The 57,671-nt window shown below is 38.4% G+C and carries 53 protein-coding genes and 3 tRNA genes (2 of these 56 only partly in view); 25 read left to right on the top strand and 31 right to left on the bottom strand.

Features of this window, described 5'->3' with window-relative positions:
- The 7 genes from HX062_RS05465 to HX062_RS05435 all read left to right on the top strand — a co-directional run.
- Positions 1 to 251, top strand: the 3' end of a protein-coding gene (locus HX062_RS05465; RefSeq protein WP_286466744.1) for an AAA family ATPase. Its footprint begins 757 nt before the window's first position; 251 of the gene's 1,008 nt are visible here — the last part of the coding sequence; its start codon lies beyond the left edge, outside the window; the stop codon is at positions 249 to 251.
- A gap of 12 nt (positions 252 to 263) precedes the next feature.
- The gene (locus tag HX062_RS05460; protein ID WP_182626548.1) at positions 264 to 1,583 is read left to right on the top strand and encodes a DUF58 domain-containing protein; all 1,320 of its coding nucleotides are present in this window, start codon (positions 264 to 266) and stop codon (positions 1,581 to 1,583) included.
- 3 nt (positions 1,584 to 1,586) lie between these two features.
- On the top strand, positions 1,587 to 2,384 hold the full coding sequence (locus HX062_RS05455; RefSeq protein WP_182626422.1) for a TrmH family RNA methyltransferase: 798 nt from the start codon (positions 1,587 to 1,589) through the stop codon (positions 2,382 to 2,384).
- A gap of 220 nt (positions 2,385 to 2,604) precedes the next feature.
- Positions 2,605 to 3,237, top strand: a complete 633-nt coding sequence (locus HX062_RS05450) for a hypothetical protein (protein WP_182626421.1) — start codon at positions 2,605 to 2,607, stop codon at positions 3,235 to 3,237.
- Positions 3,238 to 3,415: 178 nt separating this feature from the next.
- Positions 3,416 to 5,632 carry a RelA/SpoT family protein gene (locus tag HX062_RS05445; RefSeq protein WP_182626547.1) on the top strand — a complete coding sequence of 739 codons (2,217 nt, stop codon included), beginning with the start codon at positions 3,416 to 3,418 and terminating at the stop codon, positions 5,630 to 5,632.
- 100 nt (positions 5,633 to 5,732) lie between these two features.
- The gene (locus HX062_RS05440; protein WP_182626420.1) at positions 5,733 to 6,191 is read left to right on the top strand and encodes a Fur family transcriptional regulator; all 459 of its coding nucleotides are present in this window, start codon (positions 5,733 to 5,735) and stop codon (positions 6,189 to 6,191) included.
- 34 nt (positions 6,192 to 6,225) lie between these two features.
- Positions 6,226 to 7,497, top strand: a complete 1,272-nt coding sequence (locus HX062_RS05435) for an adenylosuccinate synthase (RefSeq protein WP_286466721.1) — start codon at positions 6,226 to 6,228, stop codon at positions 7,495 to 7,497.
- A 99-nt stretch (positions 7,498 to 7,596) separates the two neighbouring features.
- Here the strand turns inward: HX062_RS05435 and HX062_RS05430 are convergent, their stop codons facing one another.
- Positions 7,597 to 8,907 carry a T6SS phospholipase effector Tle1-like catalytic domain-containing protein gene (locus tag HX062_RS05430; RefSeq protein ID WP_182626418.1) on the bottom strand — a complete coding sequence of 437 codons (1,311 nt, stop codon included), beginning with the start codon at positions 8,905 to 8,907 and terminating at the stop codon, positions 7,597 to 7,599.
- 985 nt (positions 8,908 to 9,892) lie between these two features.
- Here HX062_RS05430 and HX062_RS05425 point away from each other — a divergent pair.
- The 5 genes from HX062_RS05425 (at position 9,893) to HX062_RS05405 (ending at position 17,013) form a co-directional block, all read left to right on the top strand.
- Entirely contained in the window at positions 9,893 to 11,536 is a 1,644-nt protein-coding gene (locus tag HX062_RS05425) for an OstA-like protein (RefSeq protein ID WP_430530044.1), read from the top strand.
- 12 nt (positions 11,537 to 11,548) lie between these two features.
- Entirely contained in the window at positions 11,549 to 12,742 is a 1,194-nt protein-coding gene (locus tag HX062_RS05420; protein ID WP_182626417.1) for an aspartate aminotransferase family protein, read from the top strand.
- Between the two features lie 31 nt (positions 12,743 to 12,773).
- Positions 12,774 to 14,171 (top strand): tetratricopeptide repeat protein, encoded by a 1,398-nt coding sequence (locus HX062_RS05415; protein ID WP_286466720.1) that lies wholly within the window; start codon positions 12,774 to 12,776, stop codon positions 14,169 to 14,171.
- Between the two features lie 53 nt (positions 14,172 to 14,224).
- A complete protein-coding gene (locus tag HX062_RS05410; RefSeq protein WP_286466719.1) occupies positions 14,225 to 14,980 on the top strand; it encodes a shikimate dehydrogenase family protein in 756 nt (251 codons plus the stop codon).
- A gap of 137 nt (positions 14,981 to 15,117) precedes the next feature.
- Positions 15,118 to 17,013: a DUF349 domain-containing protein gene (locus tag HX062_RS05405; protein WP_286466718.1), complete on the top strand. Its 1,896-nt coding sequence runs from the start codon at positions 15,118 to 15,120 to the stop codon at positions 17,011 to 17,013.
- A 112-nt stretch (positions 17,014 to 17,125) separates the two neighbouring features.
- Here the strand turns inward: HX062_RS05405 and HX062_RS05400 are convergent, their stop codons facing one another.
- The gene (locus HX062_RS05400; RefSeq protein WP_286466717.1) at positions 17,126 to 18,328 is read right to left on the bottom strand and encodes a hypothetical protein; all 1,203 of its coding nucleotides are present in this window, start codon (positions 18,326 to 18,328) and stop codon (positions 17,126 to 17,128) included.
- A 203-nt stretch (positions 18,329 to 18,531) separates the two neighbouring features.
- Between HX062_RS05400 and HX062_RS05395 the strand changes: the two genes are divergently transcribed.
- On the top strand, positions 18,532 to 18,897 hold the full coding sequence (locus tag HX062_RS05395; protein ID WP_182626412.1) for a four helix bundle protein: 366 nt from the start codon (positions 18,532 to 18,534) through the stop codon (positions 18,895 to 18,897).
- Positions 18,898 to 19,082: 185 nt separating this feature from the next.
- On the opposite strand, the gene HX062_RS05390 is transcribed toward HX062_RS05395, so the two are convergent.
- The gene (locus HX062_RS05390; RefSeq protein WP_182626411.1) at positions 19,083 to 19,814 is read right to left on the bottom strand and encodes a DUF6796 family protein; all 732 of its coding nucleotides are present in this window, start codon (positions 19,812 to 19,814) and stop codon (positions 19,083 to 19,085) included.
- A 28-nt stretch (positions 19,815 to 19,842) separates the two neighbouring features.
- Complete coding sequence (locus tag HX062_RS05385; RefSeq protein ID WP_286466715.1) at positions 19,843 to 21,243, bottom strand: MATE family efflux transporter; 1,401 nt, start codon at positions 21,241 to 21,243, stop codon at positions 19,843 to 19,845.
- Positions 21,244 to 21,445: 202 nt separating this feature from the next.
- On the opposite strand from HX062_RS05385, the gene HX062_RS05380 reads away from it, so the two are divergent.
- Complete coding sequence (locus HX062_RS05380) at positions 21,446 to 22,441, top strand: helix-turn-helix transcriptional regulator (protein WP_286466714.1); 996 nt, start codon at positions 21,446 to 21,448, stop codon at positions 22,439 to 22,441.
- A gap of 62 nt (positions 22,442 to 22,503) precedes the next feature.
- On the opposite strand, the gene HX062_RS05375 is transcribed toward HX062_RS05380, so the two are convergent.
- From HX062_RS05375 to HX062_RS05350, 6 genes are all read right to left on the bottom strand, one after another.
- The gene (locus HX062_RS05375) at positions 22,504 to 23,142 is read right to left on the bottom strand and encodes a helix-turn-helix domain-containing protein (RefSeq protein ID WP_182626409.1); all 639 of its coding nucleotides are present in this window, start codon (positions 23,140 to 23,142) and stop codon (positions 22,504 to 22,506) included.
- Positions 23,143 to 23,493: 351 nt separating this feature from the next.
- The gene (locus HX062_RS05370) at positions 23,494 to 24,117 is read right to left on the bottom strand and encodes a carbonic anhydrase (RefSeq protein ID WP_182626408.1); all 624 of its coding nucleotides are present in this window, start codon (positions 24,115 to 24,117) and stop codon (positions 23,494 to 23,496) included.
- 2 nt (positions 24,118 to 24,119) lie between these two features.
- The gene (locus tag HX062_RS05365; protein ID WP_182626407.1) at positions 24,120 to 25,661 is read right to left on the bottom strand and encodes a SulP family inorganic anion transporter; all 1,542 of its coding nucleotides are present in this window, start codon (positions 25,659 to 25,661) and stop codon (positions 24,120 to 24,122) included.
- 269 nt (positions 25,662 to 25,930) lie between these two features.
- Positions 25,931 to 26,236, bottom strand: a complete 306-nt coding sequence (locus HX062_RS05360) for a hypothetical protein (protein WP_182626406.1) — start codon at positions 26,234 to 26,236, stop codon at positions 25,931 to 25,933.
- A gap of 79 nt (positions 26,237 to 26,315) precedes the next feature.
- Complete coding sequence (locus tag HX062_RS05355; protein WP_286466712.1) at positions 26,316 to 27,170, bottom strand: NUDIX hydrolase; 855 nt, start codon at positions 27,168 to 27,170, stop codon at positions 26,316 to 26,318.
- Positions 27,171 to 27,884: 714 nt separating this feature from the next.
- Positions 27,885 to 28,217: a winged helix-turn-helix transcriptional regulator gene (locus tag HX062_RS05350; protein WP_182626404.1), complete on the bottom strand. Its 333-nt coding sequence runs from the start codon at positions 28,215 to 28,217 to the stop codon at positions 27,885 to 27,887.
- 423 nt (positions 28,218 to 28,640) lie between these two features.
- On the opposite strand from HX062_RS05350, the gene HX062_RS05345 reads away from it, so the two are divergent.
- The gene (locus HX062_RS05345) at positions 28,641 to 29,213 is read left to right on the top strand and encodes a porin family protein (RefSeq protein ID WP_286466710.1); all 573 of its coding nucleotides are present in this window, start codon (positions 28,641 to 28,643) and stop codon (positions 29,211 to 29,213) included.
- Positions 29,214 to 29,328: 115 nt separating this feature from the next.
- Positions 29,329 to 29,931, top strand: coding sequence for a porin family protein (locus HX062_RS05340; RefSeq protein ID WP_182626402.1), 603 nt, complete (start codon positions 29,329 to 29,331; stop codon positions 29,929 to 29,931).
- Positions 29,932 to 30,056: 125 nt separating this feature from the next.
- Here HX062_RS05340 and HX062_RS05335 read toward each other — a convergent pair.
- The 6 genes from HX062_RS05335 to HX062_RS05310 form a co-directional block, all read right to left on the bottom strand.
- Positions 30,057 to 30,130 (bottom strand) — tRNA-His (locus HX062_RS05335).
- Between the two features lie 16 nt (positions 30,131 to 30,146).
- Positions 30,147 to 30,220: transfer RNA gene (locus HX062_RS05330), tRNA-His, on the bottom strand.
- A 90-nt stretch (positions 30,221 to 30,310) separates the two neighbouring features.
- A tRNA-His gene (locus HX062_RS05325) sits at positions 30,311 to 30,384 on the bottom strand.
- A 72-nt stretch (positions 30,385 to 30,456) separates the two neighbouring features.
- Positions 30,457 to 31,173 (bottom strand): bacillithiol biosynthesis deacetylase BshB1, encoded by a 717-nt coding sequence (gene bshB1 / locus HX062_RS05320; protein WP_182626401.1) that lies wholly within the window; start codon positions 31,171 to 31,173, stop codon positions 30,457 to 30,459.
- Positions 31,174 to 31,177: 4 nt separating this feature from the next.
- A complete protein-coding gene (locus HX062_RS05315; protein WP_286466709.1) occupies positions 31,178 to 32,257 on the bottom strand; it encodes an isochorismate synthase in 1,080 nt (359 codons plus the stop codon).
- Positions 32,257 to 32,703 carry a PaaI family thioesterase gene (locus tag HX062_RS05310; protein ID WP_286466708.1) on the bottom strand — a complete coding sequence of 149 codons (447 nt, stop codon included), beginning with the start codon at positions 32,701 to 32,703 and terminating at the stop codon, positions 32,257 to 32,259. Before HX062_RS05310 ends, HX062_RS05315 begins: the two co-directional genes overlap by 1 nt.
- 190 nt (positions 32,704 to 32,893) lie before the next feature.
- Between HX062_RS05310 and HX062_RS05305 the strand changes: the two genes are divergently transcribed.
- The 4 genes from HX062_RS05305 (at position 32,894) to HX062_RS05290 (ending at position 36,664) form a co-directional block, all read left to right on the top strand.
- Positions 32,894 to 33,466 (top strand): L-threonylcarbamoyladenylate synthase, encoded by a 573-nt coding sequence (locus tag HX062_RS05305; RefSeq protein ID WP_182626398.1) that lies wholly within the window; start codon positions 32,894 to 32,896, stop codon positions 33,464 to 33,466.
- Positions 33,467 to 33,484: 18 nt separating this feature from the next.
- On the top strand, positions 33,485 to 34,921 hold the full coding sequence (locus HX062_RS05300) for a CCA tRNA nucleotidyltransferase (RefSeq protein WP_286466707.1): 1,437 nt from the start codon (positions 33,485 to 33,487) through the stop codon (positions 34,919 to 34,921).
- A 4-nt stretch (positions 34,922 to 34,925) separates the two neighbouring features.
- Positions 34,926 to 35,963 (top strand): COX15/CtaA family protein, encoded by a 1,038-nt coding sequence (locus HX062_RS05295; protein WP_286466706.1) that lies wholly within the window; start codon positions 34,926 to 34,928, stop codon positions 35,961 to 35,963.
- 260 nt (positions 35,964 to 36,223) lie between these two features.
- A complete protein-coding gene (locus tag HX062_RS05290) occupies positions 36,224 to 36,664 on the top strand; it encodes an adenylyltransferase/cytidyltransferase family protein (RefSeq protein ID WP_182626395.1) in 441 nt (146 codons plus the stop codon).
- A 933-nt stretch (positions 36,665 to 37,597) separates the two neighbouring features.
- Here the strand turns inward: HX062_RS05290 and HX062_RS05285 are convergent.
- Entirely contained in the window at positions 37,598 to 37,846 is a 249-nt protein-coding gene (locus HX062_RS05285) for a hypothetical protein (RefSeq protein ID WP_286466704.1), read from the bottom strand.
- 1,048 nt (positions 37,847 to 38,894) lie between these two features.
- Between HX062_RS05285 and HX062_RS05280 the strand changes: the two genes are divergently transcribed.
- The gene (locus tag HX062_RS05280; RefSeq protein ID WP_286466703.1) at positions 38,895 to 39,926 is read left to right on the top strand and encodes a hypothetical protein; all 1,032 of its coding nucleotides are present in this window, start codon (positions 38,895 to 38,897) and stop codon (positions 39,924 to 39,926) included.
- A gap of 211 nt (positions 39,927 to 40,137) precedes the next feature.
- On the opposite strand, the gene HX062_RS05275 is transcribed toward HX062_RS05280, so the two are convergent.
- The 6 genes from HX062_RS05275 to HX062_RS05250 form a co-directional block, all read right to left on the bottom strand.
- Entirely contained in the window at positions 40,138 to 40,713 is a 576-nt protein-coding gene (locus HX062_RS05275; protein WP_286466702.1) for a hypothetical protein, read from the bottom strand.
- Between the two features lie 201 nt (positions 40,714 to 40,914).
- Positions 40,915 to 41,223 carry a DUF3817 domain-containing protein gene (locus HX062_RS05270; RefSeq protein WP_286466701.1) on the bottom strand — a complete coding sequence of 103 codons (309 nt, stop codon included), beginning with the start codon at positions 41,221 to 41,223 and terminating at the stop codon, positions 40,915 to 40,917.
- Between the two features lie 7 nt (positions 41,224 to 41,230).
- Positions 41,231 to 42,217 (bottom strand): hypothetical protein, encoded by a 987-nt coding sequence (locus HX062_RS05265; protein WP_286466700.1) that lies wholly within the window; start codon positions 42,215 to 42,217, stop codon positions 41,231 to 41,233.
- 12 nt (positions 42,218 to 42,229) lie between these two features.
- Positions 42,230 to 42,694 (bottom strand): hypothetical protein, encoded by a 465-nt coding sequence (locus HX062_RS05260; RefSeq protein ID WP_286466699.1) that lies wholly within the window; start codon positions 42,692 to 42,694, stop codon positions 42,230 to 42,232.
- Between the two features lie 55 nt (positions 42,695 to 42,749).
- Complete coding sequence (locus HX062_RS05255; protein ID WP_286466697.1) at positions 42,750 to 43,343, bottom strand: TetR/AcrR family transcriptional regulator; 594 nt, start codon at positions 43,341 to 43,343, stop codon at positions 42,750 to 42,752.
- A gap of 172 nt (positions 43,344 to 43,515) precedes the next feature.
- Positions 43,516 to 44,400 carry a hypothetical protein gene (locus HX062_RS05250; RefSeq protein WP_286466696.1) on the bottom strand — a complete coding sequence of 295 codons (885 nt, stop codon included), beginning with the start codon at positions 44,398 to 44,400 and terminating at the stop codon, positions 43,516 to 43,518.
- A 388-nt stretch (positions 44,401 to 44,788) separates the two neighbouring features.
- On the opposite strand from HX062_RS05250, the gene HX062_RS05245 reads away from it, so the two are divergent.
- Together HX062_RS05245 and HX062_RS05240 are read left to right on the top strand one after the other, a co-directional pair.
- Entirely contained in the window at positions 44,789 to 45,289 is a 501-nt protein-coding gene (locus HX062_RS05245; RefSeq protein ID WP_286466695.1) for a hypothetical protein, read from the top strand.
- A gap of 216 nt (positions 45,290 to 45,505) precedes the next feature.
- Positions 45,506 to 46,336 (top strand): hypothetical protein, encoded by an 831-nt coding sequence (locus HX062_RS05240; protein ID WP_286466694.1) that lies wholly within the window; start codon positions 45,506 to 45,508, stop codon positions 46,334 to 46,336.
- A gap of 145 nt (positions 46,337 to 46,481) precedes the next feature.
- On the opposite strand, the gene HX062_RS05235 is transcribed toward HX062_RS05240, so the two are convergent.
- The 8 genes from HX062_RS05235 to HX062_RS05200 form a co-directional block, all read right to left on the bottom strand.
- Positions 46,482 to 47,591, bottom strand: a complete 1,110-nt coding sequence (locus HX062_RS05235; RefSeq protein ID WP_286466692.1) for a metallophosphoesterase — start codon at positions 47,589 to 47,591, stop codon at positions 46,482 to 46,484.
- 1 nt (position 47,592) lies between these two features.
- Positions 47,593 to 49,275, bottom strand: coding sequence for a RagB/SusD family nutrient uptake outer membrane protein (locus HX062_RS05230; RefSeq protein ID WP_286466690.1), 1,683 nt, complete (start codon positions 49,273 to 49,275; stop codon positions 47,593 to 47,595).
- A 10-nt stretch (positions 49,276 to 49,285) separates the two neighbouring features.
- Positions 49,286 to 52,582, bottom strand: coding sequence for a SusC/RagA family TonB-linked outer membrane protein (locus HX062_RS05225; RefSeq protein WP_286466689.1), 3,297 nt, complete (start codon positions 52,580 to 52,582; stop codon positions 49,286 to 49,288).
- Positions 52,583 to 52,621: 39 nt separating this feature from the next.
- A complete protein-coding gene (locus tag HX062_RS05220; RefSeq protein ID WP_286466688.1) occupies positions 52,622 to 53,509 on the bottom strand; it encodes a FecR family protein in 888 nt (295 codons plus the stop codon).
- A gap of 93 nt (positions 53,510 to 53,602) precedes the next feature.
- Positions 53,603 to 54,148 (bottom strand): RNA polymerase sigma factor, encoded by a 546-nt coding sequence (locus HX062_RS05215; protein WP_286466687.1) that lies wholly within the window; start codon positions 54,146 to 54,148, stop codon positions 53,603 to 53,605.
- 312 nt (positions 54,149 to 54,460) lie between these two features.
- A complete protein-coding gene (locus HX062_RS05210) occupies positions 54,461 to 54,931 on the bottom strand; it encodes a lipocalin-like domain-containing protein (RefSeq protein WP_286466686.1) in 471 nt (156 codons plus the stop codon).
- A gap of 131 nt (positions 54,932 to 55,062) precedes the next feature.
- The gene (locus tag HX062_RS05205; protein WP_286466685.1) at positions 55,063 to 55,611 is read right to left on the bottom strand and encodes a chromate transporter; all 549 of its coding nucleotides are present in this window, start codon (positions 55,609 to 55,611) and stop codon (positions 55,063 to 55,065) included.
- Positions 55,612 to 55,616: 5 nt separating this feature from the next.
- Complete coding sequence (locus tag HX062_RS05200) at positions 55,617 to 56,192, bottom strand: chromate transporter (RefSeq protein WP_286466684.1); 576 nt, start codon at positions 56,190 to 56,192, stop codon at positions 55,617 to 55,619.
- 238 nt (positions 56,193 to 56,430) lie between these two features.
- Between HX062_RS05200 and HX062_RS05195 the strand changes: the two genes are divergently transcribed.
- Together HX062_RS05195 and HX062_RS05190 are read left to right on the top strand one after the other, a co-directional pair.
- Positions 56,431 to 56,733 (top strand): helix-turn-helix domain-containing protein, encoded by a 303-nt coding sequence (locus HX062_RS05195; protein ID WP_286466682.1) that lies wholly within the window; start codon positions 56,431 to 56,433, stop codon positions 56,731 to 56,733.
- A 264-nt stretch (positions 56,734 to 56,997) separates the two neighbouring features.
- On the top strand, positions 56,998 to 57,671 hold the 5' portion of the coding sequence (locus HX062_RS05190) for a site-specific DNA-methyltransferase (protein ID WP_286466681.1). It continues 1,399 nt past the right edge of the window; the window shows 674 of its 2,073 coding nt (coding positions 1–674); its start codon is at positions 56,998 to 57,000; the stop codon falls past the right edge of the window.

Here is a 57,671-nt window from a genome sequence, read left to right as displayed (position 1 = left end):
TTCACAATACCCGTACGAACCCGATGTTATACCTCGGTGCTTCCCCCCGTGCATCCATTGCCATACTCAATGCGGCCAAGGGATATGCTGCCATCAATAATCGCGATTTTGTAACTCCTGAAGATATTAAAGAAGCCGCGTATCCAGTATTGACCCATCGCGTTATTGTATCGCCAGAACGCGAAATGGAAGGGGTAACCGCCCATGACATTATTCAGCAAATTGTAGAAACAATCGATATTCCGAGATAATAAGAGGCTATGATGAAACACCTTTTCTTACTCCAACGCGTATATTATGGATTCGGCATTGTCATTGTGCTGTTTATCCTCTCCTTTGTATTTCCCGTTTTATACCAAATAACATGGGGCGTTGTGGGCGTGGGACTCATCCTGCTTTTCGTTGATATCGTCGCTGTATTTTGGGGCAAAAACAAATTCACAGCTCAACGATATTTACCGGAAAAACTGTCGAATGGAGATGAAAACAAAGTGGAACTACAGCTTAGAAACGACTATCCTTTTCGGGTGTCTTGTGAAATTATTGATGAAATTCCCTTTCAATTCCAAGAGCGGGAGTTCAGCATTCACGAGCATCTCCAAGCCAAGCAAGAAAAAAAATTGCACTATACCTTAACGCCAAAAAAACGAGGGGAATATCACTTCGGAAGCTTAAATATCTACATCAGCTCTCCGTTGCAACTCATTGCTAAGCGCTATGTTTTTTCACAAGGACAAGCCCTTCCTTGTTATCCATCTTTCATACAGATGAGAAAATACGACTTGATTGCCTTTGCAAAAAACAAATATGCCTTTGGACTCAAAAAATTGAGAAAGATTGGCAATACCACAGAGTTTGAACAGATCAAGGAATACGTATCAGGCGATGATATACGCACCATCAACTGGAAGGCTACCGCCAAGCAAAACGCGCTAATGGTCAACCAATTTCTCGATGAAAATACAGAAACGGTGTACTCCATCATCGACAAAGGACGATTAATGCAAATGCCCTTTGACGGCATGACCCTCCTCGATTATGCCATCAACTCAAGCTTAGCCATTTCCAATGTAGTGCTAAAAAAGAACGATCGCATTGGTCTGTTGAGCTTTTCAAAAAAAGTAGAAAATACCGTTGCTGCCTCCAATAAAAGGACGCATTTACAACAAATTATCACTAGTTTATACAACTTGCAAACAAACTTTAGCGAGAGTGATTTTGGGTACTTGTACAGCACAGTCAAACAAACCATTACCCATAGGAGCTTGCTCTTGCTCTACACCAATTTTGAATCGCTTTCCAGTCTAAAAAGACAACTTCCGTATTTGCGTGCCTTGGCGAAAAGCCACGTTTTAGTCGTTATCTTTTTTGAAAATACAGACCTTAGAGCCCTCACAGAAAAACAAGTAAAAAATACAGACGACATAATAGACAAAATTATTGCGGAAAAATTTAACTTTGAAAAGCGATTAATCGTTAGTGAATTGACTAAATACGGTATACAGAGTATTCTGACAACTCCCCAAAACTTATCCATTGAAACGATTAATATGTATTTAAAAATCAAAGCAAAAGGGTTCTAAACTATGAGCATAAAAAAAATAGAAAGCACACAAAATCCACTGATAAAATCCATTTTACAATTACAAGAGAAGTCGAGAAATCGAAAGAAAGAAGGGCTTTTTATCATTGAAGGTGTGCGCGAAATCGAATTGGCACATGCTGGAAACTATCAATTGGAGACTGTTTTATTCTGTTCAGACATTCTGCCTTTCGATCAGGTAGCACCTTTTGTTGCATCGACTACTTCCTGTATAGAGATTACCAAAGACATCTACCAGAAATTAGCCTACCGCGATTCTACTGAGGGGGTCATAGCCTTGGCCCGTGTAAAAACCCATGCGTTAAGCGAGCTACAATTGCCGGACAACCCCCTTATCCTAGTGGCTGAAGCAACGGAAAAACCCGGAAATATAGGCGCTATGTTGAGAACAGCCGATGCCGCACATATCGATGCAGTAATTATTGCCAACCCCAAAACGGATTTGTACAATCCCAATATCATTCGTTCTAGTGTAGGTTGTCTGTTTACCAACCAAATTGCCGTAGGCACAACAGAGGAAGTCATTGCCTTTTTGAAACAACAAGGCGTTTATACCTATGCTGCTACTTTGCAAAACTCATGCAGCTACCACACCCAAGACTATACCCAGCCCACCGCTTTTATCGTGGGAACAGAGTCTACAGGACTAACAGCAGCTTGGCGGGAAAGCAGTACTCAAAACATCATTATTCCCATGAGTGGAACCATAGATTCGATGAATGTATCTGTTGCTGCCTCTATTTTGTTGTTTGAGGCAAAACGACAACGCAATTTCAACTAACAGTTGAAAAGCTACTTATTGCCTCAAAAAAATAAACTTTGGCATAAGAAATTGTCATAGATGTGAACTATTTATCATTCTTCACCGCAATAATAGAACAAGATTGCCGTTTTAGTAAAAAGAATTAAAATGTTAATCTCGCTTTGTAGAAAGTATTTTTTAATTATATTTGATTTTTATTAAATTTTCCTTAACATTTAAAACTTAACTAAGCAGTGATATGAAAAGAAGCAACGCATTATTCAAATTATTCATCCTTACTATACTCCTTTCCTTTACTAATGTCGCTTTTGCACAGTATAATTACGATCAACGCCTACACTACAACTACCCGTGGAAAGTAAACGTACAAATGAGTATGTTAAACAATAATTTCGATTGGGATGATGTTGCTAATTTTGATGAATTGAAAGCCGCTTCTCTACCTAAATTTTCTGTTGAATACTATGCAGGAAAAAACATTAGCTTTAAACTTGGGCTATTGTCTAGCGAAGTTAAAGCGGATGATTTGGTTAATGGAAAACTAGCCAAAGACAAATTTAGTGTACTTGCTGTAGATGCAACTATGGTGTACAGTTTAGGAGGATTGATTAATATTCCGATTGTAGATCCCTACGTGCAAACAGGATTGGGTTACACTCATTTCAACAAAGACGACAAAGCCATGTTTAACTTGGGTGGTGGGGTTAATATTTGGCTTTCAGACACCAATTTATTCAAAACGGGACAATTCAATCGCGATTTGTTGATTAATCGCTTTGGTTTGAACCTAGAAGTACTAGGTAAAAAGAACCTTAGCGGAGGACCTGGAAGTAACCTACAAATCAATGGAGGGGTCTTCTTTGTATTCTAGAACAATATAAAGCAAACATAGCAAGGCGACTAGTTCAACAACTAATCGCCTTTTTTGTTTTACTCCTCTTTTTGTCCCCCAAAAGCCTTTTTTAAGCCGGTGTAGGCTTGTCCCAAATCGCTTGCATATACGCGGTTTTTTTCTTACTTTTAAAGTATGTTATTTGATTAATAGTAGTATGACAGAAGCTGAGATTGAATTAGAAAATAAAGCAATAGCAAAAGAATATAAAGAGTTACTGAAAATCAGTTACCAAACTTTATCCGATGCTGATAAAAAGTTAATTAGAAAAGCATTTGACGTTGCCGTTGAAGCACATAAGGATCAACGCAGAAAATCGGGAGAGGCCTATATCTTTCATCCGATTGCTGTTGCCAAGATAGTTGCTTCTGAAATTGGATTAGGTGCTACCTCCATAGCAGCGGCATTAATGCACGATGTTGTGGAAGACACCGAGATCACCGTAGAGCAAATCGAAGAGTGGTTTAACCCCAAAATAGCTAAAATTGTGGAGGGCTTGACCAAAATGGGAATGCTCGAGCCTGATTCTCATATTTCCATGCAAGCGGAGAACTACCGCAAAATGTTGTTGACCTTAAACGACGATGTTCGCGTGATTCTCATCAAGATTGCTGATCGCTTGCACAATATGCAAACCATGGAGAGTATGGTGGATTACAAGCAGGCAAAAATTGCCTCAGAAACGCTGTATATCTATGCTCCACTCGCCCATCGTTTAGGCTTGTTTAACATCAAAACCAAACTCGAAGACTTGGGGTTAAAATACACCGAACCTGAGGTGTATCAGGACATCGTCCTCAAAATGAAAGAAACCAAAGAAGAGCAAGAAGCTTATATTAAATCCGTTTCTGACATTTTGCGCGAATCCCTCGATGAAGAACACATCGAATACTCCATGAAAGGCCGTCCGAAGTCGATCTATTCCATCCGCCGAAAAATGAAGGCGCAAAACGTAACCTTTGATGAAGTATACGACAAATTCGCCTTGCGTATCATATACAAATCCACACCACACGAAGAGAAATTTATTGCGTGGAAGATTTACTCTATTGTAACGGATCACTTTCGCCCTAGCCCTAGCCGCTTGCGCGACTGGATTTCATCCCCTAAATCGACGGGATACGAAGCCTTACACATTACAGTTATGGGCCCGAAAGGGCGTTGGGTTGAAATCCAAATCCGCAGTGAACGCATGGATGAAATTGCAGAACAAGGCTATGCTGCACATTACAAATACAAACAAGGGGTTACAGAAGAAAACAGCCTAGACCTCTGGTTAAACCAACTCAAAGAAGCCCTCGAAAACGCGGAAACAAATGCCGTAGATTTCGTTGAAGATTTCAAACTGAGCCTATATGCTAAAGAAATTTATGTCTTCACCCCAAAAGGAGAGATTAAATCCCTTCCTAAAGGGGCGACTGCCCTAGATTTTGCCTTTTCTATTCACTCAGAAATAGGCTTAAAAACAAGGGGAACACGCGTAAATGGACGCCTTGTGCCTTTAAACCACATCTTGTCTAGTGGGGATCAAGTCGAAATCATTACCTCCGAAAACAAAAAGCCGAACGTCAACTGGTTAGACTATGTCACCACGAGTAGAGCCCGCAATAAGATTAAGAGTTCACTAAACGAAAACACCAAGAAAATTGCAGACGAAGGAAAAGAACAATTGCAGCGCAAGCTCAAACACCTAAAAATCAATTTGGACGAAAACACCGTGAACGAAATGGTGAACTACTTCAAACTAAAAACGAGTCAAGATTTGTTTTACCGCGTAGGTGCTGGATTAATTGATAACAGCCAACTCAAAGAGTACGCGGCAAAACGCAACAATACGCTGTTCAATTTTTTCAAGAAAAGCATCAAACGCGCGCCTTCTGTTCCTGTACATCAAGAAACAGAAGACAAGAACGCATTGGATTTACTGGTATTTGGCAAGGACAAAGAGAAGCTAGATTACAAACTAGCCACTTGTTGTAATCCCATCCCAGGCGATGATGTTTTTGGTTTTGTCACGATTAACGAAGGAATAAAAGTACATAAAACAGACTGTCCAAACGCCATTAGTATGCGTTCGAACTACGCCTACCGCATCCTGCAAGCCCATTGGGTCGCTTCTTCAACTTCCTTCAATTTTGAAGCAACCATCAATATTACAGGATTGGATTCTGCCGGTTTAACCACTGAAATCACCAAAATCATTATGCAGAGTAAAGCAGTCAACATCCGAAGTATTGCCTTGAGTGAAAACGCAGGACTATTCAAAGGTTCCATTACCGTTATCGTTCCAAATAATGATATTCTGAAAAAAATGATTGCCAATATTAAGAAAATCGAAGGCGTTGACAAAGTGACAAGAGTAAACACCAATTAAATTCAACCAATTGTTGTATCTTTAATTTATAAAACATAATCAATTAATTAATTTTCTCACAAGAGAAAATACAACTATATTTGCATTTTAGTATTTAGTTATGGGAAGCGAGAATAATCAAGAAATAGTAAAAAACGTATTCACTAAATTTTTAGAGGAGAGAGGTCATCGAAAAACACCAGAGCGATACGCTATTTTACAAGAAATTTACGATAGTGAAGAGCACTTTGATATCGAGTCATTGTATATCAAAATGAAAAATAAAAACTATCGTGTTAGTAGAGCTACGCTGTACAATACTATTGAAATTTTATTAGAGTGTGGATTAGTTCGCAGACATCAGTTTGGACAAAACCAGGCACATTACGAGAAATCTTATTTCGACAAGCAACACGACCACATCATTTTAACGGACACCGGAGAAGTGATTGAGTTTTGCGATCCTCGTATTCAAACCATTAAAAAAACAATAGAAGATATTTTTAACATTGAGATTCACAACCACTCCTTGTATTTCTATGGAAATAGAAAAGCGAGTGAAGAAGAATCTGAATCCTAACACAACTAATTTAAAACTTTAACAACACAAAAGAATGGCAGTAGATTTACTACTTGGCTTGCAGTGGGGTGATGAAGGTAAGGGAAAAATCGTGGATGTCCTTACTTCAAAATACGACATTATTGCACGCTTTCAAGGTGGACCAAATGCAGGACACACTTTAGAATTTGACGGAATTAAACACGTTCTTCGCACAATCCCTTCAGGTATTTTTCACAAAGACTCAATCAACATCATCGGAAACGGTGTGGTTATTGATCCTGTTGTTTTCATGAAAGAGATTGAAGGTTTAGAGCAATTTAACATTGATTTTGTCACTCGACTATTGATCTCTAGAAAAGCGCATTTAATTCTTCCGACCCACCGTTTACTTGATGCTGCTTCTGAAGCTGCAAAAGGCAAAGCAAAAATCGGATCGACCTTAAAAGGAATTGGCCCTACCTATATGGATAAAACAGGTAGAAACGGTCTTCGTGTTGGTGATATTGAATTAGAGGATTTCGAACAAAGATACCGCGCATTAGCTGACAAACATGAATCGATGATTCAGTTCCACGATGTGGATATGCAATACAACTTAGCTGAATTAGAAGAAGAATTCTTCCAAGCAGTTAAAGAATTGCGCAAATTAACTTTTATTGACAGTGAAGAATACTTAAATAGCGCTTTAAAACAAGGAAAAACCATCCTTGCTGAAGGAGCTCAAGGTTCTTTATTGGACATTGATTTTGGAACATATCCATTCGTTACATCTTCAAATACAACAGCTGCTGGTGCATGTACTGGTTTAGGTATTGCCCCTAACCGCGTGAAAGAAGTATTTGGAATTTTCAAAGCGTATACAACTCGTGTAGGTAGCGGTCCATTCCCTACTGAATTACACGACGAAGTTGGTGCAACAATGGCTAGTGTAGGTAGAGAATTTGGTTCTGTAACAGGACGCGCTAGACGATGTGGTTGGTTAGATTTAGTAGCATTAAAATATGCTGTTGAAGTAAACGGAGTAACAGAGCTTTATATGATGAAAGCCGATGTTTTATCTGGTTTCCAAAATCTAAAAGTATGTACAAAATACAAGTACAAAGGGGAAGTTATTGACTATCTACCATACAATATTGAACCTGAAAACGTAGAGCCAATCTATGAAGAAATCAAAGGTTGGAACGCTGATTTAACAGGGATGACCTCTTACGATCAATTGCCAATGGAACTAAAAGAGTATATTCAATTCATTGAAAATTACCTTGAAGTACCTGTGAAAGTTGTTTCTGTAGGTCCTGATAGAACACAAACAATCGTAAAATAAAAAGTAAAAACCACTTCTTTCGAAGTGGTTTTTTTTTCACATCAACGCATATAAACAACGAATCAATGTACTTGCCCAGTTGCAGATTTACACGAGTAACTACCCGTAAATAACCTTGCGATGCCAGTCTTTATTATTGGGCGCATTGACGTTGATGAGACTCATTCCAAAGGCATTCTCAATAACCTCTAAATTAAAGGAGTCGAAATTCTCATTAGGATGTTCTGCTTTTACACGTTCAATCTCCGCTTTTAAGGCGTCCAAATCAAAGGTATTCTGCGTTAGATTGATATCCGTTGTACTTTCAATTTTTCCGTAATTGGATGAAATATGTGTAGAATAAGCGAGATTTTCATAGTCGTAATTAGGACCGAGATTAGGAGTGCCAGACTGAATATAGGTAAGCAAATCGCTTTTCAATTTGGCCAAACTTGGAGAGAGTTCACTAGGCGTAAAGTCAAAAATTGTCAGATTGGCCGACGTATTGGAATAGGACGCCATCACTTCAAAATACACCTGTGTCATATCAATAGATACGGAATCCCTTCTCGTCAGCAAATTAGCCGCTGCTTCCGTGCCTTCGATAGTCACGTTACTCGCCAGCAATGATTTCCAGATTGAATTTTGAACATCATTTTCAAAGTGGTCTTTCACCGTATTTTGCATGCGTTGCCAATCCGTTAAAAGGCTGTCAGAACTCGCCTTATTAAGGTTGAGAACGAGTCTTTCAGCACCAGCAGTATAACCACCTCCAACATCAGCATGTGCACCAGGAACAAAAATTTCTTTTATATTAGCTGTTGCTACATTGTTTTTGATATTGACCAACTCACTATTGTCTTGCTCGACAAATATACTGGTCAGCGGAAAATAGTATCTTGCCTCATTGATGGCGGTCAAATGTAGAATTTGGTCAATTTTCGCTAGCTCTTCTGTGGTATAATGAATCTTTGGCGAGTCAAAAATGAGGGATACTACCGTATCAAAAATACCTAGAAAACGAATTCTAATATTGGGGTATTCTAGGGCTCTTTTAGCAAAATCACGTGCTAAGGTTGCCCCTCTACTAAAACCGTACACCACTAAATCAATATCATCGGCTTCGTGTAATTTTTGAAAGGCCTTTAAAAAGTTCAATGCTCGTTCCAGTTTATCGCTATACGAATAATCAGTATAACCAATTGGATTGGCCCCTGTTGCTTTGGCCCAATTCGAATCATCCATATTATCGCGTGTTCCAACGCCTTCAATATATATTCGATCGGCTAATACGCAAGCTTCGAAAAGTGAATTAATAGAAGTGAAGTTGCCAAATTTAGTAGCATCACGTCGTGAATTTGTTCGGTTATTCCCTGTGCCATCAAAAAAAATACTTCCTGTAACGCGTTGTTTTGCTTGTTCGTCTTTCATAATAGTTAAAATTTAAGTTGCGCTTGGCCCAGCGCGGTCCTCACCACCTATACAAAGCCAATCTCCTCCACCTGAGGCGAAGCAAACCAAGCCTTACAGATCGCAAAATACTAGACCGAAGCGCTGCATTAGAAATCCACTAAGCCTATATTGCAATAAACCCAGAGAAGTCATGCAAACCAACAACCCTAGCTGCAGTCTAAAGAAGTCATTTGCACCCGTATGAACCCTTGGCTGAATGCGTACACTAGCCAGCGGATTTCTTTCGTTAAAAAATAATTGATGTAGTCTTTCCTAAGGTAAGTAAGCTAGCCTCCTTAGGCTCTTTGAGGAAAAGCCTCAATATGCGTTTAGCATTCAGTCCTTGCTAAATCCAATAAAAGTAAACGGATCCCTCTCATGAAAAAGGACAATCTCCCTTCGAATTTAGCTCTCTGCGTTTTAATCATCATCCGTTTACTGCGGAAAATTCAACAAATTTCATACCACTTTTTGGGGTATGAACTGTAGAAAGTCAAACCACCAACGAACGATCGAAAAACACTTCTCCCTGCTTTTTCCTTGATTTTTGGATGCCTATCCACACTTCCGCCCTAACTTTCTCCATGCTCCCACACCTTCCCCTACTCTATTTTTAGATAGGCTTCGAACTCCCTTTGACAAGACCACCGCAACCCCTTGTAAAACCATAGGTGACGCGAACATCGCTCAAACAAAACCAAAACGACAATAAGCAATCAACCTAAGCAGGTGATATTCGACGATTTTTTAAACGATAGAAAATCCCCCCTTAATGGAGAAAGGTTAGACAAGAAAAGCCAAAATGCTAAGCAAAGGTATTCTCAGGTGTTTTATACCTAGTAAGACGAGGAGTGAATATTCAACGGACACAGAGAAGAACGAAGGATTAGGGATAACCCATAATTTATTCTAAAGGCAAATATAACTTCGTATATTTTGTGTAAATTTGAAAAAAAATATAGACTTGAGAACATTCTATTTCTTTATCCTATTGACGCTAATGGGCTTTTCTAGTTATGGTCAAGATAAAAACAAGATTATTATTCATCATGCAGATTTGTCGGATCGCAATCAAACAGAGCTGCCCGATGCAACGTTGTTAAGGGGAAATATTACAGCAGAACACAACGGAATTATTCTAAACTGTAATACCGCTTATTACTTTGAGAAAGAGAACTACATCAAACTATTGGGTGATGTGAGGATGAATCAAGGTGATACCCTATTCTTGGACAGTAAATATGCCGAATACAATGCCATCAATGGATTTGCGTATGCAGAAGGAGATGTTATCGTGCGTTCGCCAGATTCAACTTTAGAAACTGATACGTTGCGCTTTAATCGCAATGAGAATTTGATTTATTACAATACGCCTGGAACGATTGTCAACAAGGGAAATACCTTAAAAAGTCAATCGGGAAAATACTTTTTAACGGAGAAGAAATTTCAATTTTTCACGGCGGTTACCATTACGACAACACAAGGAACCATTGTCAAGTCCAACCATTTGGACTTTTATGAAGTTCCTGAGCACGCCTATGTATTTGGTCCATCGACCATTACCAATGAAGGCGATTATATCTATACTGAAAATGGGTATTACGACGTCAAGCACGACTTGGGCAAGATGGTCAAGAACTCCTATATATGGTATGATCAGCGGAAGATTGAAGGAGATTCCATCTATTATGATAAGCGCATTGAGTTTGCCTCGGCAACCAATCACGTCCGCGTCACAGACACCATCAACAAATCAAAAATCACAGGGCATTATGCCGAGTTATACAAGCTACAAGACTCGATGTATGTCACTAAAAAGGCCTTGGTCAGCATGTTGACGGAAGAAGGAGATTCCGTTTACTTTAGCGCCAAGCGCATTGTGCTAACGGGTCCAGAAAAAGATCGGATCATCCGCGGTTACCACGATGCACGCATTTTTCGCGACAGCATGAGCGGTAAAGCCGATTCCATCCATTGGAGTGAAAAAGTAGGCTTAACTCAAATGATTGGGCGTCCTGTGCTTTGGAATGGCGATAGTCAAGTAACGGGCGAAGTGATGCATCTTTTGAGCAATCTAGAAACCAAACAAATGGATTCGCTCAAAGTATTAAACAACGCGTTTATCGTTGAGAAAGACACCCTAGGCACCGGTTATAACCAGGTGAAAGGCGTTAACTTATACGGCAAATTTGTAGACAATAAGCTCAGTGAATTAGACTTGGTGAAAAACGCAGAGATGATTTACTATGCCTATAATGAAAAAAATGAATTTATCGGCATTGACAAAGGCATATGCAGCCATATTAACGTGGGCTTTAGCGAAAATGAAATTAGCAGTGTTACGCTATTTGTCTCCCCTGAAAGTCAGCTCTACCCTGATCATATGTTACCCGAGAATGCTCGATTCCTCAAGGATTTTATTTGGAGAGGCGAGGAGAAAATCAATTCGTTAGCCGATATTTTCAGCGAGGAAGAAGTCCAAGATGAAATAGATCAGAAAGAAGAGCGATTGCAAAAACAAAAGGATGCGAATGAGCCGATGGAGATTCAAAAAGAAACATTAGCTCCACAACAACCATCCCCTAAAACCAAATTAGAGAAAAAATAAGGTTGAATAAACATGAAAGAAGATTTTTTTAAATACCAAGCACAGACTTCACCGAATCCGTTGGCCATGGAAATTTCCCACGCTAAGGGTTCCTACATATACGACAAGAACGGAAAAGCATATTTAGACTTCGTAGCGGGTGTTTCTGCCTGTACGTTGGGGCATCAGAACCAAAAGGTCAACGATGCGATTAAAGCACAGCTAGACAAATATTCACACGTTATGGTTTACGGGGAATACATTCAGGACCCTGCTGTAGAATTTTGTAAACTACTAGCCGAGAACATTCCTGCTCCGCTGAATAAAACCTATCTCGTAAATTCTGGTACAGAAGCGACTGAAGGCGCGCTGAAGTTGGCGAAACGCGTAACTGGCAGAAGCCAGTTGATTTCGTGTTTTAACGCTTACCACGGCAATACGATGGGTTCCATGAGTGTAATGGGGTTTGAAGAGCGCAAGAGAGCGTTCCGCCCACTTTTACCCGATGTAGATTTCATCCACTTCAACAGTGTGGAAGACTTGGAAAAGATCACGACGCGTACAGCGGGAATTATTTTGGAAACCATTCAAGGAGGCGCAGGATTTGTGGAGCCATTTGATGGGTTTTTAACTAAAGTAAGAAAGCGCTGTGACGAAGTAGGCGCTTTGATGATTGTCGACGAGATTCAACCAGGATTCGGCCGTACAGGAAAGCTATTTGGCTTTCAGAACTACGACGTTGTTCCAGATGTAATCGTTATGGGTAAAGGTATGGGAGGTGGAATGCCTGTTGGGGCTTTTACTGCTAGCGATGCGCATATGAACCTCTTGTATGACAACCCAAAATTTGGACATATCACCACCTTCGGCGGTCACCCCGTTATTGCTGCTGCGAGTTTAGCAACCCTGAAAGAACTCGTGGAAACCGATATTATGGCACAAACATTGGTGAAAGAACAGCTATTCAGACAGCTACTCGTTCACCCGTTGATCACCGAAATTAGAGGACGAGGATTGATGATCGCTCCCATGACCCCTAGCAGTGATATTACCAACCGCGCCATCGTAAAATGTCAAGAAAAAGGACTAATTTTGTTCTGGCTTCTGTTTGAAGGAAAAGCAATACGCATCACTCCACCGTTAACCATTAGCGAAACGGAAATAAAAGAAGGATGTGCCATCCTATTAGAAGCTTTAGATGAAGTTCAAAAAGAGTTAGGCTTATAGCTTTTTTTAATTAACGCACTAAAACAAAGCAATGGATTTCAATAAAAACGAAGAAGAAGAAAACAATTTATCACTTGCTCGTTTTGAGTCAATGCTCAAAACCAATAAGATCTTGTTTTTCGATTCGGAAGAGTTTGAAAATATCATCCTACATTACCTGGATTCAGGTAAAGTAAACTTGGCCAAAAAAGCGCTAAAATTAGCTTTGGACCAACACCCTACTTCGATTGGATTAAAATTAGTGGAAGTAGAAATATTAATTTTTCAAAATAAATTAGAAGCGGCGGATCGCCTGCTAGATGAAATAGAACACGTAGAGCCTCACAATGACGAGATCTACATTCACAGAGCGAGTATTTACTCCAAAAAAGGCAACCATCTCGAAGCCATTAGCGCTTTAGAAAAAGCGTTGACGATTACCGAAGATTTGGCTGATATCTATTCTCTTTTGGGCATGGAGTATCTCTTTATTGACGAAATTGAAAAAGCAAAACAGAGCTTTATTCTGTGCTTAGACAATGACGATGAAGATCAATCGACTTTGTATAACATCGTGTACTGCTTTGACTTTCTCAATGAAATAGAAGAAGCCATTGACTACTTAAACTCGTTTATCGACAAAAATCCGTATAGTGAAATCGCTTGGCATCAGCTAGGCAGACAATACTATGCGTTGAAGAATTACGAAAAAGCCGTTTGGGCATTCAACTATGCGACCTTAATTGACGAACAGTTTTTGGGCGCTTATTTGGAGAAGGGCAAATCGCTAGAGAAATTACAACAACACCAAGAGGCGATTGACAACTATATGATTACCTTAGAGTTGGACGCACCTTCTTCTTATGTATTATTGCGCATTGGGATTTGCTATGAAGCCCTTAACAATTTTCCTTTGGCTATTCAGTACTACAAGAAAACGGTACACGAAGATCCAATGCTCGACAAAGGATGGATTGCCTTAACAGACATCTACATCAAGGAAAGTCAGTTTGACAAAGCCCTTGTGACCTTGCAAAAAGCCATTCAAATTGATGAATTAAACGAGCGATACTGGGTTCGATACGCTGTGCTCAACCGCAACTTACTCCAATTCAAAGAAGCGGAATTGGGCTATAGAAAAGCGACCGAACTGGGCGAGTATATCTTGGATTACTGGATTGATTGGGCAGATATCTTATACCTTTTGGAGGAATACGAGGACGCCATTGATAAATTGTATCAAATTGAGAGTACACATCCCAATACAGCGGAGATATACTATCGACTAGCCGTTTTTCACCTCGCTAACAACAATAGCGAAGAGGCACTCGTTTGGTTAGAGCAAGGATTGACTACAGATGCAGAAAAAGTTTCGCTTATAGCAAACTTATTTCACACCCAATGGGAAAATCCGATTCTACAACAAGCCATAAAAGATTTCACTAAATAAAAGAACAGCTATTCACTTGTCTGAATAGCTGTTTCATTATAATACCTTGTGTTATGATTAAGAGACAATATGGATTAATTGGCAAAGACATTACTTATTCTTTCTCACAAAATTACTTTAGCGCCAAGTTCAAACAGCTGGGCCTGACAGACAGTGTCTACAGCAACTTTGACCTGGCTAAAATAAGCCAATTTAGCGACCTTCTAGAGCAGCAAGACAACCTAAAAGGGTTGAATGTTACTATTCCCTACAAACAGGCTATTATCCCCTATTTAGACAGTTTATCTAAAAAGGCAAGGCAAATTGGTGCAGTGAACACCATTCGCATTACCAAGAAAAACAAACTAAAAGGGTATAATACCGATTGGTATGGGTTTTATCATTCGCTTAAACCCCTGCTGAAAAAGCAGCATACGCATGCGTTAATTTTGGGTACAGGAGGAGCGAGCAAGGCGGTTGAATTTGCTTTGAAAAAATTGGGGATTACCTATAAGTTTGTGAGCCGAACCAAGCAAGATAATGAGTTTACCTACGAGGACCTCAACCAGGAGATCCTCACCCAATATTCGTTAATCATTAATACGACGCCCTTAGGAACCTTTCCACAAGTAGAGGACAAACCTGCTATTCCCTATGAATTTCTGACCGATCAACACTTGGTGTATGATTTGATCTACAATCCCGAAAAAACCGCCTTCTTGCGCCTTGCAGAAGCCCAAAAAGCCACGATCAAAAACGGAGGGGAAATGTTAGCTCTACAAGCAGAAAAAGCGTATAAAATATGGTCTAAGCGTTTTCAACAAGATTAATTTTGTAAAATCGGGGTTATTTATTACGTATTAATCCGCTTATTTCCTTTTACTTTAGATATTTTTTACTAAATTTGAGAATATAAGAAATATCCTAATCGAGGATTATTGTTGTTAATTATAAGATTTTTATACCTATGTTAGAACACAAGAATGAAAACCTGCACGAGCTAGCAGATGGACAAAATCCGGAATCAACTACCCCGACTTCTGCACACCTTGCTGAACGAGAAAAAGCTCTAGATTCCATTACTGCATCAAATGCTGAGGAAGGCGAAGACAATGACGTGCACGAAAAGAACGACATCGCGATCCTAGATTATGAAAAGCTGGATATGGAACAACTCACGGCAGAGTTGCAAAAACTTATTCAAACCTATAAAATCACCAATATTAAAGATATTGTCGAAGATATTAGAAAAGAGTTCTACCGACAATTCAATGATTTTATAGAAGAGAAAAAAGAAGCATTCTTAGAAGAAAACCCTGAGGCATCTGCTAGTGATTTTGACTATAATTTTCCGTTAAAAGCAACTTTTGACGCTTTGTACAACGACTTCAAGACGAAGAAAAATGCTTATCACAAAGAACTGCAAAATAATTTAACCGCAAACTTAAACAAGCGCTTACATATTATTGATCGCATCAAAGACCTTGTCGATACTAGCGAAAACAAAACCGATGCTCTTAAACTCTTAGGAGATTTGCGCGATGAATGGAAAAATGCAGGGGCTATTCCAAAAGATAAATACAATCACGTTTGGAATAACTATCACTTCCATATCGAGCGTTTTTACGATCAATTACACCTAGATAGAGAGTCTCGAGATCTAGACTTTAAATACAACTTGGATCAAAAGCAAAAGATTATCCAACGCGCAGAAGAATTACTTCAAGAAGATGACGTAATCAAAGCGTTTAGAGAACTTCAAACTTTACACCGTATTTGGAGAGAAGAAATCGGACCAGTAGATCGTGAAATTAGAGAAGAAATATGGGAGAAGTTTAGCGACTTAACCAAACAATTACACGATAAACGCGAGCTGTTATTTGAAAATTTAAGAGAAGGAGAAAAAGAAAACCTAGGCTTAAAAGTTCGAGTGATCAGTCAAATTGATATGTTGTCCAAACAAGATATTACTTCCCATACGCAGTGGCAAAAGGAAATCAAAAAAGTAGAAGACTTGCGCAATCAGTTTTTCTCAATTGGAAAAGTCCCTCAAGAAAACAATGAGGAAGTATGGGCTTTATTCAAATTAGCAACGAGAAACTTCAATGCAAACAAGAATAAATTCTACAAGGACCTCAAAAAAGTACAACAAAAGAATTATAACGAAAAGCAAGCGTTAATCGAAAAAGCCTTAAAGTACAAGGACAGCGAGGACTACGATAAGGTAACGCCAATTATGAAGCAAATTCAAGAGGATTGGAAGAAAATTGGTCATGTGCCAAGAAAGTATTCTGATCAATTGTGGAAGGACTTCAAAGATGCTTGTAATTTTTATTTCGACCGCCTACACGCTGTCCGCAATAACGAGAATCAGGAAGGAAATGAAAACTACAACAAGAAAAAAGAATTCTTAGAGGAGCTTAAATCTTTTGAGTTAGTGGGCGACCATAAAACAGATTTAGAAGCTATCAAAGAGAAAATAAACAGTTGGAAAAGCATTGGAAACGTGCCACACAACAAGCGTTTTATAGAAGGGAAATTCAACAAAATACTGGATGTTTTATTCGATAAATTAAGCTTGAGTAAAAGAGAAGCTGAATCGATGAAGTTTTCAAATCGCTTAGATGATTTAGTAGAAACAAATGACAAGCGCAAGCTACAGCAAGAAGCCCTATTTATTCAACGCAAAATTGAAGAAATACACAGTGGCATCTTACAGCTAGAAAACAACCTAGCTTATGTATCCAACGCAACCAAAGACAATCCTCTAGTAAAAGAAGTGTACAAGAACATCGAAAAGTACAGAGATGAATTGAAAATTTGGGAAGACAAACTACAACAGATTAAAAATCTAGATATGTAAAAACAAAAAGCTGGTTGAATGACCGGCTTTTTTTTGGTTTGTATTGAGAAATGGGAAACTCATTTTCTCATCAGCTCACCCAATCTCACAAAAGCAAAAACAGCGACAACTGTCAACCTTTAAAATACCCTTTGAGGATCCCTCCTACTCCCAAGGGAAGTAAGAGCGAGAACCAAAACAGCGCTATTGCATAGGTTCCACTATCGAGGATTAACAACCTAAGAAATTGTTGGGTTCCTTGTAGTCCCAATACTGCTTCAGTAGAAACAAATCCAACGAACAAGCAGATACATCCCATTTTGGTCCATCTGTTGAGAGCTAATTTGCCTTCTTCTATCAAAAGAGCCACGCCTAAGGCCGTAAATATCCCCAACATATTCAAGTGGATGAATCCGACGATCCAGCTACGTAAACCGCGTAAGGAAGCTGCTAGACTTTCAACGAGGGTGAGGACTTGAACCCCTATTCGAATCGCTAAACAAACGCCAGCAAACAACAGTAAGCCAGCAACCCAGGGCGTTTTTTTACGCTGTTTCACACGAAATTGCAGAAACAATGGTGGGATAAAATACCCTAAAGCAATTGTTTGCAACACCACTCCCACTCCATTGATATAGTACAATACTGGCACTTGGACGAACCAGCTAACAGCTAAAGCATACGTTAAAAGAACGGAGGTAATCCACATAAAGTAAAAGCGATTAAACCGTTGATTATCGATGCCTTGGGGGACAAATTTCGCAAATAGAAGCGCAACAAAAGCAGTAAAAAACCAACCGTCAAACTGAAAGTGTAAGAAAAATTGGATACACAGTTGAAAAAAAGTACCAGATTTCCCCATCATGCCAATGGCGGGTCCTAGAAACCACACCCCTAAAGTGGAAAAAAACATAAAAAACAGGGCTGATTTCACCAAGAGAGCCTCTTGCCTATTGGCGAAAGAGTTACGGGTCCAAAGGCGATAAACAAAGCCATAGGAGCACAAAATATGCAAAGTAGAAAAACAAATCGAAGCAGCTGCATACCCCTGAAAGGGAAAGGTTAGCGCCATTCCGATAACTGATACTTGGGTGATCCAAAACAAACGTCGGTAAAATTGATGTTCCTTGGGGGTATTAGGCGCGAAATACGCTGCGAATAACACATAGACCAATAAGTATAACCAACCGAGTAAGGCAAGATGAGAGTGGGCGTGTAAGACGTACAAAAAAGTGATCCCTTCAATGGGAAAAACAAAAGTGCTCCGCAGTAAAACCCCCAATAAAGCAGCAATTAAAAAATTGAAGAAGAGTATTTTATAGTAGATGGATTTCATGTGTTGCACAATAAGAATAGGTCACACTAAGGTAAGCATCTTCTTGTGGACCTGAAAATTTTAGCAGCCTTTTCTTCTCTCGTTACTAGGGAGAAAATTTGGAATATGCGAAGTGAATAGTGAGTAGTGAGTGGTGAGTGGTGAATAGTGAGTTGAAATTTTTTGGCTTACAATTTGTAATATGATTCCAAAAATTTTAAGCCATGAAAACACATAAAGATTTAGAAGTATGGGTTATGAGTATAAATTACGTGAGTGATATATATAAATTAACCAATAGCTTCCCAAAAACTGAGTTGTATACTTTAACTAGTCAAATAAGAAGAAGTGCAGTATCAATCCCTTCCAATATAGCAGAGGGAAGTGCGAGAGGGAGTTATAAAGAATTTATCCGGTTTTTATACATAGCCTTAGGAAGTTTAACTGAATTAGAAACTCAATTAATAATTGCTACAAATCTAAAGTTAGCTGCAATAGATGACCTGTATTTTAATCAATTGATAACCATTAAAAAAATGATTTTAGGTTTGATAAGATCAATGAAAAATAAAATAGTGAGTGGTGAATAGTGAGTGGTGAATAGTGAGAAGTGAGAAGTGAGTGGTGAATAGTGAGTAGTGAGTAGTGAGTACCACTCACCACTCACCACTTACCACTTACCACTTACCACTTACCACTTACCACTTACCACTTACCACTCACCACTCACCACTTACCACTTACCACTTACCACTTACCACTTACCACTCACCACTTACAACAAAGGAGACTGGTTTTTTGCTCGTTTGTAATAATAGGCAGTAAGTAAAATAAAGAAGATTAGATAAGCGATATTAAATCCTGCGGCACTAATCCACGCTTTTAAAAGTCCGTCGGGCAGCATAATTTTGATGGGTTGTTGGTAGAGGGTAATAAATACGGGAGAAATAAACCCTATCCATTTAGGCAGTACTGTTTTATTGAGAAATACGAGAATCGAAAACAGCAACCACCCCAATAACAACACGACAATAGCCGTTCCCCAGGCGATGTAAAGCACTTGGGTAAACCCGGTAGCCATTTCGATCAAATAGGGATGTGCACTAGGATCTGTGTGATAAATTGCTTTAAACGCTTCTCCTGTATAGTAAAAATCGGCATGTCCTAAAGGCATCAATACCACGCTGATTATCAGGATAAAATAGGTTAACCAGGCGTAAGGTTTAGATTTATCTTTAAAGAATTGAAAGGCTAACCACACCCCGGGCAAGAACAAAAACGCCGACATAGCAGGTAAAAGGGCGCCCCACATCAGGCGTTGAGAAGAGCCTTCGATCATCAGCAAGGCTAAGGTATGATCCAGTTGATCGACATAGGTTTCGGTAAATAATGGATACTTGGCAGGGTCTACGTGAAACCCTACAATGAGGATATCGCCAATAACCCAAAGGATGGACGCGATAATACTCGAAATAAAAGACCATTTAATTTTCGTTGAATCATTCATATTTACAATATTTAAGTTTAAAATAAGTTTAAGATTTGATTTCTTCCGCAGGTATGGGTACAACCATAGGAGATTTGGATAGTAATATCGCTTTGGTTTTGAGTTTTTTTGCACTGCGGATCACGGCGAAGATGACGAGTGCGAAGATGACCCAATCAATCGCGGCGCTTGCCCAATACACACTACTGATTCCATAGATAGGAGGTACAATAAGGAGAATGGGAATATAAAACACCACTTGACGGAGCAGGCTAATTAAGGTAGCGGGTTTAGCATCTTCAATTGAGGGAAACCACACCATCGCCATAAATACAAAGGGCAAAACTAGGAGCACACTCATGTACAAACGGAAATCGAACAATTGTTGGGGTAAAAATGCTACGTTAGGGATCATCACCGCTAGCAAACCTGAAGGAAAGAGCATAACCAAGATCCAAAAGGGCAAAAGAACTGCTAATCCAACGAGGGAGAACAAGCGATAGGCCCGTATGCTTCGATCGTAGTTTTGGGCTCCATAGTTCATTCCTGCTACGGGTTGTAAGGCGCGCATCAAGCCCCAAAGGGGGGTATTCAACAAAATATAGAAACGATTAACCGCGGTATAAAAGGCTATATCTCCATCCGTTCCATAGTTGGCCAACGCATTGAAGGCGACAATATTTTGGATGACGATCATCACCATCATAATAAAACCGGGCATTCCCAAAGCAAATGTTTCTTTTATGATGGAATTGTTGGGCTGTAACGACCAGAATCTCGTTTGGAAAGAAGCTTTTCCGCCAGCATAATACCATATACCTAGAAGGGTGTAGATCAACATGGAACAATTCGTTGCCCAGGCAGCACCTGCAACACCCCAACCAAGGGTGGATATGAACAAGGGTTTTAACGCCAAATCCACTAGAAGCCCAACAGCAATCATCCAGGCTGCAGTTTTCATGCGCCCTTCTGCCCTTACGATCATATTGAGTGCCAAACCGTGAATCCAGAAAAAGCTTCCCAAAATGGTTACTCGAAAATACTCTACACCAAGGGAGAGGATTTCCCCTCGTCCTCCCATCATATACACGAGTTCTTCTGCAAAAATATAACAGGGAATCGTCAAGGCAATTGAAAAAACAAGGGTTAAGTAGTTTACAGATCCCATGGCTTTTTTGAGCTTATCTGTGTCTTTTGCACCAATCCAAATGCTTATAGCCGAACCAATTCCCGTTCCGATTAACGTTCCGAATCCCTGGGCAAATTGCGCTAAGGGATAAGCAACTCCCACAGCAGCCAAGGCTGTATTACTCACTAGATGTCCGACAAATAAGCCATCTAAAAAATTGTTTAAACCGTATAAAACCATAGCTACAATAGCGGGCCAAGCCAATTGTATCATAACTTTGGGTAATTTTCCAGCCAAAATGAGTTCTCTTTGTTTATCCATCCTTATGTAGTTTTAAAATTGTACTAATATGTTCGAATGCAAGCTTCTATTTTCCATTTTCATTTGTGAAACGGGAAAGATAAATTTCTTTATTTATTAAGAATCATTCTAAACAATTGTTATATTTGCGCAAAGGTAATGGCTAACGCTCACCTCTATGTTTCAAATACGGAGTAAAAAATCCGTCAAAAAAAATGATCTTATGGCGATGACGTTGCGTTTGTACGATTTAAAACACAAGCATACTTTAGTAGAGAAAAACTATCCGACCTCTTTTTTTGATTTGGAAGAAGGGGGTATAAAAGAACATACCACTTATTTAGATTCTGTTCTAGGAAAGGGGTTCTACAAGGAAATATACTTTGATGGGGTGCATATTGGTTTTGGAGATGTTCGCCTAGCCAAGGCGTTGCACTTGGGGTTTGAAAGCAATTTTGAAACCATTGAGATGCACTTTACCCTCAAGGGAAAGAGCACGGCTCACACCAGTCAATTTGACAAGGATATTAGTTTTAGTGCCCATTCGCACAATTTGTTATATACAAATGGTTTAGGCGGCAAAATGCAATGGGATGCACAACCTTTTCAGCTGTGTGAAATCAACCTAAGACCTGATTTCTTTACGCGATATTTGCCAGAGGACCACCCGCTTTTTGCTCAATTCCGAAATGCCATTGAAAAGGGAAAATCGAGTTTGCTCCATCCACAACACTACCAAATCAATCATCAGATGTACCAGCTCATCGAACAGATTATCACCTGTGAGAAGAAAGGAATGTTTAAGCGGTTGTTTCTAGAAGCTAAAGTCATCGAACTATTGCTCTTGCAACTAGAGCAATTCTATGGGGACGAACCCTATAAAGGATCGTTAAAGCAAACCGACATCGATAGGATATATGCCGTTCGAGATTATATGATGCAAAATTTAGACAGTACCCAATCATTACTTGGCCTTGCCCATCAGGTGGGAACCAATGATTTTATATTAAAAAAGGGCTTTAAAGAACTATTTGGCACGACGGTATTTGCTTTTTGGGCACATGAAAAAATGGAACATGCCAAGGACTTACTCTCGGATGAAGTCCTAACGATAAGTGAGGTTTCCGAGCGCATTGGCTACAAGAATCAGCGCCATTTCTCTACTGCATTTAAAAAGAAATACGGTTTTTCACCGCGTGAAATCCAAAAAGGCCAATAGGATAGCCTGAAAAGTAAAAAAAGGATAGCTGCACCTGTGCAAATATCCTTAAAATCAAACTTTTATATTTTTGATAAATTCTTCACATGGGGCAAGAAAATACCGCGTATACAAAACACTTCGCGAATCTCGTCCTCTCGGAGGGTTAAGCTTTCAAAAGCCTCGTTGTCTGCTACAAACAACAGCGTATTGGCTTCCGTTTTGCGCTTAAAACGATAGCATAAAATACCGCGATTTTCAACGACTAATACATATATATTCCACGGTTTCATCTCGGAGAGTTCTATTCTTTTAGACAGCAAATAAGAACTAACTTTGATGGTGGGAAACATGTGCTCCACACCTAGTTGAAACGCGATATCTACCGCTTCTTCTGTGGGAAATACACAACAAGGCGAACTCGCCAAGCATTTATCCGGATTCATAAAATACTCTATATGATGATCTACCGAAATCATTTTTACGATCCGATCCTCTAAATCAACGTTATACACTGAATTGGGATGAATCAAAAACACCTCATTTAAGTCGATCTTATACTTGGTGCAAACCTCAATGATTTTATCATAACGCACCATAGCTCTAATTTTCCAAGACGACAACGTATTGGGTTTTATCTCTAATAAATTAGCGAGCTCTAAATCCGTTTTTAACCCAAGTAAATGTTTTAATCTACTGATTACATCATTTGCATCTAACATAGTTTTGCTTTTTACTATTCAACCATTTGTACGATTTTTTCAATTCTCACAGCTTTGCTTTTAGGTATACGAATCAAAAAGGCGGTTTTACTAAACAAAAGCCTTGATTGTACTATACAAACGCAATTACTGAGATTCAAGTGCAACTACCAATACAGAATCCCTATTTATTTAACATGTGAACACTTCCGTTAAAAGTACAAATAAATCGCATATATTCACTTAAATATGTATAAATATTCTCAATATAAGATTTACTTCTGTTTTTATATCGTTTGTTGTAAGTGATAAGAAAACTAAAAAAGCCCCTAAGGAGGGGCTTTTTTGTAGCGTGTGATAGGCTATTTAATCCTAACAAATCAATTCTACTTTTCCGCTTACTACATCGTAATAGCCACCGACTACGCCAATTTGTCCCTCGGCAATTAGTTTAGTTAAAGAGGGGCTGATTTGTTGTAGTTGTTCTACGATAGTGCGTACATTTTCTTTTGTTACTAATTCGATGAGCTCTGTTTGCGAAATAGCTGTGTCTTTGTGCTGTTCTTTCACTTTATCCACCACGGGGTGAATGCGCTCCAAAATGGTGTCGAGTTTTCCCAAGCTCGTGTGGTTGCAAGCGCCTGTTATCGCACCACAACGGCTGTGGCCTAATACAAAGATAAGTTTACTCCCTACGACATTACAAGCGTATTCCATACTGCCAATTACCTCGTCTGTCAATACATTTCCGGCAATTCTCAGGCTAAAAATGTCTCCAATCCCCTGATCGAGAACATGTTCTAAAGGAGCTCGACTATCCATACAGCTCAAAATCACGGCATGTGGATGTTGTCCGTCTTTTGTTTCTTGCAATTGGTGCAGGAAATTTCGGTTGTATTTTAAGTTGTTAACGAAGCGATTGTTGCCTTCTAACAAGAGGTCTAAACTTTGTGCTGGTGTAGTATTTGCTAATATTTCTTTTGTAAATGAGTTCATCTTTAAATGGTTTTTCTGTGTGATAAAATAATGTGTTGTTGCCCTTGGTCCACGTGGATAGCAGTATGAAATCCAGTGGTGGTAATTAGGATATTTTTTTCTTTGGCTTTTTCATTGATAAAAGTTTGAAGTAGCTCGACCACATCGATGTGGATATATCCCATTTGCTTAGCGTTAATGGCTAAGTGACAATTGTCAGGCAATTGATACAGTTTGTTTTTGATTGCTGTTTTGTTGAGAAAGGACACCTCTTGTGCCAAGGTCAAGGTAAAGGTGCGTTGTTCATTTTGGACGGATTGCTGCATAGAAAAGGCTTTGCGCACATTACCAAGCAGTAAGAAGGCTACACTAACAGCCATTCCCGCTAAAACGCCGACTAAAAGATCGGTTGCGACCACCATAACAAAAGTGACGATAAACGGCAGGAATTGCGTATAGCCTTTGTGCCAAAAATGGAGCAAAACGGTTGGTTTAGCGAGGTTATACCCAACTAAAATCAGCACAGCAGCTAAAGAAGCCAAGGGTATCATATTCAACACTAGAGGCAACAAAAGCACGGCTAAAAACAGTAAAACCCCATGGATAATAGCCGAGGCTTTATAGCGTCCGCCGGCATTGACATTGGCAGAAGAACGCACGACAACGGAAGTCATGGGCAAACCACCTACAAGTGAACTCAGTATATTTCCGATTCCTTGTGCTTTGAGCTCTCTATTGGTATTGGTACTGCGCTTTAGCGGATCCAAGCGATCAGTTGCTTCAATACACAACAAGGTTTCAATAGAAGCGACCACGGCAATTGTAGCAGCGATAATCCACACCGTTGGATTGGTCAATCCACTCCAATCGGGAAACACAAATAGGGAAGAAATTTCAGAGAAGTCATTTAATAAAGGGATGGCGACTAATTGGGTGGTATCAATCGCCCAAGAACTCCCGATATAGGTCCAATATTGATTGATTGCTATTCCGAGGACTACCACGACCAGTGCTGCTGGTAAAAAGGTAATAGCGCGCAGTGCTTTACTCTTGTTCCACAAGATCAAAATAGCCAAGGATAGGGATGCAATGGCGAGTGTTCCTTTGTGAATAACTGCCATACTCGTCAGGTCGCTCAAGGCATCAATGCCCAATACTAAGGGCAATTGCTTGATTAAGATTACCAATCCAATTCCGGCCAACATCCCTTCAATAACACTTGAAGGAAAAAAATTGGCAATTGCACCTAGTCTCAAATAGCCCAAAATCAACTGGATTACTCCAGCAATAATTCCGGCAGTAAGTAGGAGTTGGAAAGATCCCAACTCGCTAATGGCGGCTAAAATAATGGCGGCTAAGCCCGCTGCCGGACCACTGACGCTAACATTTGAGTGACTTAAAAATCCGACGACAACTCCCCCGATGATGCCTGAAATAATTCCAGCAATCGGCGGGGCGCCAGAGGCTAGTGCGATTCCCAAACACAAGGGAAGCGCTACTAAAAAGACCACAAGGCCTGGAGCAACACTTTTTTTCCATGTTGCTAAACGCATAGTATGTATCATATTTTGTTTACTAAAGAATTAATCTCACTGGTGTCCCCAGCTAGGTGATAAACAGAGTCATAGGCGTTGCATAGAAGGCGATTATCGTCCCCTATCAACAGGTAAACTCCTTATCAATCCTAAGGGATTAACCAATGAAAATACAAGGTGAGGGGGATTGCTCTTTGCGTCAAACAAACAGCATAAACAAGACGTAAATCCACACCGAAACAGGACAATCGTCCATACTGAACACGGTCGTATACCCCTAATACGCGTCTTATTTTTCTTTAAGCAACAAAAAATTCTGGAGGAGGAGATACGACATCAAACTCTTGAGATTCGTATATTAACTTTAAGTGTGCAAAAGCAAGTCCTTCGCCATCAACATTTTGATACACAAAATCGTCTTGAACGTGGAAAAAGTCGTTGAAGTGACCTTTTTCTTCTTCCTCTGCATTGGTAATTGGTTTTTTATTTTCTTCCGAAATAGCAATCATCGGTATATCCAATTCAATGCCTGCTAACACCGCAATAGTTGGGGTAGCAATAAAGTTAACAAAGAAAAGTAACACGACTAGTGATGCATATTTCATGGAAACAAAAATATTTTTTTTCCAAAAAACACAAGAATTTGAGGTGTTAATTTTTTTGTAATTGTGCTTTTTCTTCGTCTTATCCAAACGACTCGGCCAAAAATTCGAACACTTTCAATACACCAGGAACGGGAATTTGATGTTGGAGATATTCTTCTTTAGTAAAATACTGTACTCCACCAATTTCATTGGCAACGGTTATTGTTTCTCCTTTTAATTCATAGTAGTAACAGGCTTGTTGCATCATGATATTCTTTTTTTCACCAAAAGCGGGCGCCACAATGGGGGTTAAAAAGGAGAGTCTATCGGGTTGTAAACAAAGGGATAATTCCTCTTCAATTTCGCGAATTAACGCTTGTTTACTATCTTCATCTGAATCTATTTTTCCACCAGGTAAATACCACGCTTGTTTATTCTTACTAAAGGCTAACAGCAGTTTGTCACCATCCAAACACACCAGTCCAGCTGTCTGTAGATCAACCCAAGGTTCACCCACCACTGTAAGGTAGTATTCGGTGGTCGGTTGTCCTAAAAACTCCTTATTCCAAACCCTTGATAGCTGTCCGCCTAGTTGTTCATACATCAGATTGGTTTCATGCGAACTCCATACCATCAAATAGTCGAATTTCTCCTTTAAGGCTACTTCTTTAATTTTATTGACTAGGGGTTCTAGTCCTTCTTCCCTAAAAAACTTAGGCAAAAGGTAAAATTCCGTCAAATGTCCAAAATACAATTCCGTACGAAGAGTAAAATAAGCCACTACCTCACTCCCCGATTTCACCCAATATGCCTTGCTTGCTTTGGTTGAATATTCCTCCTTCTCTAGTAGGTGGTTCCCAGGTAAACAAAAAGTTTGTGCTTGTGCTTTGAATGCTTTGATGGTTGGACCATGGGGTGTAAGGAGCTGTTGTACGGTAAGTTTAGGTAGAGACATCGTTGTTGTTTTGTAGTTGATGCGGTTTATCTAGTTCGTATTATATGCACGTAGGCTTACACCTTCTTATAAGCAAACCGTACGCATTAGCGTCAATAATGAACTGCGAAAACCGGACACCGCTAAAGTAAAAAGAAAAAGCAGGACAATAAAATCATCCTGCTTTTTCTTTTTCACAAAATTTTGTTTCGCAGTACGAACAACTTTATTCGCACTACTTGTTTTTAATTTAAAAAATAAGGACTATTATGAAACAACAAACAATTAAACAGAACACTTATATTTTTTAAAATTAAAAACGAAAAGTTCTCTTTTAACTTAAAATTGCACCTTCTTTTTCGCCTTACTTAAAAAGAAGATACGCGTCTAAAAGAACTTCCACTCAATTATTTAATTCCCCAACAAAGGAAATACCATTCTAGTTAATAAACAAGAAAAAAAGGGGGGAAATTATATTTTTAATTTTTTTTTAATACACAAAAAAAAAACGTTAAGCGAAATGAAAATCTATCGTATTAATATTGTTTAAAACGCAAAAAAAACAAAAAATCAGTAGGTAAAATTCACTCCTATTTTGAGCATTCCGAATGAAAATAGAACATATTGACTTGATTTATGCTGTTTTTGGCTCATTTTCATTAAAAAACTAGAAGTTTACCTACTAAGATTTAGATCGTAAGGCGAGAAGGTATATCCCTATGTAAAAAAAGTCTTTTACTTATTGTGTTGTTCGAGTAAACAGCATCCCCAAGCATTGAGTTGTTTTAAAACGTCTACCAACTGTATCCCCATAGGGGTTAATGTATACTCTACACGAGGAGGCACTTCGTCAAAGCGCTGTTTGAATAAAATACCCGCTTCTTCTAGTTCTTTGAGCTGTTGATTGAGCACACGGCGATCCACAGTAGCGATGCCACGTAAAAACTCACTTGGCCGTTTTTCGCCTTCGTTAATTCTCCAAATAATTGGAATTTTCCATTTACCACTAATTGCTTTTACTGCGTATTCAAGCGGGCAAACTTTTGCTTCAATGATTTGTTTTTGCATTATCCAAGGGATTATGTACACAAAGGTCTCATTTTTTTTTTACTCCACCTAGGCTTTACTTGTTTGATAGTACCTACATCCCCCTTGTTTGTGCTTAGGACAGCTGGTATTGCTTTGCATAGGCTAGGATACATGATAATAAACGCAGAAGGCGTAAAATAAGCAGCGTTTATTGAATTTTATCCCACACAACAGCAAAGAATCGACATAGGCGATCAACGAGTTAGGTGATATCCCATTCGTTTTACAGTGAAAACCCTCCCTACCCTATCACTTATATGTCATGAATATTAATTAAATTTATACTAATAAGACAAAGCACAATTGAAAAATTAACGTCAAATAATTTACTCTTTAGTATATTTAGATAAAAAAATTCAATACTTTTAACCGTAAATTCACCATTAAATACAATTATATCATATGAAAAAAATTACAATGAGCCTATTGGCTATTTTCGCTACAAGTGGTGTGGCATTCGCACAGACTCCAGATGTTAAAATTGGGGCAAAAGCAGGTTTAAACGTTACGTCGGTAACTAACATCGATGAATCAAAAAGCAAAACAGGATTTCACGTTGGAGCTGTAGCTGAGATTTTTATAAACGAAAAGTTTGCTGTGCAGCCCGAAGTTCTATACTCAACACAAGGAGTAAAAGGGCCTTATTCATTTAAAGCTTCCTTTGATTACATCAATGTTCCTATTATGGCTAAATACTATGTAATAGACGGGTTAAGCCTTCAAGCAGGTCCGCAAGTTGGATTTTTAGTAAAAGCAGAAGAAGAAGAAAAAATATCTGGTATTAAAGAATCACAAGACATTAAAGACTATGCGAAAAAAGTTGATTTTGGATTGAACTTTGGTGTTGGTTATGAACTACCGATGGGTGTGTTTGCCGATCTTCGCTATAATTTAGGACTTTCAAAATTAGATAAAGATGGAGAAGGTTCTTCTAAGAACAGCGTATTCCAACTTTCTGTAGGATACAAATTTTAATCTAATTTAAGGAAGAAAGCGTGATTGGATTTTATTCTCATTCACCCTCAAACCTAAAAGAAGTAGTTGTTTTATTGCATACTTCTTTTTTCGCTAAGATCTAACTTCATCTACTATGAAAAAAATTACAATGAGCCTATTGGCTATTTTCGCATTTGGCGTACAAGCTCATGCACAAAAACCAGACACAAACATTAGGTTAAAGACTGGATTAAACATCAGTACAATTACCAATGAACCTTCTAGCAAAACAAAAGCGGGATTCAATATTGGGGTAGCAGCAGAGTTTTTTGTAACAGAAAAATTTGCCTTGCAACCAGAGCTTCAATACTCTACCCAAGGAAGTAAATTTGACAAAAGCTTAGGCGAATACTTCGGTTTATACGATGCCGATATTCAATTTAAGATGAATTACATCAATGTTCCTATTATGGCCAAATACTATGTAGCTGAGGGGCTAAGTCTTCAGGCGGGACCACAACTAGGGTTTAACGTAAAATCAGAAATAGAAATAACGGCCAATGGAATTACGGTTACACAAGACAATAAAGACTTGGTAAACACCGTTGACTTCGGTCTAAATTTAGGGGTTGCCTATGATTTGTCTTTTGGACTATTCTTCGATGCGCGCTATAATCTTGGATTGACGAAGATCAACAAAGTTGGAGATGACACTAAACAAAGCGTCTTTCAATTGAGTGTAGGGTATAAGTTTTAGTGGACAGGGTTGCTCCTATTGTAGGGTTTGAGCATAAGCAAAAGCAATAGGCAAGCCGTACAAAGCTAGGCTTGGAAAAAGCACAAAAAAAGCGCATGATTAGTAGATCATGCGCTTTTTATTTGGGTGATTAATGGGTTTCGAACCCACGACCTTCGGAACCACAATCCGACGCTCTAACCAGCTGAGCTATAACCACCGTGTTTGTTTTTTTGGGTGACTAATGGGTTTCGAACCCACGACCTTCGGAACCACAATCCGACGCTCTAACCAGCTGAGCTATAGCCACCGTGTATTTTCTTTAGGTGTTTCAAACACATTCACCTTTTTCTTTGTATCGGTTGATGATAACCATCCTCCTTTACGATAAGTTTTTTTGGGTGATTAATGGGTTTCGAACCCACGACCTTCGGAACCACAATCCGACGCTCTAACCAGCTGAGCTATAACCACCGTTTTTGTCTTATTTTGACGCTTGCAAAGGTAGCCATATTTCCTTAGGTTGCAAGCATTTTTTGAAAAATTTTACATCAAATCATCTAACCGATTGACTGCCACATATCTTTCTACCGTAAATCCTTCAGCATGTTCAGTATTAATCAATCGCCCCAGGTCTTGAGCACGATAAACAATGCTATCGAGGAAGTTTTTTGAGGTAATTGGCGTAGCAGGTTCTTTGGAGTTTAGGTCGTAAAATTGGGTAGCATAAGCCAAGACGGCTTGCATCTTTTGATCGATAAATCCTGTTACATCTACAACAAAGTCAGGTTCAATGTTTTTCCACTGGATATAGTGATACACCAATTTAGGTCGCCAAGCCTCCTGCTCTACACCGTTTATAGCTGTTTCAATACGTCTTAATCCAGCTAAAAAACAAGCGTCAGACACCAATTTACTGCCCTTTCCATGATCGATATGGCGATCGTCGATGGCGTTACACAAAACAACCTCCGGTTTGTATTTGCGGATCATTTTAATGATTTCCAACTGATGTGCTTCGTCATTGACAAAAAAGCCATCGCGAAAACCTAAATTTTCTCTGGCTGAAACCCCTAGAATAGCGGCGGCAGCGGCGGCTTCTTGTGCTCGAATTTCTGCACTTCCTCTCGTTCCTAATTCCCCTTGGGTTAAATCGATAATTCCGACTTTTTTACCCAGGTGAATTTCTTTTGCAAGTGTTGCACCACATCCCAATTCAACATCGTCTGGATGGGCGCCAAAGGCTAATATATCTACTTTCATACGCTTAAAATAAAATCTTTTTCATGGTGGTTGATTTGTTTACCGTTTCCACAAATTCACTCGTTGGATCACTCTCTGCCGTCACGCCACACCCAATATACACATTTACTTGTTCTTTTTCAATCTCCATACATCGCAAATTGACAAACAAGTCAGTGGTTGTTTGCTCATTTGGGGAGGTATAGTTGAGTTCTCCTAAATAACCAGCATAGTACTTTCGGGAATAGCCTTCTTCCCGAATGAGAAAATCGCGTGCGACCGATTTGGGCATTCCACAAACTGCGGGTGTTGGATGCAAGGCCTCGACCAGTGTTTGCACGTCGTCTTGTTTCAATTCGGCTTGAATACTCGTACAAATATGCATTACCTTAGCTGCTCTTTTGGTAAAAGGTGGCGATAGGTCGATTGTGCTGCTCAACGGCTGCAACTGCTCTACGATAAAATCCGTTACATATTGTTGTTCTTCTTTTTCTTTTTCGCCCCAGTGTACTTCTTCCATTCCGTGGTTGACCTGGGTTCCTGCCAAGGCCATTGTCCGCAAGGTTTGTCCTGTTAGTTCAATGAGTGTTTCGGGCGTCGCCCCCATCCACATTCCTACTTGAGGGTGGTAAATCACATAGCAAAAAGCCTCGGGATAGGCCGCGAGCAATTGATCAAACAACGTTGCTACCTCTGCTACCTGCAACGGCACTACTTCTTTGCGAGAAGGCACTACTTTTGCGAACTTACCCTGTTTAATCGCCTGTACACAACGGCGAACCAAATCTTCGAAATTGGCTTTCGCAGGTTGTTCCTCGTAATTTAATAAGGCAGCAGCGGATTTATCCCCACCAAGCGATGCTACTTGCAGCTGTTCTTTCGTCCAATCTGCCTCTAGTTGCACCGATGCGTCCAAGGGAATATAAAAGCGCACCCCTTCGTAAAAAGGCGCAAGAACAAATCCTTTTTCTTTAAAATTAGAAACGAGATGTAGTGTAGAATCGCACTGAAACAAGCCTTTTACTTTGGTTTGGCCTGGTTTTTTATACAGTACAAAAGGCTTGTCTTCTTTTATATGCGTGAACCACGTTTCATATAACTTCATTACCCTTTGTTTTTATCGATTACTATATTGGTTATTTTACATACCGACAGCAATACATCGTTTTCATCTGTAATGCGAATTTCCCACAAATGCAGGGTTCGACCACGGTGTATCAGACGCGCTGTTCCCGTTACGAGTCCAGCTCTTTTGCTGCGCACGTGATTAGCGGAAATCTCAATTCCTCTAATTTCCTGTTCGTTTGGGTCGATGAGCATAAGCGAAGCACCACTACCCAAGCTCTCTGCGAGTGCCACCATGGCACCGCCGTGCAACAAACCCGCTGGCTGATGTACGCGTTGATTTACGGGCATTGTAGCCACTAAAAACTCTGGACCAGCGTCTATATAATTAATTTCCAATGTTTCCATCAAGGTGTTCTTTGTCACCTTGGCATACATGGCTAATACCTCTTCTTTATTAAAATCCTTTCTGCGTTTCACATTCATGTTATAACTAATTTTAGGCGTCTTAAAAGTAAGCCAAAAAAGATGTACTCCTCTTAAAAATATTATAATTCTTTCTTTTTTGAAAGTGGCAATACATTTCTTCTGCTCCAAGCCCGACGTGTATCCTATTTTTTTAGTATTTTTAAGCCCTTAAAATAAAGAACCAATTTTATTGTTAAGGAAGCAAATAATGGAAGATATCCAAAAAGAAGTTCACAACGCTTTTGAAGTGATTAAAAATGGCGGTATAATTTTGTATCCGACGGATACGATATGGGGTATTGGTTGCGATGCGACTAATTCGGAAGCCATCAAAAAAATATATCAATTAAAACAACGTGCGGAGAGCAAGAGCATGATTGTCTTGGTAAACGGCGATCGCCTTTTACACCGTGTTTTTCACAATATTCCAGAAGTGGCTTGGGAGATATTAGAATTCAGTGACAAGCCGACTACGTTGATTTTAGATAACCCTAAAATTGTAGCGCCAGAAATTATTTCGGCAGATCAATCTTTAGGTGTTCGAATCGTCAAAGACACTTTTTGTTACAATTTGATTGAGCGCATGAAGGTTCCCTTGGTTTCAACCTCTGCAAACCTCAGTGGTTTTCCTTCTCCTCAAAATTTTATGGATATTGATTTACGCATTCTTGAAGGGGTGGATTATGTGGTGAACCTCAAACAACAGGAAACCAAACCCCACAAACCTTCTACTATCATTAAATTAAAAGAAAACGCACAAGTAACGATCATTAGAAAGTAAACGGTGCCATTAGAAACTATGACCCTAGATAACCCAACTTATAAAGAAGCCCTACAACATCCCATCTTTGAGATTATTACCCAAGCCGCAGCAAACTTGAAGGTAGAGGCCTATGTAATTGGCGGTTTTGTACGCGATTTTTTACTCGAGAGAGATTCCAAGAAAGACATTGATATCGTTGCCGTTGGCAGTGGTATTGAACTGGCTTTAGCGGTTTCGAATTTACTTCCCAATCACCCTAAAGTTCAGGTGTTCAAGAACTATGGCACGGCTATGTTGCGCTATGACGACATCGACATTGAGTTTGTTGGTGCGCGCAAAGAATCCTACCACTTTGACAGTCGCAATCCTGTGGTAGAAGATGGTACCCTAGCGGACGACCAAAACAGACGTGATTTTACCATCAATGCCCTAGCCTTGTCACTGAGCGAAGCTACCTTCGGCCAGCTAATTGATCCGTTTAACGGCGTATCCGACTTGGCGAACAAGATCATTCGCACGCCTTTAGATCCCGATATCACCTATTCGGATGATCCCTTGCGCATGATGCGCGCCATTCGCTTCGCTACCCAGCTTGATTTTATCATTGATGAGGCTTCTATCGAATCTATTACAAAGAATGCACACCGCTTGGAAATTATTTCTGGTGAGCGCATTGTGGACGAACTCAATAAAATTCTCTTGGCATCAAAACCTTCTAAGGGTTTTTTATTGCTGTACAAAACGGGGTTACTTCACTTAATTTTACCCGAATTAATCGCTTTAAACCAAGTAGAAGAGATCGAAGGACATACTCATAAAAACAACTTTTACCACACCCTAGAGGTAGTGGATAATATAGCAGAAAATACCGATGATTTGTGGTTGCGTTGGGCAGCCTTACTTCACGATATTGGAAAAGCGCCTACCAAGCGTTTTTCAAAAAGACAAGGATGGACGTTTCACGGACACGAATTCTTGGGCGGCAAGATGGTCAAAACCATCTTTACGCGCTTGCATATGCCGTTGAATCAAAAGATGAAATTCGTACAAAAAATGGTCATGATGAGTTCTAGACCGATTGTACTGTCGCAAAAAGAGGTTACCGATTCGGCGGTACGTCGCTTAGTATTTGATGCAGGTGAAAACGTAGAAGATCTCATGATTTTATGTGAGGCCGATATCACCACTAAAAACCCTAATAAATTCAAAAAATACCACAACAACTTTCAGCTGGTTCGCAAGAAGATCGTTGAAGTGGAAGAAAGGGATCACATCCGCAATTTCCAACCGCCAATTACGGGAGAGGAAATTATGACGCTGTTCAATCTACAACCCTGCAGAGAGATAGGTACTTTAAAAGAAGCGATAAAAGAAGCGATTCTAGAGGGGGTAATTCCCAATGAGTATGATGCGGCATATGACTTTATGTTGGCAAAAGCGGAGAAAATGGGACTAACAATTGTAAATAAATAATAGTATGAAAAGCTCTTTTTTACCTTTGGCGAAACTTTCCCTGGTACTGGTGTACTTGGTAATATTTGCTGGAGCTGCTGTTCGGATGACTGGTTCGGGCATGGGATGTCCTGATTGGCCAAAATGCTTTGGTTATTACATTCCGCCTACGGACGAGGAAGTCCTGATGTGGCAACCCGATCGCACTTACGAAAAAGGACAAATGATTATTCACGACGATGCACTTTGGAAAGCAAAAGACACCTTTACGACTTCTGCTAGTTACGAAGAGGAGCATTGGGAGAAATACACCAAACACGATTACGCCAAATTCAATCCACAACACACTTGGACCGAATACATCAATCGTCTATGTGGCGCATTAGCAGGATTGGCTTGTGTAGCTATGGCCATTGCATCTGGTAGGTATTGGAAAACGCGCAAAAAATTGGTTTTAGCCTCTTGGTTGGTCGTTTTCTTAATGGGGTTCCAAGCTTGGTTAGGCGCTACTGTAGTATATTCGGTACTCAACCCGATTAAAATTACGGTTCACATGGTAATGGCTTTGGTTATTGTCGCTATCATTATCCATATTATTAAAGTAGCCAAAGATAAAACCGAAATCAAAAAATACAACGCTACCTTCCGCGTACTAACTGTGATAACGCTCCTTCTAACTTTAGCACAGGTAGTGTTGGGTACGCAAGTACGCGAATTTGTAGATGAGCAGGTAAAAGCGGGAATTACCAACGAATACTTGTGGTTAAACAACCCTACAATTGAATTTTATATTCACCGCAGCTTTTCTATTTTGGTTTTTGTGTTGAATTTTTATTTATTCTTCTTGAATAAAAAGCTAAACTTAGGTTTCTCCAAAGTAAAATGGGTTGCTATTCTCTTGGTTCTAGAGATTCTAACTGGTATACTGATGCAATATGCTCATTTCCCTTTTGGCTCTCAAACGGCTCATTTAGTCCTTGCTTCCATCCTATTTGGGGTGCAGTACTATTTGTTCTTGGAAGCGAGAAAGTGTTACTACAGCGGAAAAAGTTCCTTAGATTAATACAACGATCACAATATAGTAGTCAAAAGAACGTTTATGTAGTTGTATACCTAAACGTTCTTTTTTTATTTAAAATATATACAAATAGTCTTTATTTGTATAATTAATAATGATTTTTACTAAGTTCCCCTTAATATTACCTTAAATCATTTGGATATTTAGGTAAAAACTCTTTATTTTTGCTCATATTATCAAAAAGTTTAACCGTATTGCATCTTACAACAAGCAAATCGATTTTAAACTTTTAACCCCCTATTGCTATGACAACAAAAAAAATTGGTATTACATTTAGTTCATTTGACTTGTTACACGCAGGTCATATTAAGATGTTAGAAGAGGCTAAACGTCAATGTGATTATTTGATTGTTGGTTTACAAACAGATCCAACCATCGATAGACCAGAAAAAAACAAACCCACACAAACGGTGGTAGAACGCTATATTCAGTTAAAAGGATGCAAATTTGTTGACGAAATTGTACCTTATACGACAGAACAAGACCTTGAAGACATTTTACGCGCTTTTCACATTCACGTGAGAATTATCGGAGACGAGTATGCTGATAAAAACTTTACAGGAAGAAAATACTGTGAAGAAAAGGGCATTGAGTTGTATTACAACTCAAGAGACCATCGGTTCTCCAGCAGTTCTTTGCGAAAAGAAGTTGCCGAAAAAGAAAACGGAAAACTAATTGCGATGTAAGCAAATGCACAAAGCCTGAGATTGATGTCTTGGGCTTTTTTATTGGACAACACTTGAAGAAAGGCTGTACCTAATATTGGAGTCAACGCGCCAAAAAAAATCCTGTTCAGGGAAAGTAACCCGAACAGGACCTGTTTGATAAATTCAGATCAGAATTGATTCTCAATATCGTATTCCTATTAGATTGCAGTGTGGATAACGGTGAAAAATAAACTCTATCGACTTCAAATATTTTTTATACTTCGAATCTTTTCTTTCTTTATCTATCTTGGTGTAAACAAAAAACAAATATTCTCTCTAAATTGACTTCGCAACGCTGCTGTGATTTTTACAATCAATTAACAGATTTGCTACGCGTATTTGCCAAAGCTAAAATCACTATCGTTGGATAAATCTCCATTTTATATAGAAGTATAACGCCAAATGTCTCTTTTTATTTGATGGTATACCATTTATTTGCATCGTTTAATTTTATTCTTTTAATAAGCTGTGATAAATATAGTGAAATAATCAATAAAATCACCTATTTAATCAAATAAACAAAATAAGGTAATTCTACCCACTATTTAATTAAATTAACGCTATTTTTAACATTAATACCCATATAAATAGCTTAATATTTTGTTAAAATAATATAGCTTAACCGAATATATAGGAGGACAAGTCAGGATCAAAATAGTTGAAAATTGCAAAAAATGCGCAAAAAACAAGGGTACAAAGGTAAAAAAAAACCTGCTCCACTGTATAGCCTGAGGAGCAGGTAGGATGTGATAAGTAGTACTCACAAACACTCAGTAGTAGTGGTTTTTGTAAATACGTACAAATTCTAGTTAGAAAGGGCTTTTTAGTACTCGATTACCTTTTAATTTAAGGTATAAGCAATTTCAGATCAGCTTGCAGTTCCTTATCTGGGGGTGTAAACAAACATCGGTATTAGATTGGCAAGGCAATCTTATAGTAATACACGGTTCTTTTAAAGAAAAAGAATCGCGTTTTTACTTTACTTCTTTTCTGGATGATATAGTCTTCTTGTATCAAACGATAATGTAAAGCGACGGGAATAGTTGACAAGATGATATAATTCCGGCCTTGTATTTTTTCTTTGTGAAATAGAACTAAAAACTCTTCGAAATAATCATCCTGTTGCAACGATTCGAGCTGTAAAACAATTGAATCTAGCATTTCTATTTTTAGTAAGTGAATATCTATTGCAAATATACCAAAAAAATTACAATATGAGTACGTATTTTTTAAAATACAAACATTTAACACATAAACTATTCAAAATAATAAGGAAAAATAACATTTATTTATTAAAATAATATGTTATTTTTAAAACTATCCATTTAGGTATTCATTTAATGTGAAAAAAGTGTTATTTAATTTAAAAAAATGCAATTCAAAAAAAACACAATACATTAATATACAGCGCTTTACGATTTAAATAAATGATTATTTTCGATTATTTCACTATAAAATGAGAGGTAAATCTCAATCTTACATTTATTTTGACTACCAAAGCTACTTTATGAGATTTTTTCTCGATATCCTTTGGTAGCATTCTAGTAGTGCCCAAAGAAAAATGGCGGGAGTTTTCGCAACTGTTGTTGCAAATTTATTCGCAAAGCTGCTTATGTTATTTAAAAAATTAAAATCTGTTGATTTATTTTTATCTAGGAAACAAATTCACGATTTTCTCCAATTATTTCACTCCCACAGGATTGTTTTCCTACTATTATTTGAGATTTCGTTTATATTGTTATACTGCCCTCTTGTTTATTTATTACAGTTATCCTTTAGTGCGTATTGAAGTATAGAGCATTGTACTCTATATATCCAAAAAAGTAAAAAAAGGTAAAGACTAGAGAACGTTACTCATCATGACTGACTTATATAGGTCATTATAAATTAATTCATGTGCCCTAATTAGTAAAAAATGAATTGTCTTCTTTTAAGGTATAGGTCTAATTTTAAAAAAACAAAAATTGCGTATTCCTCTTATTTCTGTGGCTAATACTATGGACTATTTACTTTTTTTTCGCTCAACACATTGATTCTAGCCCTGTATCACCTGCTCTTTTTTTGTTCAGCTACAGATCGAACTCACTCATTACCATAAGAAAAGATGCCTTGACTTTCAACTTGAGCATGTCTTGTAATAGAGGGATAAAAAGGATAAGCACCTCCAGCGAAAATCAACTTAGTTTTGTTAGAGCAAACAACAAAAGAAATGAAAAAGAAACTAATTATTAGCGCGTTCTGCCTGTTGCAACTCCTCCTTTCATGTGAAAAAAAAAGGGATTCTACATTCGAAATAGTAGATAGTACTCCAGGTTATACAGAAACGCTAGCCCCTCTAGAACAAGATCCATATCGTGAAAGCATAAAAAAAGGATGGAAAGAGGTCAATGCGTACTATACGTATCACTTTACTGGAAAAATCAATAATACGTATGCATTTGACATGAATTTACGCATTATTGACGATCGTATTTCGGGTTACTACTACTACTTAAAATACGAAAAACCCATACAGATTGAAGGGGAAATCACAGGCAACGTCGTTTTTTTTACCGAAGAATTGGGCAATACTTTTGAGGGGATATTTGATCATAATAAAGGGGAAATTAGCGGATATTGGACGAATAAGTCAACGGGGGAAACCTTTAATTTGAACATGGCTAATCCGAAAGGAAAAGGGTATCCTAAGCGGTCTTACCGCGTGTTAGCTACGGAAAAATCGCCTGGTTCTGACACCTATTACATTAGTCAAATCGAAGAGACTGATTCCAAAAATCAAAAGCGAATAATCCCGATTGAATCTCAATTTTGGGAGACTGAGATCGTGGATAAGTTTGATTTATACATTGAAGATTACAATTTTGACGGGTATTTAGATTTGTGTAGTTTCCAATCTCTTCCTAGTAAATATGTGTATTTCACTTACGATGCCGCCAATCGAAACTACGTTGAAAATGCGCAATACAGCCATTTTGATACCCCTCCATTTGCCACTAACTTTAGAAAGAAATTACTATACTTTAGAACGGATTTCAACAATAAATACTATAGTATATATCAGTACTATCAAGGGTGGTTACGCAAGATTTACGTTGCAGCTTCTCACGTGGATGAAAGCGACGATTGGGCTGAATACTATCACTACGTCAATGAAGAAGCGCTTGCAATTACGCCTGCGGCATTTGAGGCTCAGTATGGCAAACAGGTATTGCAGGTATTTGAAACAGCTGAAGAACAATAACCGCACAACAGGTCTAGGCTTATCCGATAAAAAAGATCTTGTGTTGTTACAAGATCTTTTTTTGGTTTCACAGCGGTGAACTTTTTATTTTAGTTTGCCCTTACTCACTATAGGATGAAGAGAATAAACAGCCTTGTTCTTCTTTTGTTGGTAAACAGCTAGGCTCAACGACCACAAGTTTTGGGATTATTATCTTTACTGCTGACTATATTTAGTTATTGCTCAATGCTCCAGGTATTTGCCTAGTTATTTCATCGTCAAAACACAGAATCATATAATCAACATCTTCTGCTTCTAGTTGCTTGATAATCTGAAAGTACTCTCCAATAACGTAATCGAGTTTTTGCGAATACATCAAGACAGTTGTTAGGTCTTCCCGAATTTCATATGCGCTGTTATCTGACATTCGCTTCAAGGTTAGCTTTTGATAATTCTTGCCTTTTTTTAAATATTTTTTAATGTGGTCAATATCTAGGTTATTTAAAGATAATCCACAGGTTGATTTTTTTCGCTTTCCTGCTTCTGTTACTTTGCCATTCAAGATATCCGCACTAGTTGACAACGGCCCTTGGGTAAATGACAGCAGCGATCCTTGGATGCTTCTACTCAATTTAAACAACGATGTCTCATCTGTGATATACACAATTTTATCTTTATCAACTCCCCAGGTCGCAACAATATGTTCTACATACTCTTGGGGTGTACTATTAATCTCTACCCCTATTCCCTTTTGGGCAACGGAGATCATAGGGAAAAGACAGACAACTAAAAATAATCTTTTCAACATAAGTGCGAATTTTTCGTTACTAATACCGTATAAAGCCAGTTTTTCTTCCTTATTGGAACAATAAATCTAATTATAGCTGTACTAAAATATACTTTTTTCATAAAATAACATAATTAATATATTCCAATTGAGAATACACAGGCTTTAAATAGAGAAATTTATTCGAGTTGTTCGGTGTATACCGTTAACTATATGACAGTCTTACCTAGGTAGTTTGCTCAATATTTTTTTATCGATATAAAAGGTTCCAAAGGGAACAACACAAGCGAGCAAGACTTTCCACGTTGTTTTTCGAAAGGTCCATTGTTGTTCGACACCTACACTGAGGGTATTAAAGAGAAATAGCAAGAACAAGGTTCCGTGTAGCATTCCCATAACTTTAGTGCCCATGGGGAAGTCCAGTATATATTTGAGCGGCAGTGCTATAAAAACGAGAAGCAATAAGGATATTCCTTCTAAAATGGCCAGCATTCTCAATCGACCGAGTTTGGTTTGCATTAATTTTTTCATTGTTGTTTTAGTTTAACTGTTTGATATATTGCAGGATGAGTTCAACTGCCTCATCGTGTAGGACTGTGGTTCCCAATTTGGGCATATGTTTTTCTCCCATGACGCTCATGCGAGCGGCTATTTTTCCTGTTTTGGTCCAAATGCCTGTGTGATGAAAAGGGGTTTCCAATCGAAAATCAAGGTTTACACTTTTAGCCATTCCATGGGGATTATGGCAGTGTGCGCAATTCACCTCTAAATACGACCGGACGCGTTGTTCTATAGGTTGGCCAGGGTCTTCGTAATTGACCGCGGAAGAGATTGCTGTAATCGTTGAATGAATCAATTTACCTTGGTCTTGTAAATACGTTAATTGATTCACTTCTTCTCCTGCTCTATGGACCTTACGGTTCATATTTCGTGCTTTAAAACCAATAGGCAAAAGCTGATTCCCAACTTGATGACAGCTTCTACAATCTGCTGTAGTTGGGATTTTGTAATTGACCTGTCGCACTTTGGCGTGAGCGTCGATAAATGCAACGGGAACAACGGCGCCTGCTTCGATTAGCACGGCCTCATCTTGTGTTTGAGTCCACTGATAGGTTCGCGCTATCCAGGTCGATTTTTGCTTAATCAAAAGACGCGTTTCCAACAAACGCCTGCCTTGATTTTGTGCTGTCTCTGGATAGTAAAACGTCTTTGCTAGTAGAGTACCCTCGGGAAATTGCAACAATCCATCTCCAGTGAGCCTCGCTTTCTGATGCTCAGGGAGTTTCAAAAGGCGTTGTTTTTCCGTATAGTCAGTAAACAAAGGAGCTTGTATATCAATCACTTCAATTCCCGCAGCGGGAATCAACTGAGACAAATCCCCTTCGAACAACTGATATTGAGAAAGGTATTGGTGAAACACTACTTGGTCCTCCACCACCTTAGGAGCAGCATCTTTCTTGTACCAAAGGGCTGCTAACAAGGGTACACCAATTAGAAAACACAAAAAAAGTTGAATTTTTTTCATTCGTACAGCTAATTAAAATAAGCGAATAAACGGGCGTTGAGCGAAGAAGGAAAAAGGCCAAGGAATGGCTACTAGAAAAAGGATAAAAGCCATTCCAAACCACAGCCCCATAGTTTTGAATTGTTCGCGATCCGTTTGTTTGCGCTTAGCTAGGGCCGAACCTATTGTAAGCACTACAATTCCGATTAGCATAGTCAAGGAATGAATCAAAGCATAAAAAAGAAGATCAAGCTGTTGCATGGCTTCACTGAAATTCTTCCAAAAGTATTGTCCAAGAGGGCTCTTCATATAGAGCATCACCCCCATAACGAGTTGAATGTGAGCAAAAGTGGCCGTCCAATGGCGCAATATATGATCTACGCGAGTAAAGGAACGTTGGGTGAGATACCCATAAATGGATCTTCCCAAGGCCGTAGTTAAGCTAATTACTACAAGCCATCGCACAACAGCGTGCAAAATAAGTAATGTTGAGTACATAGTTTTGTTTTAGTATTATAAAACATACTAGTCAGTATGTTTTTGGGTAAAAAAATTACCTTAACTGGTCTAGGTAATTTTTAAGTTCTTTTAAATAGTCGATGTAGACCGCTTTGCTGTTTTGTAATTTTCCCAGATTTCGGATTCCAAAATAACCCGCTAAAAGGTAAGTAACTACGCGGTTAGCTTGAATTTCTGCTCGAATAACTCCACAGCTTTTCCCCTCTTCTACCAGGTCAATAAATTGTTTTTCCCACGTCTGAACTTGAAAAGTCAGGGCTTTTCTAAAGCTTTCATTCCAAGGCGTCATTTCTTGAATTAAGTTTGACATTGGGCAACCGTGTTCCACGGTCAGATCCTCTTCTTCGAGTAAGAGGTAGTAGAAGATGTTGTAGAGCTTCTCCAAAGCATCCAAGGCTGTGGCATGAAGAAATAAGGCTGTACTTTTGAGTTCAGAAGGTTGAAGTATTTCATTGATAATTGCCACCCCCATCTCATCTTTATTCTTAAAATGGTAGTAAAAAGCGCCTTTAGTCACTTGTGTTGTCGCCAATATATCGTCTATACTCGTCGTTTGATATCCCTTAGTATAAATAAGTTCATAGGATTTCTCTAAAATGTGACGTCTGGTTACTTCAGCTTTTTTCATAAAACATACTAGTTAGTATTTTTCCTCAAAATAACACCCTTTTTTTTATATGTACAACTTTTATTTTTGGGTTTTGTAATCATACAGAAACAGGTATAAAAAAAGGATTGAATTTTGGGTAAAATTCAATCCTTTTTGTGCAATTGTACGTGTATATTGCTTTATTATAGGCTTACAGCTGCAAAATTCCTGCCCCAGAAATTCGGCCACTAGCATGTACAAAATCATTCATTGCTTGATTTTGCTCAGTTGTCAATTCGCCGTAATTGATTTCCAATTTAGCGCGACTCATAGCTAAGTCAAACAGTTCTTTTTGAATGGCTTTTTGTTTAGATGCATCTGTAGATTTCTTGAATTCTTCTAGTAATTCAACTTCCTTTTTATAAGAAGCAACTAACTCTTCGTTCGGTATATTGGGAATTGTTACTCCTGCATTTTCAGATGGTTCTGTAATAGTACAGTTACCGTTTTCTACGCGATTTAGCTGGTGAAATCCTCTATCTTCTTCAACAACTGCTTCGTCGTAAAACGCAATAAACTCTGCTTTAGTAAAGAATTTATTAAAAAAGTTTCCGACCGTATTTTTGTTGTAGGTAATTTGTTCTTCAGGATAAGCTTCTCCTAAGAAATAAGTACAACGGTAAAGGTTGTTGTCAATAAACAGGGCATTGGTGACTTTAATATTATCTTCATAGGGAACGCCATCAATTTCGATCGCTCTTCGAGTAGAGCCGAATTTATCAAAGTTTCCTTCTGTGGCATAAACCATCGAATAGATGTAATGGGGTTCTAAGGCAGGGTTGATAATCCCACCGGAATTTTGTTGGAACACAGTAAAAGCGTGCTTTTGCTCTTTGTAGATTAGCTCGTGTACACCTGCTTTTAACTTTACCAACTCAACGCTTTGAGGGGCTAAAGTGTAGGCTTGATCATCTAAAGTTAGCTGCATGCTTGCGTCTGTGGGATTAGACAGGTAAAAATCTTGTCTTTTAAAGGGATCATCGCAACTAATGAAGGTGATCACGGTTAGCAACAAGGCTAAAAATCGCATTTTCATAGGAATTAGTTTTGTTTAAAAAGGGGGCAAAAATACAGAATCTCGAAAAAGTATCCTAGAACTTAGAGCACATTTCTGTCTATACTATTCGCATTTCATAAGAAAAGGCATGAACTAATTACAGGAAATAAAGAGCAGTTTCAGTAAAAAAGTTCGAAACTAACGTTTTCTGAAAAATAGTTCTTTCCTTGAACATTTGTACAAAAAGGATGGTACTAATGCTAAAATAATAGGGTTATCTCATCATTGCGTTTGATTCTCAGCAAGGCTGTTAATTGCAAAGCTATTAAATACAGAGTTTAGCGAAATAGTAGGTTAAAATACGACAAAGATTACCGTTTATTTAAAATATCTTTGTCAAATTCAAACACAATTAAACAAAAATACAATGAAAAAACTTTTTTTAAGTTTGCTATTAACTACATCAGCGGTATTTAGTCAATCCATTAAGAAAACTGAACTGACCAATAAGACCTTAGGTCAGGCATTGTTTATTAAAGAAGCCGAAGGTTGGGGAGGTCCATACAAATCGCAATTTGAGGACAATTTTGTAAAAAACGAAAAGATTTACATATTTGAAATGGAATACCAAGGAAAGGTATTCTTTAGAGAGGCCTTGAAAAAAACGACTGCGAAAGGGAGTGATTCTGCCCTATTTTCCAATATGTACCGATTCAAAACAGACTTTTTTGTTCCCTATGATATTTTTGACAAGGACACCAAGTTGGATATGCTTGAACGCCGCTATACAGTTTATGATGTAGATGGAGTGCGCTATTTGTACTACCAAGAGTTTGAACCTATCAAACGAATCAATGGCCACTATGTAATTAATCCTGATGTACCGGAATACATAAGCCTCAAAGTTTACGAATTATCCTTTGACTAATACAATAGACAGGACATCGGAGAATGGACCTACTCACCATAGGAAACCAATGCTATTTGCTTGGTGTTTTCTTCCTTAGTAGTTCTATTCTTCGATTCCATTTGCTGTTGTTTATTGTATGAGTGCACCTTTTTTCGTATTTTTAGGAATACGTCAATCAGGCGCTGAGTTATACCTCACTCTGGTTGAACTTTAAAAAACAGATCTATATCTTCTATGAAAAAATTAGCTTCATTCCTCCTATTTACTAGCTTCAGTTTTCTGCTGATTTCTTGTTCAAAAGGTTATGAATTAACATCACGCGATGCGGGGCAATATGGGTATGAGGTTTGGCAGGGTCACTTTATTGTACAGGAAGGGGTTCAAATCCCTATATTGTTTGGCGTTGAGGGAAAAACGGAAACGCGACAAGTTCGCCTGTTTAGCGGTCCTGAACTAGCGCATTGGAGTTATTGGCATGAGACTAGTGACTCTATTCACTTCAAGGCGGGATTACACAGTGAGTTTAGAGGAATAAGAGAGGGTAATACGGTTTCAGGGGGGTACTTTGATGGAGTTGGAACTGCAGTAGAACGAGCGAAATTTCGCGTGCAAAAGGTCGATCAACAAACGTCTCCTTTTACTCCTGTTGCTAATCCTACGCCTATTGTACCTACGGGTACTTGGACACTTGATTTTGGTCCGTTGAAGGATTTGAGTGATTCCACTGATTTACTTCGATATTCCATAGATCGAGTAAAATCCCTCGACCTCTATCGAAAGGATAACACTCTCCTAGGAAGAGCCTATGGTGCGGGAGGTATTCAAGGTTTTGAAGGAGTAATGACGTCAACTGGTTTTACCTGCTTTTCCTTTCATCATTCGGAACCATTTTTACTAGAGGCGACTTTCACAGATGAAAATGCATTTACTGCAACGATTACCTCAACGACTGATGTATACCAAGTGAAGGGGAAACGCAAATCACAAAACCTAGAGGATGCTCAATTCACAGGAAGTGTTTTCAGAGGCTTGTACTTAACGATCAAAGCCTACTTTGGCTGGTAATTTATATGCGGATATTCATTTTTCTATCACAATAAAGCCCATGCGTTTTGCATGAGCTTTATGGAATATACTACAACTCGATCTGTTCTTTCCATTTAGGTTAGACCGAGTGAATAGATTAAGTAAGCAACTAAAAGAATCAAGGTTAATCTAAGGAGATAACATATTCATAATCACTTTCTTTTTTATAGGCATGTGCAGCAGTTTTGGGTGACAAGGCAAATAAAGGCGAAAACGTTTTAACCTTAACTGTCTTTCCATCAGGATAAAATTCCAAGATTCGCACTAAGCCATCTCCGCCATTGCCTTGGTGTCCTCCGCCTTCCGATTGCATATCAAACAACATTTGATGGACTTTACGACCAGTACTATTTGGATCAGATCGATAGCCTGTTCCTGAAATATGACCTGATAACACCCACTCAACCTGCTTATTTGGAAACACTAATTTCTCCCATAATTGTTCTCCATTATTGGAATTAGGCAAAACAATACGTTCTGATTTTAACTGTTTCTTCTCCTTGATATAAGGTTTAAAAATCACCCATTTGTTTTCGCCATTTAAGCGTTCATTTTTCCGGTTCAGGTAAGCATGTGTCAGTACAATAACTTTGTGATTTTGGTATTCCTCAAAATTTAAAATAGTGTTTGCCCATTCAATTGTTTGATTACTAGGGGCATACTCTAAATTCATCACTAAAAAATCTTGACCATGCAAATTATTAAATTCGTATACTGCATTACTCAGCGTCGGTTTATTATTGGCATCCCAACCATATTGTACGAGGTGTTTTCGGTTCAACACATTTTGGTCTATCGAAAAGTAATCATCGTATTGAGAGGTTCTATTCCCTTGTTGATCAATGGTGTAATCGTGATTTCCTGTTGCTAAAATGTAGGGAACTTTATGATTTAAAATACCAAAGGATTTGGATACAAATTCCCACTGTTCTTTGGATGGTACATCGCCATCATGTCCGGGAAGGATTACTTGATCTTGTTCGACCAAATCACCAACACACAAGACCATTTTAATATTCAGATTCTCAACATTAGCGCTGATCCATTGGTTCATTACATCTAAAATCGGCTGGTTTTGGTAGTATTTTGCGTAATTCTGCACATCAGGTACAAGAACCATCGACCAAGATCCTGGTTGATCTAATTGCAACTTAGTCGCATATTGCTGTGCGTGTAAGGAAAAGGTCGAAAGAAATACACCTATTCCCGCTAGTATTTGATAACTTCTTTTCATCTTAATATCCAGGGTTTTGATCTATATTCGGGTTAATGATTACTTCTTTTGATGGAATGGGCCATAAGTACTGCTTTTGGGTATCAAAAGCGCGTGTTGCTAAGACTTTGATGGTTCCCCTAGCGACTAAGCGATCAAAGTTTGGTAATCCATCGGCATCAATGGTAGGAGTATCTGACCAAAACCAAAGGTTTTTATCTACTACCTGACTTTGTAGAGGTTTAGGATCTAACAAGCCATAGTTGGGTCTGTTCAACGCTTTTTCTGCTAATTTCCATCGAATTAAATCTTCGATTCTTCGATTTTCCCAGGCCAACTCTACCCTTCTTTCTATTTGCAAAAGTCGTCGCATTTCTGCTTGTGATCCTAAGGCAACAGCAGGAGCTGTGATTCCACTATTGTTGTAGCCTCTTGCTCTGACCTGGTAGATTAGCTCAGTCACTTGTTGATCTAGTTCGCCTAACTCGATCTTAGCCTCAGCTAACATTAATAATACATCTGCATAGCGCATAATTATAATATCATTTTCCATTAAATACTCTTCGCTCCAATCTTCATCCACTCCTTTTTTAAGAGATAAACCATTATAAGAAGCATACGTATCTACACTTCTGGTATCCTTGTTCTTAACTTGTTTTCCTGTAGATGTATGGAGGACTTTAGTTGCATCAGGACGTGGATTATACACATAACCTAGGAAAGGTTGATCAAACTCTGCTATGGTAGCTAATAAGCGAGGATCTCTATTTTTAAAGGGCTCTTTGGAGTTAAACAAAGGGGATTCGTCAATTGTTTTTCCATCGATACACAAATAGGAAGCAAACAATTCCCAAGACGGTTGAGCTACGTTTGCCCCACCTGCATTTCGAGTCACAAAATTCTTTACTTGTAAGGTAGAATTCAACGTGGCTAATCGAGGAATACCAAAAATAGTTTCCTTGGCATTTTTAGTTTTGGACAAGAAATATTCAGCATAATTATCATGTAATTCATACACTCCTAGTTTAATACAAGCTTCACTCGCTTCTTTTGCCACTTTGTAATCCAAGAGATTCAATGCCGTTCTTGCTTTAAATGCATAGGCTGCTCCTTTAGTCAATCGAGCAGTGCTTACCCCTTCATATACTTCAGGTAAATGTTCTAGAGCGAAGTCAAAATCTTGATATACTTGATCTAATATCACTTTTTTATCCGTACGTCCCATAGAAAAGGCTTCTTCAATGGTTAATTTATCGGTATAAAAAGGTACATCTCCAAAGTAAAAGATCAATCGCCCATAAAAGATGGCACGAAATGCTCTTGCTTCAGCTTCAAATTGTTTTTTATCGGTTTCGCTTAAATTACCTTTGTTGTTTTTTAGATTTACAAGAATGGTATTGGCTCTTGAAATACCTTTATACGTATCGTGCCAAAAATTGGTTGACACGGCCCATTCACTATTAATTCCAGCAGATGCATAGCTGTTCATCACTTGTCGTTGGGACCAATTATCACTCATGCGTTCTGTGGCCCAATTAATATCCAGATCCCATAAATATTCTCTATAAAAATCGGCAATGGAAATTTCATATTCATTTTTGTCAGCATACCAATTTTCTGTTGAGGCATTAGCTGGTGGGTTTAGGTCTAAATCAGCACAACTGGTCAACCCTAATAAGACGAATAGTAAATATACTTTTTTCATATAATATCATTTAAAAATTAACGGACACACCAAAATTGACAGACTTGGTGATATACGAATTATAAAGTGTTTCAGGATCAAAACCTTTAGGATAATTACTCACTGTAAAGAAGTCATTCAAAGACATATAAACTCTGAGTCGATCGATTAGAATTGGTTTAGTTAGTTCTTTGGGGAAGTTATACGCGAGGGTAATATTCTTAATTCTAAAATAGGCGCCATTAACCAACCAAAGAGAAGACGTTTTGTAGTTATTACTTTCTGCGCTTGATTGGGATAATCGTGGGTATTTAGCGGCTAGGTTTTGGCTTTCAGTGTTATATAGACTCCAATAGCGGCCGTCAATTTCTTGCATTGGGCTTGCCCATGAGGATTGGAAAGGTCTCATTTGTTCTTCGGTTAATAGGCTTTGGCGTTTTCCGACACCTTGAAAAGCCATTCCCAATTCGATGCCTTTATATTCCATGTGAATGGATCCCCCATAAGTAAAACGAGGAAGAGAGTTACCCAAGGGGACACGATCGTAATCGGCAGAAATTTTACCATCAGGCACCCCATCCGGGCCACTAATATCCTTGTACTTTACATCACCAGGTTTAGTTGCTACTGTCAATAAAGCACTGTTGTCAATGTCTTCTTGAGATTGGAATAAGCCTTCAGCAACATAGCCATACCAAGCGTTATAAGGTGTTGCTTCTCTTATAATTTGATTATTACTGATGACAATACGATTATTCAAATTCCCCATTCTGGTTTTGGAATCCGACACATTCAATCCTATGTTATACTTAAAATCTTGGATCTGATCTCGCCATGTAACATCAAGATCCCAACCTTCTGTGTGCATTTCACCTGCATTTTGGTTTGGATTTTCAAACCCCATGAAAGCGGGAATTTCCAACTCTAACAACATATCTTTGGTTTTCTTTTTATAGTAATCTGCTGTTATACCTAAACGATTGTTGAGGAAATACATATCCACACCAAAATCGGTTGAGGTTGTGGTTTCCCAGGTAATATTTTCTATAGCATATTGAATCTGGGCTGCAGTTAAAGAAGACAGAATTTGTCCATCTTGATAGAACAGGGTATTTGAAAACCCAATAGACGATTGGTAGGGATAGTTTCCAATTCGTTCATTACCCAACGTTCCCCACGATCCTCTTAGTTTTAAGTTGCTGAATACATTTTGGTCTTGCATAAATTCCTCATTCGAAACGGTCCACCCAACAGAAACAGAAGGAAAAGTTCCCCAGCGATACTTAGAATGAAAACGAGAAGAACCGTCTTTTCTAACATTGGCTTGGAGGTGGTATTTCTCCTTGTAGTTATATATTAATCGCCCAAAAAACGAACGATATGCTGTTTCGTATTTACTTCCTGAATTGGTCATATAATCTACTGGGGCCAAATCCAAGTATGGATAATTATCCAGCTCCATATTCGTTGCAGAAGCCCCTAAGCTTTCTACAGAATTAAAGTTGTCTTCATAGCCGGCTAGAAGATTAAAACTGTGATCATCGAAGGTTTTGTTGTAGTTAATCAACACTTGTTTGGTCAACTGTTTACCTTCATTTCTATTTTCAACGAGCTGAGTACTAGCATGTCCATTAATATAACCGTTAAAACGCGTGGGATCTTGGGCGTCGTAATAGGGAATTTGTTTGGTAAAATTCTTTCTTCGATTAAAATACAGTTGAGGAGCGACAACCAAAGACACTTTTAAATCGGTTACTGGTGTAATATGTAAAGCGAATCGTCCATAAGCTTTATCTGAATAGTGTTTATTCTGTCCTCCATAATGTAGTCTTGCATAGGCATTAGACCCTGTTTTCCCCTCTGCAATTCGGCCGTCTTTCCAAGTAGCTGCATATATAGGCGCATAGCGTATAGCCTCCCAAACAGGGTTCGTTACTGGTGAGGTTTGATTGGTTGAATTATAGGAAAAATCCACATCTCCGGATAAGAAGGAATTGATATCTACGGTTGTATTCAACCGCATCATAATACGTTTAAAGTTTTCAATCGCATACATGGCTTCGTTATTGTCATAGGTTATGCTCAATCTCGATTTGGTTTTTTCTCCACCTCCAGACATTGAAAAGGCATGACGTTGTTGATAGGCTGCTTTTTTGAGTAAGATATCTTGCCAATCAGTAATAGGAAATTGGTCAGGATTCAGGGCATTATTTTGCTTCCACGATTGTATGGCTTCTTGGCTATAGATGCTGTGTTGTCCATTTTCTGGGTTAGCTGCATCATTCCAAGACAACTCATTCATCATTTCCATATAGCGTTTATAGTCCACAGGTTTAGGGATGGCTGTTGGTTTATCAATTCCAAAATCAGCCTTATAATTAAATAGAAATTCTCCGCTTTTAGCTCTCTTCGTGGTGATTAGAATCACCCCTGCTGCTGCTCTAGCACCGTATATAGAGGCTGCGGAGGCGTCTTTAAGAACGGAAATTTCGGCAATATCATTTGGATTTACTTCGTCTATATTATCTTGGGCTACACCATCAACAACAATTAGTGGATTACTATCGCCAATTGTGGTAATTCCGCGCACGCGAATAGTAGCTCCTGTTCCTGTTTTATTGCTATTTCGCGTAACGGTTACTCCAGACATCTGTCCTTGAAGTGCTTGAGATACTTGGGTGGTATTTCGCTCTTCAATTAGCTGTCCACTTACCTGTCCAACGGAGCCTGTTAGGTCTTTTTTCTTCACGGTTCCATATCCGATTACGACAATCTCATCTAAAGCAGAGGCTTGTTCGCTTAACGTTAGATGCATTCCTGTAGCGGCTTTTTGCACTATCGATTGATATCCCATAAAGGAGAACTCTAACAAGTCGCTTTCTTTAGCTTCTATGCTAAACACCCCATTCAAATCGGTCATTGTAGATTGTTTAGAATTTAGGTTGACAACAGTTGCCCCAGGCAGAGTTAACCCATCTGTTGCCACAAGCACACCTGATGCAGTCATTGATTTGCCTTGAAATTTAGCTTGTTTTAAAGAGAGAAAATGATCGTCTTGCTGATAGGCAATTGCCCAATTGCTTTGCAATGTGTGTAATACATTTTGCAAAGAGGTGGTTTGAGCAGGTAAGCTAATCTTATTTTTTGTATTGATCGTTTTGTCGAGAAAAACTTGAAATTCTGTTTGTTTCTCAATCACTTCAATAATTTGTGCTACAGTTACTTCTTGGCTGGAAAACCGTACTTCCACTTCATTAAGCGCGCGTTTTTGCGCCCATCCTGTTGTTGCAATAAGAAAAAACAAAAGCAGATAAAGTTTGTTTTTCATAGTTTTAAAGGAATTCATCATTGTTTTATTACTCGTTTACTATTGAATACTTATGGTTTGATTTTTATTACTAATGGAGAGATTGTGAATAAATCCTATACTGTTTAAAATTGAATAGAGTTCTTTTTTAGGATAATTTCCTTGTACAATAAGGTTTGCTTTTGTTTGATCCTTAAGGAAAATAGGCACTTGATAATAGGATTCTAATATCGCGATAACATGGTGTAGCTCTTTTCCGTCAAAATTGAAATAGGATTTAGTTTGATCAAGCGTATTGACCTTTTGGTGGTGATTTTCCCACACAATACTGTCTTGTGCCTGCAGTACAAAAAGTCTGGTTTGTTCTCGCTCAAAAACGGCTACTTTCCCGTGATTGACTTTTACTTTATAGGTTTCATCAGCATCGTCAACCACGAAACTCGTTCCCAATACAGTTGTTTGGATATTTTTCGTTTGAACAACAAATGCTAGATTAGGGTTCTTAGTAACGGAAAATGCTGCCTTTCCTTTTAGCGTTACCTGTCGATTGTCCTGATTAAAATCTGCCGCAACCACAAGGGAACTCCCTTTGGACAGAATAACAGAAGATTGATCCGCTAAGGTTAGGGTCATTTCCTCCTTGGCGATATACTCTAACGCAGATTTAGATTGAAAGGGATTCCAAATAAAGAAACACAGCGGGAGGGCAGTCGCTAATCCAAAAGCGACAATCTTTCTCTTTGTGCGCCTGCGTTTTCGCTGTTGATGGTGTTGTTGAATTTTCGTTCTTATTCTCAAGGCTGTGCGTTCAGCTTCAAGCGTAACTTCTTTAGGTTCTTGACCAGACGTTTTCATCTTATCCACCCAACGATCTAGAAAAGCATTTTCTTGGGCAGTAGTCTTCCCTTGTGCAAAACGCTGTAAAATAGCTCTTATTTTTTTATCCATACAACAGGTTGTTTTCTATAGAGTGTCGAAAAACAAAACCTGGACTAGTGATCGTTAGAAACTTTACATAAAGTTAACTTCAATAACCTTGTCTTAACATAGATAAACGAAGAGAAAAATTAGTTCAATGGAATAAGGTAAATTGGCGCGTAATGTTTGTAAGGCTTTAACAATGTGATTCTTTACTGTATGTTCTGAGATATTCATCACTTGAGCAATTTCGGCATATGACTGTTCAGCATAAAAGCGCAATTGAAAGGCCTGATAACATTTTTCTGGTAAGAGTTCTTCTGCTTTTTGTTTGATTTGAGCTAATAAATACGCTTTGAAAAGCTGTTGCTCTTCCTCAGTCATCAGATCGCATTCTTGTAAGGCTTGGTAGGCAGTCTCCAGCTCATTAGTTGTAAATGGACGCTTTCGCATATACTCAAAACTCTTGTACTTGACTGCCGCATATAAATAAGATTTTATATTCTGAACCTCAAGTTGGTCTATTCGCTTCCAAAGGTCAATAAAAATTTCCTGAATAATATCCTCTGATTGCTTACTGTCTTTCGTTATAGTATAAGCATAGGAATAGAGAGGTTTCCATAGTTCCAAGTAGATTTGATCTAGTAGGTAATCATTACGCTTAGACATAGGCTGTTTTTAAGCGTAAAAGTATTTATTCGGTGCAACGGAGGATTAGCATTTGCTTTTACTAAATCATTAAGTTTCAAAAACGAGTATACTCTACAATCAAGACACTGAATTTAAACCCATTACAAGTTTTAAAACTCTTATTTATTCATTCGTTCAACCCGCTGTAAAGGATTAATTACCCCATAAAGTTACTAATGCGTTAAGAAGTACAACCACAAATAGGAAGTCCATACACAGGGTACGCCTTACCAAGTCTCCTTTGCAAAGCGATCTGCCAATTGACTAACAACAATCACCAAAAAAACAACATTATTTCACTCGTTTACACCTGAGCTCAACATATTTAATGGCGTTGACCGTATCTGGTACGGCAGTAGGCAATGCAGTCATTACAACTAATTCATCATCGGTCAAACTTGTTATCAACAGCTCGTCTTCTACTCCCCTTTCGTCTGTTGTTTTGATTGTATTTGCTTGAAGTGTGTAACGCAAGCTTGTTTTTTCTTCAAGGCAGTTGCCTGTATTATCTTGGCCAACATAGCTTAGAATGTCTAGTTGATCAGTGGTATAAATCCAAGTTAAGCGCCCACATCCAAAGTCGTCTTTAGGAGTAGTGTCGCTTAAAAACTTCGCTTCCTTATCGTAAATCTTAGCCGATGAAAGTTCCCATACACCTAGTAGTTGCTCCGATTGATAGTGCGTTGTTGCTTCTTGCTTTTTACATGCAATTACGGCAATTGCACATAAGGCAACTGCTACAAGGGATATCTTTTTTCTCATACGTCTCAATTTTGGCTAAAGGTAAAGCTTATTTTAATTTACGATGCTGTCTCCCCCAGGCGAATATCGTTCAAATTCCCTAACGATCAATGTGTATTTCCCTCTAAAGTTGGTTATACAGGCGTCTTCATTTAATAGATCAGTAGACCAATAATAGCGGAGACGAACAAAATTATAATGGGGTGAACTTTAAATTTAATCGAACAAACTAAGGCTACTAAGAATAGGGCAAAACTATAATAATCGATGAAGTTTTCATCATTACTCATACTCAATGCGGCTAATGCAATTAAAGAAATACTTAAAGGCTTTATTCCCGCTAAAGCATAGGCGAAGTATCTATTGCTTCTAAATTTAAAATAAAAATAAGAGATGGTGCATATCATGATAAATGATGGCAAACACAATGCTACCGTAGCTATAAGAGAACCTAGGATTGAAATAGTAGCGGAATAGCCTTGATTGTGCAACGCACTAAATCCGACATAAGTAGCAGAATTAATCCCGATAGGTCCAGGAGTCATTTGAGATACAGCGACCAGATCGGTAAATTCACTCTTGGAGATCCAATTGTTTTTGTCCACAACTTCTTCTTGAATGAGTGATAACATAGCGTACCCCCCTCCAAATCCAAAAGTTCCTATTTTGATAAACACCCAAAAAATCTTAAAAAAAATCATACGAATTAGCTTTTAGCCATTTTATGATAGGCAATTCCACCTACACAACCTGCGAGAATTATCCATAGCGGAGATACAGCTGCAAACCACATTAAAGCTAAAGCTAGTACTGGCAATACTAAATTCTTTAGCCCCCAATTATTTACGCGAAAAGCAGTATAACAGGGTGCGGCTATTAGGGCAACTACGACGGGTCTCAATGCTTTAAATGCCTTGGCTACATATATATTTTCTTGGAAACGACTAAAAAATATAGCAATCAGCAAAATGATAATAAAAGGAGCTAATATCGTTCCAAGAGCGGCTAATAAGGCACCTTTAATTCCCGCAATTTTAAAACCTACTAAGGCGGCTATATTAGTTGCAAATACACCAGGAAGGGATTCTGTTATGGCCAAAAGTTCATAAAATTCTTCCTGTGAGAGCCATTCTCTATGAACAATATCTTTTTCAATTAAAGGAATAACAGCATATCCACCCCCAATTGTAAATATCCCAATCTTTGTAAAAAGCAAAAATAATTTCAATAACATACTACACAGCGTCCTTAATTTTACAAGCTTACAAGATAGGATTTTCATGGTTTTATTCCAATTCAAATCCCATTAAAAAACCAGGTTTTTCTCTCTATTTCATGGGCTTTAATGCATATGTGTATATTAGATTTTTACTCTTTTGTCTTTTCAACTACAAGCATAACAGTGCAATGCTAAACAGGGTCTTTTTTGTCCTCAAAGTCGCTGTTTTTGTTGTTATTCACCCAATAAGTTTCTTAAATAAGAAACTTATAAGTAATTTAGTCTCCTAATCCTACTACAAATGAAAACATACCCCTTAGATCAATTCATCGATGAACAAATAGGTCCACTTGGCACACCTAAACGCGACTTATTTGAATCTAAAATTCAATTTGAACTGATAGGCGCCAAAATTAAAACGCTTCGAAAGCAAAAGGGATTAACCCAAGCTCAACTGGGTGAGCTTGTTGGCGTGCAAAAGGCTCAAATATCCAAAATAGAAAAGAGCACCGCTAATGTAAAGATTGTCACAGTACTAAAAGTATTGCGTGCTTTGGGGGCTAAGTTGACGTGGGAGGTTGAAGAAAGCACATCTTTAAAATAGCGAATAAATATTTGTCATCTCCATATTTCCCTTTACATTTAACTCCAAATGCTTACTCGATAACATAGGATGAAAATCAATTGGTTACTAGTTGTTCTAGCCTAAAAAACAAAACAAAAAGACGGTTAGCAGCAGATTTAGGAAAAGGGAGGCGACTAATTTGAGAGTGTGTACGAATGACGTGCCCCCCTCTATGGAGACATTATTTCAAACAGCTCGACTTTTTACTATAGATAGTATAGAATATTAAACACAGCAAAATAAATGCACGAATTCAATTTCAACAAACATATAACTCAACTACTTAAAACAGATAATCGCTTAGTAGATGACGAAAACGATTTACGATTAAATGTAGTAAGAGACCTAGTAAATAACCTGGATGTACCATTTATCGAATGCTTAATTTCTGATGAACAAGTAAGAGATAAATTTTTTATCAAAGTAAAAGACGTTTATGTATTCAAGCAAAACGAATTTATTTTTTACTTAGATAGCAAAGTATTAGATGGTTCTTACACCCAATACGCCAATCGTATCGGATTAGCCTCGGGCGGTAAGTTTTTAACAGAGAGTACGGACTATGTTCTTGATTTTCCGTATAAAGATTGCGTTCTAGAAGGTGGTCAAAGTACAGAAGAAGGCCATGATATCTATGTTGAATACGATTCCGATGCCAACGATTATGTAGAAAAAATCACAAAACGCAAAGAGATTTTCTACAATAGCATTATTGCAAAAGATGAGATAGACCGTTTGTTAGAGCCAAAGGCATTTCAGAAAATAGTTCGCTATGATGCTGAAGGCGAAGCTATACCTAATTCGTTTACAAGAGATGTAGAGCTGAATAAAAAACGCGATTTACCTGAAGATACGATAACAGATAACTTAATCATAAAAGGCAACAACTTGTTGGCTCTCCATTCTTTAGCAAAAGA

Origin of the sequence: Myroides sp. DF42-4-2, assembly GCF_030326445.1 — a bacterium.
GTDB lineage: Bacteria > Bacteroidota > Bacteroidia > Flavobacteriales > Flavobacteriaceae > Flavobacterium.
This window is presented reverse-complemented; position numbering and strand designations above follow the sequence as displayed.

What these genes read in the sequence shown, in the direction of transcription:
- HX062_RS05460 (WP_182626548.1), top strand. Translation starts at nt 264, where the DNA reads ATGAAACACCTTTTCTTACTCCAACGCGTATATTATGGATTCGGCATT.
- HX062_RS05455 (WP_182626422.1), top strand. Translation starts at nt 1,587, where the DNA reads ATGAGCATAAAAAAAATAGAAAGCACACAAAATCCACTGATAAAATCC.
- HX062_RS05450 (WP_182626421.1), top strand. Translation starts at nt 2,605, where the DNA reads ATGAAAAGAAGCAACGCATTATTCAAATTATTCATCCTTACTATACTC.
- HX062_RS05445 (WP_182626547.1), top strand. Translation starts at nt 3,416, where the DNA reads ATGACAGAAGCTGAGATTGAATTAGAAAATAAAGCAATAGCAAAAGAA.
- HX062_RS05440 (WP_182626420.1), top strand. Translation starts at nt 5,733, where the DNA reads ATGGGAAGCGAGAATAATCAAGAAATAGTAAAAAACGTATTCACTAAA.
- HX062_RS05435 (WP_286466721.1), top strand. Translation starts at nt 6,226, where the DNA reads ATGGCAGTAGATTTACTACTTGGCTTGCAGTGGGGTGATGAAGGTAAG.
- HX062_RS05430 (WP_182626418.1), bottom strand. Translation starts at nt 8,907, where the DNA reads ATGAAAGACGAACAAGCAAAACAACGCGTTACAGGAAGTATTTTTTTT.
- HX062_RS05420 (WP_182626417.1), top strand. Translation starts at nt 11,549, where the DNA reads ATGAAAGAAGATTTTTTTAAATACCAAGCACAGACTTCACCGAATCCG.
- HX062_RS05415 (WP_286466720.1), top strand. Translation starts at nt 12,774, where the DNA reads ATGGATTTCAATAAAAACGAAGAAGAAGAAAACAATTTATCACTTGCT.
- HX062_RS05410 (WP_286466719.1), top strand. Translation starts at nt 14,225, where the DNA reads ATGATTAAGAGACAATATGGATTAATTGGCAAAGACATTACTTATTCT.
- HX062_RS05405 (WP_286466718.1), top strand. Translation starts at nt 15,118, where the DNA reads ATGTTAGAACACAAGAATGAAAACCTGCACGAGCTAGCAGATGGACAA.
- HX062_RS05400 (WP_286466717.1), bottom strand. Translation starts at nt 18,328, where the DNA reads ATGAAATCCATCTACTATAAAATACTCTTCTTCAATTTTTTAATTGCT.
- HX062_RS05395 (WP_182626412.1), top strand. Translation starts at nt 18,532, where the DNA reads ATGAAAACACATAAAGATTTAGAAGTATGGGTTATGAGTATAAATTAC.
- HX062_RS05390 (WP_182626411.1), bottom strand. Translation starts at nt 19,814, where the DNA reads ATGAATGATTCAACGAAAATTAAATGGTCTTTTATTTCGAGTATTATC.
- HX062_RS05385 (WP_286466715.1), bottom strand. Translation starts at nt 21,243, where the DNA reads ATGGATAAACAAAGAGAACTCATTTTGGCTGGAAAATTACCCAAAGTT.
- HX062_RS05380 (WP_286466714.1), top strand. Translation starts at nt 21,446, where the DNA reads ATGGCGATGACGTTGCGTTTGTACGATTTAAAACACAAGCATACTTTA.
- HX062_RS05375 (WP_182626409.1), bottom strand. Translation starts at nt 23,142, where the DNA reads ATGTTAGATGCAAATGATGTAATCAGTAGATTAAAACATTTACTTGGG.
- HX062_RS05370 (WP_182626408.1), bottom strand. Translation starts at nt 24,117, where the DNA reads ATGAACTCATTTACAAAAGAAATATTAGCAAATACTACACCAGCACAA.
- HX062_RS05365 (WP_182626407.1), bottom strand. Translation starts at nt 25,661, where the DNA reads ATGATACATACTATGCGTTTAGCAACATGGAAAAAAAGTGTTGCTCCA.
- HX062_RS05360 (WP_182626406.1), bottom strand. Translation starts at nt 26,236, where the DNA reads ATGAAATATGCATCACTAGTCGTGTTACTTTTCTTTGTTAACTTTATT.
- HX062_RS05355 (WP_286466712.1), bottom strand. Translation starts at nt 27,170, where the DNA reads ATGTCTCTACCTAAACTTACCGTACAACAGCTCCTTACACCCCATGGT.
- HX062_RS05350 (WP_182626404.1), bottom strand. Translation starts at nt 28,217, where the DNA reads ATGCAAAAACAAATCATTGAAGCAAAAGTTTGCCCGCTTGAATACGCA.
- HX062_RS05345 (WP_286466710.1), top strand. Translation starts at nt 28,641, where the DNA reads ATGAAAAAAATTACAATGAGCCTATTGGCTATTTTCGCTACAAGTGGT.
- HX062_RS05340 (WP_182626402.1), top strand. Translation starts at nt 29,329, where the DNA reads ATGAAAAAAATTACAATGAGCCTATTGGCTATTTTCGCATTTGGCGTA.
- bshB1 (WP_182626401.1), bottom strand. Translation starts at nt 31,173, where the DNA reads ATGAAAGTAGATATATTAGCCTTTGGCGCCCATCCAGACGATGTTGAA.
- HX062_RS05315 (WP_286466709.1), bottom strand. Translation starts at nt 32,257, where the DNA reads ATGAAGTTATATGAAACGTGGTTCACGCATATAAAAGAAGACAAGCCT.
- HX062_RS05310 (WP_286466708.1), bottom strand. Translation starts at nt 32,703, where the DNA reads ATGAATGTGAAACGCAGAAAGGATTTTAATAAAGAAGAGGTATTAGCC.
- HX062_RS05305 (WP_182626398.1), top strand. Translation starts at nt 32,894, where the DNA reads ATGGAAGATATCCAAAAAGAAGTTCACAACGCTTTTGAAGTGATTAAA.
- HX062_RS05300 (WP_286466707.1), top strand. Translation starts at nt 33,485, where the DNA reads ATGACCCTAGATAACCCAACTTATAAAGAAGCCCTACAACATCCCATC.
- HX062_RS05295 (WP_286466706.1), top strand. Translation starts at nt 34,926, where the DNA reads ATGAAAAGCTCTTTTTTACCTTTGGCGAAACTTTCCCTGGTACTGGTG.
- HX062_RS05290 (WP_182626395.1), top strand. Translation starts at nt 36,224, where the DNA reads ATGACAACAAAAAAAATTGGTATTACATTTAGTTCATTTGACTTGTTA.
- HX062_RS05285 (WP_286466704.1), bottom strand. Translation starts at nt 37,846, where the DNA reads ATGCTAGATTCAATTGTTTTACAGCTCGAATCGTTGCAACAGGATGAT.
- HX062_RS05280 (WP_286466703.1), top strand. Translation starts at nt 38,895, where the DNA reads ATGAAAAAGAAACTAATTATTAGCGCGTTCTGCCTGTTGCAACTCCTC.
- HX062_RS05275 (WP_286466702.1), bottom strand. Translation starts at nt 40,713, where the DNA reads ATGTTGAAAAGATTATTTTTAGTTGTCTGTCTTTTCCCTATGATCTCC.
- HX062_RS05270 (WP_286466701.1), bottom strand. Translation starts at nt 41,223, where the DNA reads ATGAAAAAATTAATGCAAACCAAACTCGGTCGATTGAGAATGCTGGCC.
- HX062_RS05265 (WP_286466700.1), bottom strand. Translation starts at nt 42,217, where the DNA reads ATGAAAAAAATTCAACTTTTTTTGTGTTTTCTAATTGGTGTACCCTTG.
- HX062_RS05260 (WP_286466699.1), bottom strand. Translation starts at nt 42,694, where the DNA reads ATGTACTCAACATTACTTATTTTGCACGCTGTTGTGCGATGGCTTGTA.
- HX062_RS05255 (WP_286466697.1), bottom strand. Translation starts at nt 43,343, where the DNA reads ATGAAAAAAGCTGAAGTAACCAGACGTCACATTTTAGAGAAATCCTAT.
- HX062_RS05250 (WP_286466696.1), bottom strand. Translation starts at nt 44,400, where the DNA reads ATGAAAATGCGATTTTTAGCCTTGTTGCTAACCGTGATCACCTTCATT.
- HX062_RS05245 (WP_286466695.1), top strand. Translation starts at nt 44,789, where the DNA reads ATGAAAAAACTTTTTTTAAGTTTGCTATTAACTACATCAGCGGTATTT.
- HX062_RS05240 (WP_286466694.1), top strand. Translation starts at nt 45,506, where the DNA reads ATGAAAAAATTAGCTTCATTCCTCCTATTTACTAGCTTCAGTTTTCTG.
- HX062_RS05235 (WP_286466692.1), bottom strand. Translation starts at nt 47,591, where the DNA reads ATGAAAAGAAGTTATCAAATACTAGCGGGAATAGGTGTATTTCTTTCG.
- HX062_RS05230 (WP_286466690.1), bottom strand. Translation starts at nt 49,275, where the DNA reads ATGAAAAAAGTATATTTACTATTCGTCTTATTAGGGTTGACCAGTTGT.
- HX062_RS05225 (WP_286466689.1), bottom strand. Translation starts at nt 52,582, where the DNA reads ATGAAAAACAAACTTTATCTGCTTTTGTTTTTTCTTATTGCAACAACA.
- HX062_RS05220 (WP_286466688.1), bottom strand. Translation starts at nt 53,509, where the DNA reads ATGGATAAAAAAATAAGAGCTATTTTACAGCGTTTTGCACAAGGGAAG.
- HX062_RS05215 (WP_286466687.1), bottom strand. Translation starts at nt 54,148, where the DNA reads ATGTCTAAGCGTAATGATTACCTACTAGATCAAATCTACTTGGAACTA.
- HX062_RS05210 (WP_286466686.1), bottom strand. Translation starts at nt 54,931, where the DNA reads ATGAGAAAAAAGATATCCCTTGTAGCAGTTGCCTTATGTGCAATTGCC.
- HX062_RS05205 (WP_286466685.1), bottom strand. Translation starts at nt 55,611, where the DNA reads ATGATTTTTTTTAAGATTTTTTGGGTGTTTATCAAAATAGGAACTTTT.
- HX062_RS05200 (WP_286466684.1), bottom strand. Translation starts at nt 56,192, where the DNA reads ATGAAAATCCTATCTTGTAAGCTTGTAAAATTAAGGACGCTGTGTAGT.
- HX062_RS05195 (WP_286466682.1), top strand. Translation starts at nt 56,431, where the DNA reads ATGAAAACATACCCCTTAGATCAATTCATCGATGAACAAATAGGTCCA.